The sequence below is a fragment of the Halalkalibaculum sp. DA3122 genome, from assembly GCF_043951865.1.
Lineage (GTDB): Bacteria > Bacteroidota > Rhodothermia > Balneolales > Balneolaceae > JAMQKA01.
Window position 1 is genome coordinate 1 of the sequence record NZ_JBINJF010000003.1, and the last position, 57,671, is coordinate 57,671.

48 protein-coding genes are annotated in these 57,671 nt (G+C 51.4%); 20 read left to right on the top strand and 28 right to left on the bottom strand.

From position 1 onward, the window contains the following. Both ACG2F4_RS02870 and ACG2F4_RS02875 read left to right on the top strand, forming a co-directional pair. On the top strand, positions 1-416 hold a 416-nt coding region (locus ACG2F4_RS02870), incomplete at its 5' end, for a hypothetical protein (RefSeq protein ID WP_395258178.1). A gap of 321 nt (positions 417-737) precedes the next feature. Beyond that, complete coding sequence (locus ACG2F4_RS02875) at positions 738-2,243, top strand: hypothetical protein (RefSeq protein ID WP_395258181.1); 1,506 nt, start codon at positions 738-740, stop codon at positions 2,241-2,243. A gap of 53 nt (positions 2,244-2,296) precedes the next feature. Here the strand turns inward: ACG2F4_RS02875 and ACG2F4_RS02880 are convergent, their stop codons facing one another. From ACG2F4_RS02880 to ACG2F4_RS02905, 6 genes are all read right to left on the bottom strand, one after another. Continuing rightward, a complete protein-coding gene (locus ACG2F4_RS02880) occupies positions 2,297-4,792 on the bottom strand; it encodes a TonB-dependent receptor domain-containing protein (RefSeq protein WP_395258184.1) in 2,496 nt (831 codons plus the stop codon). After that, positions 4,789-6,204, bottom strand: a complete 1,416-nt coding sequence (locus tag ACG2F4_RS02885; protein WP_395258186.1) for an HTTM domain-containing protein — start codon at positions 6,202-6,204, stop codon at positions 4,789-4,791. Before ACG2F4_RS02885 ends, ACG2F4_RS02880 begins: the two co-directional genes overlap by 4 nt. 12 nt (positions 6,205-6,216) lie before the next feature. Next, positions 6,217-7,326, bottom strand: coding sequence for an imelysin family protein (locus ACG2F4_RS02890; protein WP_395258188.1), 1,110 nt, complete (start codon positions 7,324-7,326; stop codon positions 6,217-6,219). Between the two features lie 86 nt (positions 7,327-7,412). After that, complete coding sequence (locus tag ACG2F4_RS02895) at positions 7,413-8,597, bottom strand: DUF4856 domain-containing protein (protein WP_395258191.1); 1,185 nt, start codon at positions 8,595-8,597, stop codon at positions 7,413-7,415. 442 nt (positions 8,598-9,039) lie between these two features. After that, positions 9,040-9,987 (bottom strand): extracellular solute-binding protein, encoded by a 948-nt coding sequence (locus tag ACG2F4_RS02900; protein ID WP_395258193.1) that lies wholly within the window; start codon positions 9,985-9,987, stop codon positions 9,040-9,042. Between the two features lie 172 nt (positions 9,988-10,159). Continuing rightward, complete coding sequence (locus ACG2F4_RS02905) at positions 10,160-11,224, bottom strand: extracellular solute-binding protein (RefSeq protein ID WP_395258195.1); 1,065 nt, start codon at positions 11,222-11,224, stop codon at positions 10,160-10,162. A 116-nt stretch (positions 11,225-11,340) separates the two neighbouring features. Here ACG2F4_RS02905 and hemG point away from each other — a divergent pair, with 116 nt between their 5' ends. Both hemG and pruA read left to right on the top strand, forming a co-directional pair. Further along, positions 11,341-12,720, top strand: a complete 1,380-nt coding sequence (gene hemG / locus ACG2F4_RS02910) for a protoporphyrinogen oxidase (RefSeq protein ID WP_395258198.1) — start codon at positions 11,341-11,343, stop codon at positions 12,718-12,720. 76 nt (positions 12,721-12,796) lie between these two features. Then, a complete protein-coding gene (gene pruA / locus ACG2F4_RS02915) occupies positions 12,797-14,428 on the top strand; it encodes an L-glutamate gamma-semialdehyde dehydrogenase (RefSeq protein WP_395258201.1) in 1,632 nt (543 codons plus the stop codon). Between the two features lie 101 nt (positions 14,429-14,529). Here the strand turns inward: pruA and ACG2F4_RS02920 are convergent, their stop codons facing one another. Continuing rightward, positions 14,530-14,952, bottom strand: a complete 423-nt coding sequence (locus ACG2F4_RS02920; protein WP_395258203.1) for a hypothetical protein — start codon at positions 14,950-14,952, stop codon at positions 14,530-14,532. A 148-nt stretch (positions 14,953-15,100) separates the two neighbouring features. Between ACG2F4_RS02920 and ACG2F4_RS02925 the strand changes: the two genes are divergently transcribed. From ACG2F4_RS02925 to ACG2F4_RS02945, 5 genes are all read left to right on the top strand, one after another. Beyond that, complete coding sequence (locus ACG2F4_RS02925; protein WP_395258205.1) at positions 15,101-15,940, top strand: SDR family oxidoreductase; 840 nt, start codon at positions 15,101-15,103, stop codon at positions 15,938-15,940. Between the two features lie 332 nt (positions 15,941-16,272). Next, a complete protein-coding gene (locus tag ACG2F4_RS02930) occupies positions 16,273-16,941 on the top strand; it encodes a CDGSH iron-sulfur domain-containing protein (protein WP_395258207.1) in 669 nt (222 codons plus the stop codon). 120 nt (positions 16,942-17,061) lie between these two features. Beyond that, on the top strand, positions 17,062-17,436 hold the full coding sequence (locus ACG2F4_RS02935; RefSeq protein ID WP_395258210.1) for a DUF423 domain-containing protein: 375 nt from the start codon (positions 17,062-17,064) through the stop codon (positions 17,434-17,436). A 184-nt stretch (positions 17,437-17,620) separates the two neighbouring features. Then, complete coding sequence (locus ACG2F4_RS02940) at positions 17,621-18,142, top strand: hypothetical protein (RefSeq protein WP_395258213.1); 522 nt, start codon at positions 17,621-17,623, stop codon at positions 18,140-18,142. A 132-nt stretch (positions 18,143-18,274) separates the two neighbouring features. After that, positions 18,275-18,643 (top strand): MmcQ/YjbR family DNA-binding protein, encoded by a 369-nt coding sequence (locus tag ACG2F4_RS02945; RefSeq protein WP_395258216.1) that lies wholly within the window; start codon positions 18,275-18,277, stop codon positions 18,641-18,643. 257 nt (positions 18,644-18,900) lie between these two features. Here ACG2F4_RS02945 and ACG2F4_RS02950 read toward each other — a convergent pair whose 3' ends face one another. The 11 genes from ACG2F4_RS02950 to ACG2F4_RS03000 form a co-directional block, all read right to left on the bottom strand. Continuing rightward, complete coding sequence (locus ACG2F4_RS02950; RefSeq protein ID WP_395258219.1) at positions 18,901-19,227, bottom strand: DUF6787 family protein; 327 nt, start codon at positions 19,225-19,227, stop codon at positions 18,901-18,903. After that, positions 19,224-20,570 (bottom strand): glutamate-1-semialdehyde 2,1-aminomutase, encoded by a 1,347-nt coding sequence (gene hemL, locus ACG2F4_RS02955; RefSeq protein WP_395258221.1) that lies wholly within the window; start codon positions 20,568-20,570, stop codon positions 19,224-19,226. The genes ACG2F4_RS02950 and hemL overlap by 4 nt, the downstream gene beginning before the upstream one ends. An 18-nt stretch (positions 20,571-20,588) precedes the next feature. Continuing rightward, positions 20,589-21,581, bottom strand: coding sequence for a porphobilinogen synthase (gene hemB / locus ACG2F4_RS02960; protein WP_395258224.1), 993 nt, complete (start codon positions 21,579-21,581; stop codon positions 20,589-20,591). Positions 21,582-21,686: 105 nt separating this feature from the next. Beyond that, positions 21,687-22,613, bottom strand: a complete 927-nt coding sequence (hemF, locus tag ACG2F4_RS02965) for an oxygen-dependent coproporphyrinogen oxidase (RefSeq protein WP_395258598.1) — start codon at positions 22,611-22,613, stop codon at positions 21,687-21,689. A gap of 276 nt (positions 22,614-22,889) precedes the next feature. After that, positions 22,890-23,939: a uroporphyrinogen decarboxylase gene (gene hemE / locus ACG2F4_RS02970; RefSeq protein ID WP_395258227.1), complete on the bottom strand. Its 1,050-nt coding sequence runs from the start codon at positions 23,937-23,939 to the stop codon at positions 22,890-22,892. Between the two features lie 137 nt (positions 23,940-24,076). Further along, positions 24,077-24,811, bottom strand: a complete 735-nt coding sequence (locus ACG2F4_RS02975; RefSeq protein ID WP_395258230.1) for a uroporphyrinogen-III synthase — start codon at positions 24,809-24,811, stop codon at positions 24,077-24,079. Positions 24,812-25,019: 208 nt separating this feature from the next. Continuing rightward, on the bottom strand, positions 25,020-25,955 hold the full coding sequence (gene hemC / locus ACG2F4_RS02980; RefSeq protein WP_395258233.1) for a hydroxymethylbilane synthase: 936 nt from the start codon (positions 25,953-25,955) through the stop codon (positions 25,020-25,022). Further along, positions 25,948-27,216 (bottom strand): glutamyl-tRNA reductase, encoded by a 1,269-nt coding sequence (gene hemA / locus ACG2F4_RS02985; protein WP_395258235.1) that lies wholly within the window; start codon positions 27,214-27,216, stop codon positions 25,948-25,950. Before hemA ends, hemC begins: the two co-directional genes overlap by 8 nt. A 1-nt stretch (position 27,217) precedes the next feature. Then, entirely contained in the window at positions 27,218-28,342 is a 1,125-nt protein-coding gene (gene hemH / locus ACG2F4_RS02990; protein ID WP_395258238.1) for a ferrochelatase, read from the bottom strand. 339 nt (positions 28,343-28,681) lie between these two features. Further along, positions 28,682-30,082, bottom strand: coding sequence for a sensor histidine kinase (locus ACG2F4_RS02995; RefSeq protein WP_395258241.1), 1,401 nt, complete (start codon positions 30,080-30,082; stop codon positions 28,682-28,684). Positions 30,083-30,182: 100 nt separating this feature from the next. Further along, positions 30,183-30,884 (bottom strand): response regulator transcription factor, encoded by a 702-nt coding sequence (locus ACG2F4_RS03000; RefSeq protein ID WP_395258243.1) that lies wholly within the window; start codon positions 30,882-30,884, stop codon positions 30,183-30,185. Between the two features lie 162 nt (positions 30,885-31,046). Between ACG2F4_RS03000 and ACG2F4_RS03005 the strand changes: the two genes are divergently transcribed. Next, positions 31,047-31,838, top strand: a complete 792-nt coding sequence (locus ACG2F4_RS03005) for an SDR family oxidoreductase (RefSeq protein ID WP_395258246.1) — start codon at positions 31,047-31,049, stop codon at positions 31,836-31,838. Between the two features lie 409 nt (positions 31,839-32,247). Here the strand turns inward: ACG2F4_RS03005 and ACG2F4_RS03010 are convergent, their stop codons facing one another. Together ACG2F4_RS03010 and ACG2F4_RS03015 are read right to left on the bottom strand one after the other, a co-directional pair. Beyond that, positions 32,248-33,402 carry a serine hydrolase domain-containing protein gene (locus ACG2F4_RS03010; RefSeq protein WP_395258248.1) on the bottom strand — a complete coding sequence of 385 codons (1,155 nt, stop codon included), beginning with the start codon at positions 33,400-33,402 and terminating at the stop codon, positions 32,248-32,250. 59 nt (positions 33,403-33,461) lie between these two features. Next, positions 33,462-34,382, bottom strand: coding sequence for a DUF58 domain-containing protein (locus ACG2F4_RS03015; protein WP_395258250.1), 921 nt, complete (start codon positions 34,380-34,382; stop codon positions 33,462-33,464). Positions 34,383-34,579: 197 nt separating this feature from the next. Here ACG2F4_RS03015 and ACG2F4_RS03020 point away from each other — a divergent pair, with 197 nt between their 5' ends. Further along, positions 34,580-35,476, top strand: coding sequence for a dimethylarginine dimethylaminohydrolase family protein (locus tag ACG2F4_RS03020; protein ID WP_395258251.1), 897 nt, complete (start codon positions 34,580-34,582; stop codon positions 35,474-35,476). Positions 35,477-35,685: 209 nt separating this feature from the next. Here ACG2F4_RS03020 and ACG2F4_RS03025 read toward each other — a convergent pair whose 3' ends face one another. Then, positions 35,686-35,904 (bottom strand): cold-shock protein, encoded by a 219-nt coding sequence (locus ACG2F4_RS03025; protein ID WP_395258253.1) that lies wholly within the window; start codon positions 35,902-35,904, stop codon positions 35,686-35,688. Between the two features lie 699 nt (positions 35,905-36,603). Between ACG2F4_RS03025 and ACG2F4_RS03030 the strand changes: the two genes are divergently transcribed. From ACG2F4_RS03030 to ACG2F4_RS03055, 6 genes are all read left to right on the top strand, one after another. Then, entirely contained in the window at positions 36,604-37,194 is a 591-nt protein-coding gene (locus tag ACG2F4_RS03030; RefSeq protein WP_395258255.1) for a TetR/AcrR family transcriptional regulator, read from the top strand. Continuing rightward, entirely contained in the window at positions 37,163-37,924 is a 762-nt protein-coding gene (locus tag ACG2F4_RS03035; protein WP_395258257.1) for an outer membrane lipoprotein-sorting protein, read from the top strand. Before ACG2F4_RS03030 ends, ACG2F4_RS03035 begins: the two co-directional genes overlap by 32 nt. 74 nt (positions 37,925-37,998) lie before the next feature. Continuing rightward, on the top strand, positions 37,999-39,222 hold the full coding sequence (locus ACG2F4_RS03040) for an ABC transporter permease (RefSeq protein WP_395258259.1): 1,224 nt from the start codon (positions 37,999-38,001) through the stop codon (positions 39,220-39,222). Positions 39,223-39,224: 2 nt separating this feature from the next. Beyond that, complete coding sequence (locus tag ACG2F4_RS03045; RefSeq protein ID WP_395258261.1) at positions 39,225-40,445, top strand: ABC transporter permease; 1,221 nt, start codon at positions 39,225-39,227, stop codon at positions 40,443-40,445. Positions 40,446-40,567: 122 nt separating this feature from the next. Continuing rightward, positions 40,568-41,251: an ABC transporter ATP-binding protein gene (locus ACG2F4_RS03050; RefSeq protein ID WP_395258263.1), complete on the top strand. Its 684-nt coding sequence runs from the start codon at positions 40,568-40,570 to the stop codon at positions 41,249-41,251. 78 nt (positions 41,252-41,329) lie between these two features. After that, complete coding sequence (locus ACG2F4_RS03055) at positions 41,330-42,556, top strand: hypothetical protein (protein ID WP_395258265.1); 1,227 nt, start codon at positions 41,330-41,332, stop codon at positions 42,554-42,556. A 260-nt stretch (positions 42,557-42,816) separates the two neighbouring features. Here ACG2F4_RS03055 and ACG2F4_RS03060 read toward each other — a convergent pair whose 3' ends face one another. Further along, positions 42,817-43,641 (bottom strand): class I SAM-dependent methyltransferase, encoded by an 825-nt coding sequence (locus ACG2F4_RS03060; protein ID WP_395258266.1) that lies wholly within the window; start codon positions 43,639-43,641, stop codon positions 42,817-42,819. A 20-nt stretch (positions 43,642-43,661) separates the two neighbouring features. Further along, positions 43,662-44,615 carry a glycosyltransferase family 2 protein gene (locus ACG2F4_RS03065; protein ID WP_395258268.1) on the bottom strand — a complete coding sequence of 318 codons (954 nt, stop codon included), beginning with the start codon at positions 44,613-44,615 and terminating at the stop codon, positions 43,662-43,664. 82 nt (positions 44,616-44,697) lie between these two features. Between ACG2F4_RS03065 and ACG2F4_RS03070 the strand changes: the two genes are divergently transcribed. From ACG2F4_RS03070 to ACG2F4_RS03080, 3 genes are all read left to right on the top strand, one after another. Then, positions 44,698-45,024, top strand: coding sequence for a MerR family transcriptional regulator (locus ACG2F4_RS03070; protein WP_395258270.1), 327 nt, complete (start codon positions 44,698-44,700; stop codon positions 45,022-45,024). A gap of 105 nt (positions 45,025-45,129) precedes the next feature. Next, complete coding sequence (locus tag ACG2F4_RS03075; protein WP_395258272.1) at positions 45,130-46,017, top strand: MBL fold metallo-hydrolase; 888 nt, start codon at positions 45,130-45,132, stop codon at positions 46,015-46,017. Between the two features lie 595 nt (positions 46,018-46,612). Next, a complete protein-coding gene (locus ACG2F4_RS03080) occupies positions 46,613-49,996 on the top strand; it encodes a DUF4175 family protein (protein WP_395258273.1) in 3,384 nt (1,127 codons plus the stop codon). Positions 49,997-50,298: 302 nt separating this feature from the next. On the opposite strand, the gene ACG2F4_RS03085 is transcribed toward ACG2F4_RS03080, so the two are convergent. The 5 genes from ACG2F4_RS03085 to wecB all read right to left on the bottom strand — a co-directional run bounded on the left by ACG2F4_RS03085 (position 50,299) and on the right by wecB (position 57,605). Then, positions 50,299-51,609 (bottom strand): glycerate kinase, encoded by a 1,311-nt coding sequence (locus ACG2F4_RS03085; protein WP_395258275.1) that lies wholly within the window; start codon positions 51,607-51,609, stop codon positions 50,299-50,301. A 143-nt stretch (positions 51,610-51,752) separates the two neighbouring features. Beyond that, positions 51,753-52,577 carry a glycosyltransferase family 2 protein gene (locus ACG2F4_RS03090; protein ID WP_395258600.1) on the bottom strand — a complete coding sequence of 275 codons (825 nt, stop codon included), beginning with the start codon at positions 52,575-52,577 and terminating at the stop codon, positions 51,753-51,755. Between the two features lie 256 nt (positions 52,578-52,833). Next, positions 52,834-54,099 (bottom strand): glycosyltransferase family 4 protein, encoded by a 1,266-nt coding sequence (locus ACG2F4_RS03095; RefSeq protein WP_395258277.1) that lies wholly within the window; start codon positions 54,097-54,099, stop codon positions 52,834-52,836. A gap of 694 nt (positions 54,100-54,793) precedes the next feature. Next, positions 54,794-56,119 carry a nucleotide sugar dehydrogenase gene (locus ACG2F4_RS03100; RefSeq protein WP_395258279.1) on the bottom strand — a complete coding sequence of 442 codons (1,326 nt, stop codon included), beginning with the start codon at positions 56,117-56,119 and terminating at the stop codon, positions 54,794-54,796. 382 nt (positions 56,120-56,501) lie between these two features. Then, positions 56,502-57,605, bottom strand: a complete 1,104-nt coding sequence (gene wecB / locus ACG2F4_RS03105) for a non-hydrolyzing UDP-N-acetylglucosamine 2-epimerase (RefSeq protein ID WP_395258281.1) — start codon at positions 57,603-57,605, stop codon at positions 56,502-56,504. Positions 57,606-57,671: the final 66 nt, after the last annotated feature.

Genomic DNA, 57,671 nt, shown 5'->3' on the forward strand with positions numbered 1-57,671 from the left:
GATGCCCTGCCGGTGAGGACTTTGATAGCGGGCAACTTGCGTTACGGACCATCAACATCCACGCCTGCACAGGTTGCAGCGGGTGCCCCATTCACTGCCTTTTTTTCGTCCCTTTTGTATCAAGACGAGGGACACCTCGGTTGGAGAAAATCGTCTCCTGTTTCACATTAAGGCCTCCTTATCCTCCTTCCCTGTTCATTTTTTTAGTGATTAAAAAACGAGCCAGCAAAAGTTTCAACGGCTGGAAGGGGTACAGCAACAAACTGATTTTGGGGGGCTTTGCAGAACCTGCCATTTTGTTGGGAGGTAGTTGTACTACCGACCCTGGTGACCTTTTAACGGGAGTACAACTCCCCCAGAACGAAGAATTGAGGGTTTTGCAAAGCCCTCTTTGGATCATTCCTGTCCCAAGTTGACGTCAGATTAAGAATATGACATTTTTTTCCCGATATTCCTGACCTGTTCGATCGGTCACAAGATCGCCTGAGGCATGGACAACGCAATGATGTGGTTGACATACTTTCTGGTATTATCCGTTTGTGATACTGTTTAAAGAAGCTTTGCAGAACCTGCTATTTTGTTGGGAGGTGGTTGTGCCACCGGGCTTGGTGACCTTGTTTAGCGGGGGGTACAACTCCCTCAGAACGAGGAACCGGTGGTTTTGCAAAGTTCTGTTTAACTGTTTCTTCTGAGCCTCAGCGTAATTCAACTGGAGATAGAAACTGATTTACTGACCCTTGTTTTCAAGAAAAAAACCTGAACATAAACTCGTCGTTATCGGAGATAGCATCAGCCAGGGATTTAACAACGGTGGAATCTACCGGACAGACCTGAACTTTCCCTCTTTCCTGGCTCAATGCTTTAAACCGCAGCCAACCTTTGACCAGCCCAATTTTACCGCGCAGGCCGGTATTCCGCTCAACCTGGAGGTGCTGGTTCGGGGACTGGAGGATGAATACGGGGACTCCATTGAGTGGAATGAATACCTGCCGGCAGCCGGGCACCTCTACTCTACCCTGCGCAGGATCAAACGCTACTGGGAGGGCCATTTCAAGCCGCTGGCCAACGAGCGATCCATGCCCTATCACAACCAGTCGATATGGGGTTTTGCAATGAATGACGCCTGGATGGTCAACGAAAAAATGAGCCGAGAATATATCAAGGTCCACCGGGAAACCTACTCCGTATTCAACGTGCTGCCCGATCACGCCATGTATATCACCGCCTGCATGGTATTAAATCCCTCGTTCAGTGAAAAATTCTCGGATTTTACGCAGATCGACAATGCCCGCTATCTTCAGGAGCACGGGGGTATCGAAAACCTGATCGTTACGATGGGGCACAACAACATCATCGGGGCGATTACCGATCTGCGATTTGAATATTCCGAGCCCGAAGACCTTGAACAACCACCCTCTGAACGAAATTACACGGTGTATCGGCCCGAGCATTTTGAAACCGAGTACCGTAAGCTGGCCGAACGAATCAGCTCCATCGGGGCCAAACGGGTCATTACGCCAACCATTCCCTACGTGACGATTCCACCGGCGGTGCGCGGCATCAATGAAGATCTCTCGCGGGAACGCGGCGGTTATTTTGACTACTACACCCGGTTCTGGATCTGGGACACCGATTTCAATCCCGATGTTCATCCCCATTTTACCAAAGACGAGGCGATTAAACTGGATATGATCGTGGATGAATACAATCAAATTATCCGGACGATTGCCGAAGAATACGGCTGGATCGTGGTGCCGCTTAATCGGTATGTCAGTGCCATCGCCAACCGCCGGTTGCGGGGTCAGATCAAGGTTCCGTTTCCCAAAGACTTTTGCCAGGCCATGAAACGAAATCCCGCGACGGCGCATTTAGTGGAGGATCCCAAAAACCTGAAGATAAGTACGGACTACCTGCGGCTTGACCGGGAAACCGGCAAGGTGTACAAAGGCGGTATTTTCAGCCTGGACGGCATTCACCCCACCACCATCGGGTACGGGCTGATGGCCCACCTCTACTATGAAACCATGAAGGATAACGGCGTTAAATTTGACCGTGCGCTGGACTGGGATTTTATCATCCGAAACGATACGCTGGTGACCGATCCGCCCCACCTGCTGGTCGAACTGCGCAACCTGCTGCGTTTCCTTTCGCTGGGCCGGCAGGAAAAGATCACCAAAATCGGGAAAAGCGTACTGGGTCAGCTAATGCAGGCCTTTTCCCCGAGACGGCGCACCGGCCTGTAAATCAGGATTAGACAAGCGTAAAGCTCTATATTGACCTGGATTGTACGCGGATTCTACAGGCTGATGCCGGCGGTTACATAAAAACTCCGGCTGGGGGATGGAATAATACCCGGTCCGGGATACCCGGTGGCCCTTCTCGTAAAATAGATATTATTGGTCACATTATTGATCCCGGCTTCCAGGCGGAACCAGTTATGATTGTATTTGGCTGAGAGATCCATTACATGGTAGGCCGGGATAATGCCCTCGATCGCCGTGGGAGTTCGGCGGGCGTTGGTGGCGTCAGAAAACTGCTCGCTTACGTAAGAAAACTGCCAGGAGGCTTCGAAGTTTTTCCTGCTGAAGGTCAACCCCGTTTTGAAGTTAACATTCGGCACCAGCTCTACATCATTTCCTTCAATTCCGCTGATGTCGGAATCGGAATATTCGGATGTAATCAGCGCCAGGTTGGTAAACAGGGAGAGCCGCGACGAACGGGTTTCTCCCATGAACAAGCGGTACAGGTTGACCTCTGCAAACGTTTCGAGACCGTAAATTTTGGCGTCGGCCACATTTGTCCGATACCGAAACGTCCGATCTACCAGGCCGTTAAATTTGGGATTCGGCTCCGTTTTCAGGACCGTGCCGATGCGATCTTCGTAGGAAAGATGAAACAGGCTGACATCGTAGTTAAAAAAGGTATCCCGGCTCCCGCGCAGTCCCAGGTCCACGTTAAATCCGCGCTCATCCTGCATATTCGGATCCACCTCCAGGCTTCCGACATCCACCCGAATATCGTTAAAGTTGATAGCCCGGTAATTTTGGGAGTAATTGGCATAAACCTCCAGGTTCCTGCTCCCCTTGTAGCTGGCCCCGATTCCAAAAAAGACGAAAGAGCGCTTTCGGTCCCGCTGCTCCTCGATCCGCTCATCCACCAGTATATTTCCGGCCAGGTCTTCCACGATATTGCGATAATACCCGTCCGCTTCGGTCCGGATATATTCAAACCGAACGCCCGGAGTAATGCTTAATTCAGGAGTGATGTTGAATATATTCTCGACAAAAAGCGATCGATTTCGACTCGGCAGATCGAAATCGGATCCCCGAAGGTTATCCGGACTCAGGTAGCTGAAATCGGGATCGCTCCCATCGGTGCCCCGCCCCTGCCGGCGATGGGTAAACCCGTTGTAAAATCGGGTTCCCACCAGGAAAACCGAGAGCTGCTCTCCCAGCGGGTAGCGGTGAATCAGCCGCGTTTCGTTGCCCCAGTTGGTAAAATCGTCTTTCAGCAGGTTGCGGGGTCCTCCAAAATCCAGGCGGTCGATCCGTTCCAGGTTTCCCACCGCGTCGCGCCCCGCCTTCAGCCCGAAAAAGCGCGTGTTCAGCCTGGTTTTTGAACTGAACTCATAATTAGCTTTCAGGGCCAGCAGGTTCCAGTTTACCCGGAACCAGTTCCGCTCGCGGTTCGACTGGCCCGGATCCTCCTCAAACTGGGCGTCCGTCAGTCCCCCGGGCTGATGGGCCAGGTAATGCATGTAGGTGTACTCCGGGTTGATCGTCAGTTTCGGCGTAATGTTGTACTGTACCGAACCGTAAGCCGTGTGCTGGTCAAGCTCAGAATTGGGCCTCCAGCCGTCGCTCTTCTTGTACTGGTAAAACCCGTAATAGTTCATATTTTCCGTTGAGCCACCAACGCTGTTGAACGAGCTCCACATGCCGTAGGAGCCGACCGACTGGTTTGAATTGAGCTGCAGCCGTTCATCTTCGGGACCGTCCTTGAATACAAAATTCAGCAATCCCCCAAACTGGGTACCGTACTGGAGAGAGGCTGCCCCGCGTACAATCTCAATCCGCTTCAGTGCCCGCACGGGCGGGGTATAATAGCTTTCGGGGTAACCCAGCGCATCCGCCGCGATATCATAGCCATTCTGGCGCGTATTAAAATTGGAGCTCCTGTTGGGACTCAGTCCCCGCCCGCCGATGCCCAGCTGCACCCCGGCCTCGTCGCTCTGCCAAATATTGAGGCCCGGGACTTTGGCAAAGACCTGCCGGCTGTTGTTGGTGGCCAGGTTGGCGGCGATCTCTTCTACGACCACCACCTCGTTTTTCTTTGACTCGTTGATGGTCACCCCTTCCACTGAGCGCATCCGCGTGATGCCGAACGAGGCTGACTCAGTATCCTCAACGGTCAGTTCACCCAGCGCCCCTTCCAAGACCACAAGCTCAAAGTTGAGGTGGATATCACTTTCCTGAATGGTGATCTCCTTTGTTGTCACTTTTTTGCCGGGATGATACGCCGTAACGGCGTAGGTTCCGGGCTCAAGTCCCGTTATCCTGTACCGCCCTTTTTTGCCGGTTCGATCCTGAAAAGGGGTCGTCGTCGAAAACATGTTTCCGGTCTCCGAAGAGTCCTGTTCGGCGGCCGACGAGACAAACACATACGCCGCAGGCAGGGAATTCCCGGTTTCACTGCTTACTTTTCCGGATATGGTATAGGTTTGCGCAGATGCATAAAAGGGTATCCAGAAGAAAGTTGACAGAAAAAATGCAATTGTAAAACCGTACTTCATTTTCTGTGGCTTCCAAACCAGCTTTGTTGATTCTCGGGAAATGGCAAAATCCAGTCTTTATGATGAAAACCCTGTTCCACTTCGGTCAGATCCACTTCCGGGTCGATCATCAGGGTACTCCGCCGCCCATTGAGCGTCACGTAGGATTCAGCCGTAATCTGCAGATCGTCCATCCCCTCCTTTTGATACTGTTCCTCCAGGTAATGGGCAAACTGCAGAATCATGTCGGGCTGGGTGGACATCATTTTTTCCTGGTTGGGCGTCAGATATTGGTAGTTGGAGACCTGCCACCGATCCCCGGTTTCGGGATTGCGGACATTGAAGGTGGTATTGCCGGCCTTTTCCATCAGCATCACCCGCCAGGAAAAGCGGTATCCCTGCTCCGTCCAGAACAGGTTGCCCGGATACAACGCAAAACGCAGCGGAAGCAAAAGCTGAAGGACAAAGTGGATTACCAAAACTGCCGTCAACACAGAAGCAACCGTAGGACGATAATTAAACGTTTTTGTGCCGGCTGGGCTTTCTCCTGCAACTATTTTACCTCGTTTCACAAAAGATATTCTGCGCCACAGGTCTCCGGTTTTTTCGATGATTTGCTCGTGAAATTCTGCGGAAAAATAGATCAGCGTGCACAATATCATGATGTAGGGAAACATGCCGATCTGGAAAAGGGCAGCGGTCATCAGGTGGAAAACCACAACCGCGGCATAGGCATACCTGCGTGTCGGTTTGTAGAGCAGGAAAAAGACGAGGGACAGGTCATAAAAGGCTCCCGCCCAGCTAAAGAGGTAGGCGGTCGCGGGATATTCGAGCAGCGGACCGATCAGCGCCAGGTCGGCATTGGCCGGCAGCCAGATCCGCAGCGGCATGGCGTTGAGCAGCCAGTCGGCATTCAGCTTGGCGGTCCCGGCAAAAAAGTAGACGAGTCCCAACTGAAGTTTAAAAATATTGATCGTCCAGGCCGGTACATATTCGGCACGCAGGCCGGGCTTGCGCAGGAGGTCCAGTGAAAAATAGCGGTTGGCGGGAACCAGTATCAGCAGGAAACTGATGATACTGACAAAATAGTAGTGGTTCAGGTAGTTCGTTTTGTCGATGAGCTCGACATAGGTAAAGGTGAGAAAAAAAAGGACGGAGGCGACCCGGTAATGCCAGCCCAGCATTATAAACAGGGCAGAAAGACCCATCACCAGGAATAGCAGGTACATGCCCGGCTCCCCCAGCGGCTGTACCCATTCAAAGCCGTAAAAGGAGAAAAAATAGTCGGGTTGCACGTAGAGCTCGTAGATCCAGCCGTTCAGGGCAAACCGGACGATGCTGACCAGCATGATACCCCCGAAGATCACCCTGAAAACAGCCAGCGGCGCAATAGGAATATGTCTGCGGAAATACCGCTCTACAATGCCTTCCATTTCTGTTGCTCGTTAGTCTCCATCATTATCCTGGTACGTTATTGTCACCCCAAGTACCGAAGTCATATCGGCCTTCAACAGCGTCACTATTTTTTGCAGCTCCTCGAACGAGGTAAGTACCGGTTCATTGTCCTGTTCTATCTGCTGAGACAAGGGATCACTGAGACTGCCGAGCGCCGTTTGCGCATCCGTCAGCTCGGTTTTGATCTCTTCGGAAAGATCCCCGGCTCCCAGGGCTTCGAGATTGTCATCCAGTCCCTCGCCGCCGCCTCCTGTAAAGATCTGTTCCACCTGCCCGAGGTTGGCTTTTGCCAGCTCCAGGGAGTATCCGCCGTAGTAGGCTTCCGTAGCGGTGGGACGCTCCACGCCACTTCGCACGCCCGCCGGGATACCGATTTTACCATCCCGCAGAAAGCGCTCGTAATGCAGCACCAGGCTGTTGATGAGCATGCCGAGCGAGCTTCCCACATCGGTGCCCCCATTATTTTCGCTAAGAAACGTACCGATATAATTTCCTCCCGCTTCCCGCCACTCGTCGGCCGTGGTGTCCACCAGATCCTTGACAAAAGCGACGTTATCCAGCAGGTAGGTCATACGGCTCTCGGCATCGGTATCGGCGCTGTACATCGCCAGGATCTCCTCCTCGCTCTCTCCCACCCCGTGCAGCAGGTAACCGAGGGTCGGGAGCCCGGAGGCATCACGACTCTCAATCGTGCCCAGCGTATATTCACCGGTGGAGATATTTTCATTTACCTGTTCCGTGTCGGTGGGATAGGTATTGAGCGAAGCGCGCATCAGCACCGACTCGGCCGGGCCAAATTGAAACGGGCTCACATCCTGCCAGGCCAGGCGCATCTCTTTTAACGCCGATTGCAGTGCCTGCAAATGCTCCGGCGTCCGCTCGGCATTAAAATCCGAAGCCGCTGCGTCCAGATCACCGGCGGTGGACTGCAGGTTTTCAAAAGCCGGCAGAATGATGTTGTTGCCATAGTTCTGCAGCATGGCGGATCGGTCAAAATCGATCTCCTCGTCATCTGAGGATGTACTGCTGCTGCACGAAGCGACAATGAATACAAGCGTTATTGTGAAAAGTGATAAGAGTAAAGTCGAATAAATCCGCATAACATGAGTGTTTAACAAAAACCCAAACCCCGCGGGTTAATGGGGAAACGGGGTTCGGGATGACGGGTTATATGTGAGCTAAATCGTTATAGCTGATCCTGTACCGGTTCCAGGTCAGGATACAGGTCTACAAGTGTTGCCTTTGCATTGTTCAGTCCGCTGGATTTTACATTCCAGAAATTGCCGTTTTCCCCGAAATCACTGTTTAGAATCTGATCAATCTGGTCGGTGCTTATCACCCGCTGGGGACTATATTTCAAGGCATTTACAAAAGCCCAGGCTTCGGAAAGTGCATGAAAAGCCTCTCCCTGGTTACTATTGTTCAGGTGCTGCAGCGTGCTGTTGATGTAGTGTACGGCTGTTGCAGCAGACAACAGCTCCAGGTTTTCGTAAAGTACCTGTACCTGTTCGTCCAGTTCCGTTTGGTTGTCGTTAACGATAGCCGTGCGTCCCCGGATGAAGGCGTCCATAATCGTATCGTTGAAGCCGAGCAGCGGATCAGAGCCGTTGGAATACTTGCTCCAGAAACGGAGCTCGTCGGTGCGGGCGTCCGGCCAGTCGGAGTAAAAATCGACCGGGGCATCGAAATAGCCGTAGGCTTCATCGAAATGGTGCTCCTTGTCGGTGTAATTGGTTCCCTCGCGGAGCTCCTCGTTTTCGACGTTCGGACCGATGCGTTCATCTGTCAGGTACACGTTAAAAATCTGGTTGTAAAAAACAGCCCCCATCAATCCTTTTTCAACGAGCTGGGTAAACTCACGACCCTTTTCATCAACCAGTATGTCGCTGCCGCTGTCTTCCCGTTCCAACAGTCCGGCTACGCCGTTTTGAGCGCGAATTCCGGCACTGCCGTTTTCACTGGCGGCTTCGGCATCCGCAAAAAATCCCTCAAAAAGATTGTTGTCGAGATCGGGGGCAAACGTCTTGCTTTTGAGATCGCGGTCGGAAGTAAATGAAAAATGTCCGCCGCCGTTGCCATCCTTGTTTTCGAACATATCCAGCAGTGCCTGCTCAGAGATCACCTCTCCCTGGTGTGCAGTAGAAATGTAGGCTTTCATCTCTTCGACCATGTCGAGCCGGTCGGTCTGCCCTGGATAGGCGACCGTCGATTCCCCATTGCGCGTAAACTCGTAGGTGTCTGGGACTTCAATCTGCTCATTTTCATTATCCTCGCCATCAGAACTGGTGGTATCACAACCGGCGGCTGCGACCAGCAGGACCACCAGCAACGTTCCAAGACTCTTTAACTTGTATCCTTCTAAAAAATTCATAACACATTTTTTTCTTGCAGTTTCGATTCGACAGCAAGTATAAAACTATTTAGACTAATTATAAATAAGAAAGACAACTTTTCCTGCCTTCCATTATCCGGTTTTGCCTACACTTCTGTGAAGTGCCGCTGATTCTGCAATAGCGCCATATTTTTATGCAGCAATATGGCATCGCTATTTCTTCAAGACCGGCAAACATGACTAGTACTTAGTTTCAAAAGTTAGCGTAATTACCAAATCCGGCTGTCAAGCTGACTTTGTAAGGTCGCCCCCTGCGTCCCCTTCAAAAGGTGACGCAGGAGACTTTTTTACGCATGTAACTCGACAATGGCAACTACGCTTTTTCTGATTCCAGGTACCAGTACCTGATTGCAAAGGGAAGGTTTAAACCTGCTGATATCTCTACTCTACTAATCCTCTGCTTTTCGCTCCCTGTCGTACCCTAGTTCAGGCCCGCTTTCCTGAGCAAATCCAGTGTCCCCTCCAGGTTTTGAAGCTGCTCGTAATCGTATTCAGGGCTCAGCTCAAACGCCTGGTCGGCATCCAGCATAAAGTCCTGCACCTCTACGCCGTCTATCACCGGGTATTCATTAACCGACTGCACGGCAAACGACTGGGCTTCTTCAGAAACCAAAAACTTCAGGAATCGCAGTGCCTGTTCATTTTGATCTGACGTATTAAGCAGCGCGGCCCCCGTAACGAGCGCCAGGTTCCCCAGGTCGCCACTCTCAAAATGGTGCGTTTCGATCGGGGCATCGGGCTGGGGTGTCTGGTCCCCGCTCTTGGCGTCGCCGTATTTCATGCGCAGAACGTAATAGTGATTGGTCAGGCCCATATCAATCTCTCCGCCGACCAGCGCCTGTACCATCGGTGTGTTCGAGCTGTAGGCAACCGGGTTCAGTGCCTTCATACCCTCAATCCAGTCGAGTGTGAATTCCTCTCCTTCGATAATCCGCATGGCGGTAATGAAATCGTAAAAACTGCTGTAGGTCGGCGTCCATCCCACGCGACCTTCAAACTCCGTCATCTCCGTCAGCTCCGATATTGAGGAGGGCAGCTCCTCTTCACTCACATTCTGGGGATTGTAGGCAAGCACCCGGAAGCGTACCGTCACCGGAATCCACTGGCCGGATGAGGCCGTGTAGGAACTGGGAAGGGCAAGGATGGAATCGGGAAGAGCCTGCAGCCGGTTTTCGCTCGAGGCGTTTGCCAGCGCGCCGGTGGTGTTCGCCCAAAAAATATCGGCCGGGCTCTGTTCCCCCTCTTCCGCCAGCAGGGCCAGCAGTTCCGCATCATTTCCGTACCTGACCTCAACCTGCTCGCCGGTCTTTTCATTATACATATCCACCAGGTCGTCCACCAACGCCTGGCTGCGGCCAGAGTAGATCACGAGTTCCTCTGATTCCGGTTCTGAGCAGGCGGTCACAATTATCAAAAGGGAAACAAGCAGTATTGGAAATTTACTTTTAAATGAATTCATGATTGTCAAAATATTGCGGTTATTGGATTGTTTTGATCTGAACAGTGTTCGTACTTAAAGGAAAAATCCTTTGGGATATTTTCTAGATCAGCCCTGCCTCGCGCAGCAGGTTGAGGGTTCCGCCCAGGTTTTGCAGGTTTTCATAGTCATATTCCGGGCTGATGTTAATTGCTTTTTCGCTTTCCAGCATGTATTCGGGAAGAGTCACCGTATTGATGACCGGGTACTCGTGCACCACATCCGCGGCATAACGCTGGGCTTCCTCAGAGACGAGAAACCGCAGGAATTCCAGCGCCACCTGATCCTGGTCGGATGTTTGCAGCAGGCTGGCCCCCGTTACCAGTGCCAGATTCCCGATATCGCCCGTTGCAAAATGGTAGGTTTCGACCGGTGCATTTTCATCCACCACCGGTTCGTCAAAATAGACCTCTTCTTCATATTCGCCTTCGGCCCCGCCGTATTTATACTGCAGAATATAGTAGTGATTGGTCAGGGCGATATCGATCTCTCCGGCAATAAGCGCCTGGAGCATCGGGGGATTTGAACTGTAGGAAGACGGATTCAGCTGCTGCATGCCGTCCAGCCACGCCCGCGTCGTTTCCTCCCCTTCCAGGTCGCGCATGGTGGTGATAAAATCGTAAAAACTGGAGTAGGTGGGCGTCCATCCCACGCGGCCCTCAAACCGGGTGGCGCCGGGCAGATCTAAAACCGATCGGGGCAGCTCATCCGGATCCACGCGATCGGGATTGTAGGCCAGCACGCGGAAACGCACCGTTACCGGCAACCACACCCCGGAGGAAGATCTGTAGGAATCGGGTACCTGCAACAGCGTGTCGGGTAGCGTCTTCAGCATCTCAGACTTGTTGGCATTGGCCAGGGCCCCCGTGGTATTGGCCCAGAACAGGTCGGCGGGACTTTGATCTCCCTCCTCCTTCATAACCGCCAGCAGTTCGGCGTCGTTACCGTACCGGACGTCGACGGTGTAACCTGTTTTGGCTTCAAATTTTTTGACCAGGTCGTCAACCAGTGCCCTGCTGCGGCCGGAATACACGACAATACTGTCAGAACCAGATGGAGAGCAGGAGACAAACAGCATTAAAACGGATGCGAAAACGAATAGCCGGGTGATCCTCTGTTTAAACTTCATCTTAATTCCTTTGCTTCATCTTCTATTAATATTTTCATGGTACTGTATATGTGGTTTTGTCAGCCCCAAATTTATAAATTTATTTAGATCAAGTCTAAGTTAATTGTCTTTTATTTATGACAACCGACACTCAACAACCGGCTGTTGCTGTTATCGGCGGAGGGATATCCGGCCTGACTACCGCTTTTTTGCTCAGGAAAAAGGGATTGGAAGTAACGGTATTTGAAAAAAAAGGGTATCCGGGCGGAGTCATAAAAAGTATCCGCAATCAGGGCTGGCTGGTAGAATGGGGTCCCAACACCATCATGGCAAAATCGGAACAGCTTTGGGAGTTGATCAAAGAACTCGACTTGACGGAGCACGTCGTTGAAACGGGAAAAGAGGCCGCAAAGCGATATATCGTCAAGAATGGGCGGCCTGAACCACTGCCGACCTCTGTGGGGGGATTTCTGCGTACGCCCCTACTTTCGCTGAAAGGAAAATTGCGGATATTCAGGGAACCGTTTATTCCCAAATCGCGGCAGCCCGAAAGTATTGCCGATTTTTTTGAACGGCGCCTCGGCAGGGAGGTACGGGATTACGCGGTAAATCCCTTTGTGGCCGGCATCTATGCCGGGGATCCCCGGCAGCTGTCCATCCGGCATACCCTGTCACGCGTGTATGAGCTGGAACAACAGTTTGGATCCATTTTTAAAGGAGCGGTAAAATCATCCCGCAGGTCGAAGTCGAACTCGTCGGTCCGGCGCCCGGGACTGATCTCGTTCAAGCGCGGACTGCAAGAGCTTCCCAACCAGCTTGTAAAACAACTGGATTCCTCTATCCGGTTCGGCAGTGCCGCTACCGCCGTCACGCGAAAAGATCGCACATGGGCGGTTACCGTCAACGATGAAGAAACCCACGCATTTGATTCCATTATTTTTACCGCCCCTCTCCACCAGCTCGACGCCCTCACTTTTAACGTCGAAAAACCGGGATTGATTGACCATCTTGAATCACTCCGGTACGCTCCCATCGCCACGGTAAGCCTGGGATTCAAACGCGAACAGGTTTCCCACCCGCTCGACGGCTTCGGCATGCTGGTTCCCGATGCGGAACCCTTCAACATACTCGGGTGCCTGTTTTCCTCCTCCCTTTTCAGGAACCGTGCCCCCGAAGAACATGTGCTGCTCACCTGCTTTATAGGAGGAGAGCGCCACCCCGGGCATGTTGCCTTGCCGAATCCCAAAATAAAAGAGATGGTGACAGACGATCTCGGGCAACTGCTCGGCTGTACCGGGCAGCCACAATTTGAATCTCTGCACCGGTGGAACAGAGCGATCCCTCAATATGGACTCGATCATCAATCTTACCTGGATGCGATGGATGAACTGGAGGAATGCAACCGCGGACTCTATCTGACGGGCAATTTCAGGTATGAAGTCTCTGTTCCCGGATGTATAAGCGGCGCATATGAAACGGCTGACCGCGCAGCTTCGTTTTTGCAATCCAACACGTAACAAGATTTGTTATTTTAAGGAATTGACAGCTCAACATTTGAATACCATTTTCAAGTAAACCAAACAGACACTATTTATGGCGAATGCATATTTCGAAATACGGGAACCCAGCAACGAACCGGTCAACTCGTACGCGCCGGGCACACCCGAACGGTCCGCTTTGAAGGAAGAAATCAACCGGCTAAAAAACCAGGAAATTGAGATTCCCGCCATTATTGGCGGCGAAGCGGTCAAAACCGGACATACCGCTGATGTAGTGATGCCGCACAATCACAGCCACAAGCTGGCCTCCGTGCATCTTTGCGGAGAAAAAGAGGTGAAAATGGCTGAGGATGCGGCCCTTGAAGCCCGCAAAACATGGGCGGAGATGCCCTGGGAGCAGCGGGTCTCGGTATTCAAAAAGGCCGCCGACCTGCTCTCCGGTCCCTGGCGCTACACGCTCAATGCCGCCACCATGCTCGGGCAGTCAAAAACCCCGCACCAGTCCGAAATAGATGCCGTCGCCGAGCTGGTCGACTTTTTCCGCTACAACTCCTACTACCTGACCCAGATTTACCAGGATCAGCCCTATTCTCCCGATGGCATGTGGAACCGTACCGAATACCGCCCGCTTGAAGGTTTTGTATTTGCCGTTACGCCGTTCAACTTCACCTCTATTGCGGGCAACCTGCCAACCGCCCCGGCCATTTGCGGAAACGTCTCGCTCTGGAAACCGGCCACTTCGTCCATCTATTCCAGTTACTTTGTGATGAAACTGCTGGAGGAAGCCGGTCTCCCCGCGGGTGTTATTAACTTCCTGCCCGGCTCCGGTGCCGATGTGGGAGATCCGGCCACCGACAGCAAACATCTCTCCGGGCTCCATTTTACCGGTTCCACCGCTACATTTCAGCTGCTCTGGAAACGAATTGCCGACAATATCAAAAAATATAAGACCTATCCCCGTATTGTGGGCGAAACCGGCGGCAAGGATTTCATCTTTGCTCACCAAACCGCCGATGTGGATGCACTGGTGGTTGCGGCCCTTCGCGCAGCTTATGAGTACCAGGGCCAAAAATGTTCGGCCGCTTCCCGCATGTATATTCCCGAGTCACTCTGGAGTGAATTCAGCGAACAATTCCTCGAAGAGGCCAAAAAAATCAACGTCGGCGATGTCGAAGATTTCAGCACGTTTATGGGGGCCGTTATTGACCAGGGAGCGTTCAACAGCATCACCTCTTATATCGACTACGTCAAGGAATCGGATGATGCGGAAATCCTGTTTGGGGGCGACTATGACGACTCTGAGGGCTTTTTCATACAACCGACACTGGTACAGGCACACGATCCGAAGTTCAAAACCATGCAAGAGGAGATCTTTGGTCCTGTGCTGACGGTGTATGTATATGAGGATGACCAGTTTGAGGAAACCCTTGAGCTGTGCGATACCACTTCGCCCTATGCGCTGACCGGCGCCATTTTTGCCCGGGATCGCGACGTGCTCCAGCAGATGTCGGATTCCCTGAGGCAGGCGGCGGGCAACTTCTATATCAACGACAAGCCTACGGCCGCGGTCGTCAACCAGCAGCCGTTTGGCGGAGCGCGAAAATCCGGAACCAACGACAAGGCCGGGAGTGCCGCCAACCTGATGCGCTGGCTTTCCCCGCGCTCCCTCAAGGAGAGTACGGTTCCTCCCAAAGACTGGACGTACCCATACATGGAGGAAGAATAGGATAGACCTGAAAAAAAAAAAAGAAAAGAAATGCGACGCACTGTTAAGGTGCGTCGCATTTGGGTTAGGCGACCAGTGCAAATGGGGCTGTCAGCCGCCTATTAAAATTCTTGTTTCAGGCTGTCAACGGTCTCTCTCATGCCGTCGAGCCGACGGTCTATATCCTGTTTGAGCTCCTTCCAGTTTTCTGCAGAGCGTGCCTGCAGCTCCTCGAGATCGTCCTGCAGCTGCTCCCGCTTCTGCTGAAGGCTGTCCAACTGCTTTTGCAGCTCACTCTCCGTTTCACCGGAGGCCTCGCTGATCCTGTTCTTTAGCTGTTCCACCTGCTTGTCAACAGCGTTCAACTGCTCTTTTACACTGTGGACAAATTCGGTTTTGGTCACTTCAATATCTTGCCGAACCGACTCCATGGCCTGCCGACCCTCCTCTTTCATCTCGTTTATTTCATCCTTGGACTGCTGGCTACAGGCAGACAGCATCAGTGCCAAAGTCAATAAAACCAGGGAATAGACAGAATTTCTCATAATAAATTTTGTATTGTAGTGTTCATGTAATGCAGCTGTTGTATGCTGTTACCATGCAGAGCCTTTTTTGTTCCGATTCAAGATATTTCTGAATTCCGCAACATTTTTTAGATATTTAAACCGATTTTTTAACCATACTATTTAAAACATGAACATCAGTATATTGGGTTGTGGCTGGCTGGGGTTCCCCCTGGCTTCCAGCCTTGTGAATGAAGGACATACCGTAAAAGGATCTACTACAACAGAGGAAAAACTTGAGAAGCTCAGCGACGAGGGAATTACTCCCTATCTGCTCAGCCTTGATCCTCAGCTTGAAGGGAATCCATCAGCATCCCGGGATTTTTTTGACGCGGACCTGCTGGTTCTCAATATCCCCCCCGGTCGTCGGCGCCCCAACGTTATTGACTTTCACACCTCCCAGATCGCATCTGTGATTGAACATCTGCAGGACGCTCCCGTCCAATCGGTTATTTTTGCCAGTTCCACATCCGTGTACCCCAAAAAGGGAGGCGTCATGGAGGAGGGCGATGCAACGCCCGGCCACGCTACGCGAGATTCCGGGGAAGCGCTGATACAGGCAGAACAGATGCTGATGGACCAAGACCATTTTGATACGACCGTCGTACGGTTTGGAGGACTCTACGGGTACGACCGCCATCCGGCCAATTATCTTGCAGGCAAAAAAGATATCCCCGGTGGAAACGCGCCGGTCAACCTGATTCACCGGGATGACTGCATCAATATCCTGACTGCTATCATTGAAAATGACATCCGGGGAGAGATATTTAATGCGGTCTCGGACGGCCATCCGCCCAAGAACCAGTTTTATAAAATTATTGCTGAACAAGCCGGCCTGGAGCCTCCTTCTTTTCTGCCGGATTCGGACAAAGATTACAAAGTAGTGTCCAACCGAAAGCTTAAAAAAATGCTTGATTATCAATTTGCGTATCCAAATCCGCTGGATGTAGCCCCGGCCTTTTCAGGGTAACTGCATATCGGCATTCTGGCATTTAGCCACCTGCGGGGTACTACGGTTATATAGAACTTTTCAGGCTTCGCGGCTGTTCTTCAGATAAAAATTTTAACCGAAAAGAAACGTGGGCCTCTGCCATGTACTGCGGTTGTAAGGCCGGTTTTAACCACTCGAATTCCTGTAATTCCCCATGAGAGGACTTTGCGAAACATTCGAATCACCGTTCGGAGGGAGTTGTACTCCCACAGTATGTGTTATATATGATGGTCGGTGGTCCCCCCCCCAACCAAGCATCAGGTTCTGAAAAGGCCTCGACAATTTGATCCTTAAACAAAACTCTGTGTACAATGGAAGAAAAAGTTTATACCTACGACACGGGTGAAGTCACGGTAACGTACGATTCCAGGCGATGTATTCACGCTGAGGAGTGCGTAAAAGGCCTTCAGTCGGTTTTCAACCCAAACAAGCGTCCCTGGATTCAGCCCGAATATGCCACTCCCGAAGAGATTAAGGATGTGGTGCATCGTTGTCCCACCGGAGCACTGCACGTTAAACGGGCTAACACGGGAGAAGAGGATCAGGCAATCCCGGCCCGCAACACGATCAGCGTAAACCCGGATGGGCCGATCTACTTTCGGGGAAACATCGTAGTACAGTCGCAGGAGGGCGATCCTGTGTTACAGGATTCGCGATTCGCTCTTTGCAGATGTGGTGCCTCCGGGAACAAGCCGGCTTGCGACAACTCTCACAAGAAGATCGATTTCAGCGCTTCTTCCCATATTCCCCGCGCCCCTTTCAGCAGTGATCGGCAACAGGAAAAAACAGGAGAGGGAGAAACGCTTATCCTGAAGGTCATGAAAAACGGTCCGCTGCTCGTGGAGGGAAGCTACCAGATCTACTCGACCACTTCACAGCCTGTCAACAGCTCAAAAACCATTGCACTGTGCCGGTGTGGTGGTTCTTCCGATAAACCCTTTTGCGATGGAACGCACAAGGAGATCGGGTTTAACGGTTGACTGGCTGCAACAATGGTCTTTAATTCAGTTGGTTGAAGGGATTTGCAAAACATTTATCCCGCTGGTTTCGCGTTATCATAAACCTGTTGATATAAATAGTAACATCACATACCCTATTCCATGAGTAAACTTTTTCTCTCCATTGGAGCAATCAACGCAGCGCTGGCCGTAATGCTGGGAGCTTTTGGAGCTCACGGTCTCAAAGAGAGACTGACGGTCGATATGCTTGACATATTTGAAACGGCGGTACAGTACCATTTTTACCACGCACTCGGGCTGCTCGCCGTCGGACTGCTGGCCATCCATTATCCAGAGTCCGGCTCTCTAAAATGGGCTGGCTGGCTGATGCTGGCAGGAATTGTGATCTTCTCCGGCAGTCTCTATATACTCAGTGTTAGCGGAATCCGGTGGCTCGGGGCAATCACGCCTCTTGGGGGCATCAGCTTTATTGCCGCCTGGGTTCTATTGCTGATCGCCGTGGCAAAAACGAGCTGACGCGATGTATAACTGAATCACCATGCGTGTGCCAGTTGCAGTATATCCAGCAAAGAGAAAGTCCGGATGGCCGGTAACCACGGCACCTCAGCGAGAGATTTAGCGTGATATCACCGGGTGTGAGCCTGGACAGAATCCCTGGTTTTTCGGAGCCATTACACAACTCAATCAAATTTTTAACATAATGAATACTCTCGACGCTTACCGACGACTGATCGCACTCCTGCCCATAATCATCCTGATCGGCGCGCCCGCACTGGCCCAAAATGAAATTGAACGCGAGCGAAACTCGTTGAGAGGAATCGCCGAGATGGGATTTACCGTCAACATCGAGACTAATGTATCGCTCAACGAAAAGGGGGAGCTTGAAATAAGCTCTATTAAACAGCAGGCCGTCGACAAGCTCAGGGAGGCCGGGCTGACCATTGTTCCGGATCGCGAAATCCGTTCTTCAGCGGATCTTCCCTTTCTCTATATGCACATAAACACGATGGACGCCGGCCGCGGACTGGTGCCATTTTCGATTTCCCTGGATCTCTATCAGCCTGCGCGCCTAACGCTGAACCGTGACCTGCAGACCTCGGTAAGCACCTGGCAAACCGGCCTTGTAGGCATCGTATCGTACGACAGGATGAATGTTATAGGGGAATCCGCTGTTGGTATCCTGGACGATTTTATCAAGGATTATAACAAGGTAAACCTGTAAAATGGTTATTTGTAAATAAAACTAGAAAGAGGGCGAAGAATTTTTTTTATTTAGCCAACCTTTAGTTTTATAAAAATTGTATATCATTAGCAACCCCAAAGTGTTTAAACTTTTATCAAAAGTAACTAGCAGATGAACATCGAAGATTTTCGTGAGTACTGCCTTTCTTTTACCGGAGTCACCGAAGGGTACCCCTTCGACGAGGATACACTTGTATTCAAGGTTATGGACAAGATGTTTGCCATGGCCGATGTAGAAAGTTTTGACCATATCAACCTGAAGTGCGATCCAGTCAAAGCCGCCATGCTTCGCGATCTTTACCCGGAAGTGAAGCCGGGCTATCATATGAACAAACGGCACTGGAACTCCATTGATCCCAAGGGAGAACTCGATGACGTGCTAATCAAAGAATGGATTGAAGACTCATACAACCTGGTTGTGGAGAACCTCCCCAGAAAAAAACAGAAGAAACTGGAAGCGATGGAAGAAGAGGACGACTAGCCTGCTTTTCTCACGACAATAAAGTCTGAATTCGTGTAATGCCTTGACAGGAAGCAAGTTACCTTAATTTTAAGGCTGGGATAAATCTCACAGTGTGTAGCGGGCTACGAAATAGTCCCGCCTGCTGCGTTGAAGTTGGAAATCGCCTTGCACACGAACCAATTTCATGGTGAGAAAAGCAGGCTAACACGTACCTTTCACCAGGTACTGGAGTAAAATGCTGCAAAATATTCTGCTCAGCGGTATTGTTCGGATTCTCAACGGTTGGAACCCGAACTCTTTTTCCACAAGCCTGAAAGGCGCTGCAGGCTTTTTTTCTCAAATCTCCATACAAATTCAAACTGTCCAAGGATAAAACCGTAGAACAAAAACAGGATTTGGTAAGCCGGAAAGACGGTGAGAACCCATGCCAGCATCTCCAGCAGGAACGGCGTTTGGTCATTGATACCGAGCCATCCAAACGCAAATTTTCGCACATAGAGGGCGGTAAATCCGGTAATTGAGAAGATAAACAGAATCAGGAGAAGCTCTCCGACCGTCTTTATCTGCCAGCGTTTTTTTAATTTTTCAATCAGCTGATTCATCCGTTGGCACGCTTGTCGAGTGCAGCTTCAATAGACTGGTCGGCTGCTTTTATCGTTTTGTCCAGAAGCTCTTTGGTATGGGTGGTGGCCAGGAACCAGCTTTCAAACGGTGAAGGCGGTAGGTAGACTCCCCGTTTCAGCATTTCATGGAAAAATGCCTTAAACAGCTCTTTGTCAGTCGTGTCTGCAGAGTTGAAATCGGTAACCTTCTGTTCGGTGAAGAATATGCTGCTCATGGAGCCTACGCGATTTACATGGTGGGCGACCTGGTGTCTATTGAGCAGTTCAAGCAGCTCTGCCTGCAGGTAGGCCGCCTTTTTTTCCAGGTCATCATAATGGTGGGGATTCTCATGGAGTTCTGTAAGGAGTGCATACCCTGCGGCCATCGCCAACGGATTGCCCGAAAGCGTGCCCGCTTGATAGACCGGTCCATCCGGCGAAACCACTGACATGACCTCCCGCTTGCCACCAAAGGCACCAACCGGCATCCCGGCTCCTATGATCTTGCCATAGGTCACCAAATCTGCTGTTACGCCGTACCGCTCCTGAGCCCCCCCTTCGGCTACTCGAAAGCCGGTCATCACTTCATCAAAGATGAGAACTATCTCGCGGGCGTCACAAAGTTCACGGAGTCCCTGCAAAAATCCTTTCTTTGGCGGAATGCATCCCATGTTTCCCGCGACCGGTTCCAGGATGATGGCTGCCACTTCATCATCGTGCTTATCCAGCAGCTGCTTGACACTGTTGAGATCGTTGAAATCAGCGATCAGGGTGTCCCGGGCCGTCCCCCTGGTTACTCCCGGACTACTGGGTGATCCGAGCGTCAGGGCACCACTGCCGGCTTTAATCAGGAAAGAATCTCCATGACCGTGATAATTCCCCTCAAACTTGATAATCTTGTCCTTCCCGGTATAACCGCGAGCCACCCGAATGGCGCTCATCGTGGCCTCGGTACCGGAATTCACCATGCGAATTTTATCCACACCGGGTACCATATCCCTGACAAGCTCCGCCATTTTCACCTCAATCTCCGTCGGGGCCCCGAACGAGGTAGACTTCGCTGCCGTTTCCTGCACAGCCTTTACCACCGGTTCCCAGGCGTGCCCCATAATCATTGGTCCCCACGACCCCACAAAGTCGACATATTCCCTGCCGTCGACATCGGTAAGGATGGAGCCCTTGGCTTTCTCCACGAATACGGGCGTTCCACCTACCGAATTAAACGCGCGGGCCGGGGAATTGACTCCGCCCGGAATAAATTTTTGCGCTCGTTTAAATAATTTTTCGCTCTTCTCTAACATAACATTGGTAAAACTTTTCTGTTTGCCAGGAACGCGGTTCATCGTGTTTCCTGGTTCAGATTATTTCCTGTTCAACAATTTCGAAGCCGCCTTGGCGAAATAGGTGGCGATCAGATCGGCGCCAGCTCGTTTAAAACCGATCAGCGCCTCCATCATCGCCTCCTCTTCATCCAGCCAGCCGTTGGCGGCAGCGGCCTTTAACATAGCGTATTCCCCGGAAACATTGTATACTGAAACCGGCAGCTGCACCGACTCCTTCACCGCCCTGATCACATCCAGGTACGGGAGGCCGGGTTTGACCATCACAATATCGGCGCCCTCCTGTTCGTCCATCCGGGCCTCTTTAACTGCTTCGCGCACATTCGAGGGATCCATCTGGTAGGTCTTCTTGTCGCCGAATCCGGGAGCGGAATCCAGCGCGTCGCGAAACGGCCCGTAATAGCTGGAGGCGTACTTGGCGCTGTAGGCCATAATGCCGGTGTGCTTGAAGCCGTCGTCATCCAGGGCGTCGCGCATGGCACCGATGCGGCCGTCCATCATGTCGGAAGGGGCCACATAATCTGCACCCGCTCTTGCATGACTTACGGCTATTTCAGCCAGCACTTCGACCGACTCGTCATTCAAAATTTCACCCTCTTCAACTATCCCGTCGTGGCCATAGCTGCTGTACGGGTCCAGCGCGATATCGGTCATCACCAGCATATCGGGAAATTCTTTCTTGATCGTTCTCACCGACCTCTGCATCAGTCCTTGCTCATTCAGCGCTTCAGTCCCTTTATTATCCTTTTTGTCGTCCGGTACCTTCACAAAAACCAGCACGGTTCGAATCCCAACCTCTTTCAGCTCCCGAATTTCATCCATCAGCAGATCCAGCGTGTAGCGGAAGTAGTCGGGCATGGAGGGGATCTCTTCTTTCCTGTTTTCCCCCTCCATCACAAATACCGGGGCGATAAAATCGGCCGGCTTCAGGTGGTTTTCGGCCACCATATCGCGGATGGCGCTGCTGATTCGTAATCTTCGCGGCCGTTGGTAAGGAAATTGTCCGTATGGCATAATCTAAAATTAGTTATTTAACGGAACGCGGATAACGCTGATTAGGCGGATATTCCCTGATTATATCTATCTGCGATGATCCGTCCATTCGGTGTCATCCGCGTTCTATTTCTGATTTTCGAATTCAATCCAGTCAATGGGATTTTTCAGGCGCTTCAATAGATACGCTTCTCGGCTGTTTTCTTCAACCTGGAAATCGTAATCCCACCGTACGCGCGGGGGCAGACTCATCAGGATTGATTCGGTACGCCCGTCCGTTTTGAGTCCGAACAGCGTGCCCCGGTCGTGAATCAGGTTAAACTCCACATAGCGACCGCGCCGTATCTCCTGGAAATAGCGCTGTTTATCATTATATGGCTCATCCCTGCGGCGCTTCACAATGGGAACGTAAGAATCCAGGAAAACCTTGCCCGCATCGGTGGTAAAGGCGTACCAGTCTTCGGCTGAATAATTTTCGGAGGGACGCAGGTAGTCAAAAAACAAGCCCCCTATACCGCGGGCTTCTCCACGGTGAGTATTATAGAAGTACTCGTCGCACTCTTTCTTGAACCTTGGATAGAGCTCATCTCCGTGTCGATCGCACACCTCTTTGAACACGCGGTGAAAATGGACGGCGTCTTCATCCCACAAATAGTAGGGGGTCAGATCCGCCCCTCCGCCGAACCACTGGTCGCGAATTTCGCTCATATTTTGGTCATCGTAGAGCTCAAAATAACGGAAATTGGCGTGCACCGTAGGCACCATCGGACTTTGGGGATGTATGACGAGAGAAATACCGCCGGCCCAAAACCAGCCCTGTTCCACGTCGAATCGCTGGCGAATCAGCTCCGGGAGTTCTCCATACACCGTTGAAACATTCACTCCCCCTTTCTCAAAAAGATCTCCTTTTTCAATGACACGGGTGTGGCCTCCACCTCCGCCTTCGCGCTCCCAATCATCATGGCGGAACTGGGCTTTCCCGTCCAGCCCCTCCAGCGTAGTACAAATTTCGTCCTGAAGATCGTAGATAAATTGAATAAATCGTTCTTTGATCGGGCGCTCGGGGTCCCCCTTCGAAGGGGGTGCAGGGGGATGGCGATCCGGTGAATTCTGTTGGTTATTTCGGATTATACTGTTTCCTGTCATTATTTTTCCAACTATCTGATTTGCTTAGCTTAATGCGTTTAGAGGACAGGAGGATTAACCCTGGTTCTAGCGAATTAGATGACTAAAACAAGCTGATAACCGGTAAACGCACTATCGTAATAACTAATTTATCTGGTCATCCCCCTCAATCCCCTTCGAAGGGGACTCTCAAATGCGTCTGTGCTAATCTGTGGTACCGTATTCCTTGACAGTATCGATGAAGGCGCGGGCGTGATCTACGGGCACATTCGGTAAAATACCGTGGCCGAGATTGGCGATGTATTTATCTTTGCCGAACCGTTCGATCATTCGCCTGGTTTGGCGCTTAATATCATCGATGGGCCCCAGCAGTTTTGTGGGGTCTAGGTTGCCCTGCAACGTCAGCCGGTTGCGCGTGGCTTCACGGGCGTATTCCGGGGTGATGGTCCAGTCTATACCCAGGGCCGCGGCGTTGCTTCTGAAACTAAGGCGCTCCAGGGCGTACCAGCTGCCCTTGGCAAAAAGGATCACCGGCACTTCGTCGATCTCCTCCGCGATCTCCATAAGCGACGGCATCGCCCATTCGTTGAAATCTTCTGGACCAAGCAATCCGGCCCAGGAATCAAACACCTGTACCGCCTGGGCGCCGGCCTCGACCTGTGCTCTCAGGTAGTCGATAGTAGCACGGGTCAGCTCCTTGAGGACATGCCGGGCCGCGTTGGGGTGTTGATACAGAAACGCCTTGGCCTTGTCGAAATTCTTGGATCCCTCTCCCTGTACCATATAGCAGAACAGCGTCCATGGTGCCCCTGCAAAGCCGATCAGCGGGACACGTCCGTTCAGCTCATTCCGGGTCAGGGTGATCGCCTCCATCACGTGATGCAGCTTCTCCGGCACATCCTGCGATAGTATGGCAAACGCATCATCCGTCGACTCAATCGGGTTGTGCAGCACCGGACCCTTGCCTGATACCAGCTCCACATCGATTCCCAATGCCTGGGGAACGGTCAGAATATCTGAAAAAATAATGGCCGCATCGGGCTCCAGCTCATCGATCGGCTGGAGGGTGATTTCACACGCCAGCTCGGGGGTCTCCACCCTTTCAAAGAAGCTGTATTTTTCGCGGATTTTCATGTATTGCGGCAGGTAACGGCCCGCTTGCCGCATCATCCAGACAGGTGGTCGTTCTACTTCTTCTCCCCGCAAGGCGCGCAAAAAGAGATCGTTTTTAAGAGCTGGAAAGGTTTCTTTCATACAATGCTTTTTAAGTGGTCATGCAATTTTGTTAACAGTTACTGCTGATTCTTTGAACCTGAGCCGAGTGCCAATTTACATAATTCGTGATACGCAATATTAGAGATGATTCAACCCGGCACAGTATCCATCGCGGGCTACTTCACTTTTTCTTTGCTGAACAGGTAATTTGAAACGTTCCTCAACAGTGTTTCGGTTGAGGGTTCATCCGCAATTTTCACCAATTGTCCCGAGGCTTTCTCCAATGCTTCCCCGGTTGTAGAACCAATGGCGAACAACGCGGGAAGATTTCCTGCATCCTCAAATCCCTGCCCTTTGGCAAACCCTTCCACGGCACTGGGACTGTAAAACAATATGGCCGAAATTGGTTCTTCCGGCAGGTATACTTCGTTGATAATGGTCTTGTATACCTCGAGCTCAGTCACTTCAATTCCCGCTTTCCCAAGCCCGTTGACGAGCTCCGGGCGACTCAAATTCCCGTGAAAGTAGAGCACTGCATCTGTTTTTCCTTCATCCGCGATCAGACGAGCCAGGTGCTCAGCGTCTTGTGTTATCGGAATTTTTGCATCAAGTCCGAGTTCCCGGAGGGCCCCCTGCGTCTTGCTGCCGACGGCAAAAAGCTGCGTCTCGGGCCGCACTTGCAATCCGGCGTTTATCAACTGCTCCAACGCTTTAACGCCGTTACTGCTGGTAAAAACCCACTCCGCCCTGGGGTTCTCGTTGATCACGCGCAGTACATCATTCCAATATTCGGGAAATTCAAATTCCAGTGCCGGCTTAATTATGGGATTCAGTCCGAGTACCCGCGCGTACTCAATCTCCTGGCCCGAAAGCGGTCGCGTGACGAGTATGTTCTGCTTGTCGTGTCGCATGGTGATCAGTGGCAGTAGTCAGTGTGTCAGTGAACAATCCAGCTCGAAACGCTGCTTCGTTTGTATCAAGTTCTCGAAGCAGCGCTTCGAGCTACAAACATCATACCTGTGTGTCTGTCGCGAGTGTCTCGCTCGTGCCACAACACAAGTCTTCAATAGCACGAGCGGGACGTTCGCGCTATTTCGGTAGTATCTTTTTGTGGATTTCTTATTCTTCCTGTTCCGTTTCCTTCATCTGGTCGATCACTTTGGAGGCGCCCTGCTCCAGCAGCTCCTCCGCCGCGCGGTGTCCTAATTCTGCTGACCGGTCTACCGGCTCGGTGATCTCAAAATCAAACCGCTCGCTGCCATCCAGCATCAGGGCTACGGCTTTGAAGTGCAGCATGTCACCCTCGATTGAGGCATATCCGCCGACGGGCGCACTGCATCCGGCTTCCATGTCGTGCAGGAAATCGCGCTCAACGCGGGTGCATAGTTCCGTCTCACGGTGGTTCAGGTCGTTCAGCTGCCGTTGCAGCACCAGGTCCTCCTCCCGGATCATCACGGCCATGGCTCCCTGGGCGGCCGCGGGCACCATCCAGTCGAGGTAGGCGCTAATATGCTCGCCCAGCCCGATACGCGTGAGTCCCGCCGCAGCGAAAATAGCCGCGTCCCATGCGTTCTCCTCCACCTTTCGGAGACGCGTGTTCACGTTGCCACGGATGTTGGTGATGGTGTGGTTGGGATAGCGATTGAGCCACTGCGCGCGCCTGCGGTTACTGCTGGTGGCGATGGTTGCTTCACAGTCTGTATCTTCCAAAAAATCGGTGCCACCAGGCGCAACCAGTGTGTCCCGCGCATCGGCCCGTTCGAGTACAGCGGCCACTTTCAGGGGCAGCGGGTTTTCTGTGGGAAGATCTTTGTAGGAGTGGACCGCCAGGTCGATCTCGTCGTTCAAAAGGGCATCGTCCAGCGCCTTGGTGAACACGCCCTTGCCCCCCATTTCGGTGAGCGGCGTGGTGAGATCGATATCCCCCTCCGACTTAACGAAAACAAGCTCGGTTTCATGGCCGAGCCTGGAGAGCTGTCGGGCAACCGTTTTCGCTTGCCAGGTTGCCAGTTCGCTTTCGCGCGTGCCGATACGAAGCCTCTTTCGTTTAATCATGATTCCGGTCGGTTTCCAGCTTGAACATATCGTTAACGACCCTGGTCACCTGTTCCGATTCATGGTGATCGCGCAGGTGTTCAATTGAATAGGCGGCAATTTTGTTGACGATACGACGGGTCAGGTTTTCGACTTTGTCACGATCGCTGTCCTTGATCTTGTTCTTGAAAAAGTCGAACTCATCCTCCCGGATCGACTCAAACTTGCTCGTCAGCGCCTTGATTGTTGGCACCACTTTCTGGACGCTCAGCCAGTTCTGGTAGTCGGTAACTTCGTCTTCAATAATTTTTTTTACCAGTGGGATGTTTTCTTCCCGCTTTTGGTAGGCATCATCGGTTACATCCGCCAGGAAATCCATATTTGCGAGATCGACAAAATCGAGCGAACCGACCTGAGGATCGATGTTGCGGGGTACCGAAAGATCGAGCATCACCTTGAACCGGCCCCGGGCTTTCGAGTGTTCCATATCCTCCAGCGTGATAACCGGCTCCGAAGCACCTGTAGCGACAATGACCAGGTCCGACTCATCAATCTGCCGGGGCAGGTTGTCATAATCGGCCACTTCCAGGTCATATTTGTCGGCCACAAATTCAGCGCGATCGCGCGTGCGGTTCACCAGCGTCACTTTCCGGGCTCCCAAACTCACCAGGTTCTTGCAGGTCACCTTACCGATTTTCCCGGTGCCGATCAGCAGGATATTTTTATCGGTGAGGCTCTCAAACGTTTTCATTGCAAACTGCACGGCGGCGTAGGCCGTCGTGGCAGCCCCTTCGCCCAGGGAGGTTTCATTACGCGATCGCTTGTGGGCACGGAACACATGCTGCATCAGCCGGTGCAGCTCGCCGGAGACCGCATCTTTTTCAGAGGCAAATTCGTAGCCCTCTTTGACCTGGTTGACAATTTGCAGGTCGCCTAAAATCTGGGAATCGAGTCCCACGGTAACCTGGAACAGGTGATCGACCGCCGGGCGGCCCACTTTTTCAAACCCGTAGCTGTGAAACTGGTCCAGCGAGGCATCGGAATAGGTGATCAGCAGGCGTATGAGCTCTTCGGGGGACGTATCCTTCGCAAATATCTCCGTGCGGTTGCAGGTGGAAACCACGAACAGGCTGTTAACACCTTCACGCAGCGCTCCTTCTATCAGCTCCTGTTTTTGCTGGTCGCTGAGGCTGAATTTTTCACGTACTTCAATAGCAGCCTCCCAGTGGTTGACACCGACCACACAAAAATCACCAAGTTCCTGATCAACCTGTTGCATCATGCTATGCTGTTACCTTCTCTTCACTGTCTGTTTCAGTTTGCTGTTGCGGAAGCAGATGACCCACTTTTTTGATCACTTCATCTGAAAGCGCCTGGATGTAAGAGGGATGATCGTTAATTCCTTTCATTACGGCCAGGTTTTCAAATTCATATCCTTCCTCTTCCAGGTCCTCCACCAGCTCCACGCCGAGCTCGTAGAGTGTTTCAATATGATCGGTTACAAAAGCGATCGGCACCATGAGGAAGTTTTTTATTCCATATTCCAGGTGGCGCTCCACCAGTTCGGCCGTGTTGGGCTGGGTCCATTTCTGCGGCCCCACTTTCGACTGGTACCCCAGCCAGTACGGCTCCTCATAATCTCGAAGCTCCATGATCGCTTCCATCGTCTCCTTGATTTCGGCGGTGTAGGGATCGCCGCTTTTGACCTCCAGCAGCGGGGTACCGTGTGCGCTGAAAATCAGGTGCGTTTTATTGCGCGTCTCCTCGTCCATCGCATCCAGCGCCTCGTCGATGCGGCTGTTCATCGCCTCCAGGTAATGGGGATTCAGGTAATAGTTCTTCACGTGAAACTCTTTCCAGGGCGTGCTGCTGCCAAACTTCTGATCCCGCTTGGTCTCCCAGTCCCTGAAGCTGCTGCCAGTGGTGGTCCACGAAAACTGCGGGTAGAGCGGAACCATCACCGCGTGCGTGATGCCGTCGTCCACCATATCCTGCATCGTCGTTTCGGCAAACGGCACAAAGTACCGCATGCAGGTGTAGACTTTTGCATCTACATCGGCCGGCAACGTGTTCTTCAGATGCTTTTCCAGGCCGCGCCGCTGTTTTTCCGTCAAACTGTTGATGGGAGAACAACATGTTGAAACGACACTGTTTTTTCGGTTTGGGCAGTGTTTGTTTCCGGTGCATCCTTTGGGACAGCCGTTAATCTCTTCATAATCCTCGGCCACATTGGGAGCGCGGAACTTTGATATGATCTTTGCAAAAAAGTCCTGCACCCTGCCGCCGCCCATTTTTATGATATCTTCATCGCGGAACAGGTTGTACAGGAACGGGCGTACATACTCTTCACCGGTGGGACCACCGAGATTCATCAGGACCACACCCAGTTTTATGTTCTGATCTGCCATAAACAAATAATTCTTCTACGTATCCGGTTAACTGATAGAGGCCTTTGCAGGTCCTCTGATAGGAATAAACCCAAACGACGTAACATGCCTTTTTCAAGCTCCTAAATAAATAAATCTTTTGTGAAGGGAATTTGAAGAGCAGGGGACCACCTTTATTTAGAATCGATCTATACAGATCATGTGAGTAGCCAACCTCCAATACCGGCCTCGCAGAACATTCCAGAAGTCTGCGGGACTATTGGCTGGCAGAGAAGCCTTCGCGGATAGCCATTTCCCGTCGCCGGCAGATGTAATTTGGGCAGTGTTCCCGTATCTCTGTACAGTGCATTGAACATGGTATCATTCCCGGAAGTGCGGCAGCGTAAACCAGAAGGTAGAGCCCCGTTCCAGCTGGCTGTCCACATGAATATCCCGGCCGTGGGCGCTGAGGATACTTTTGACGACCGCCAGCCCCAGCCCCGTACCTCCCTTGTCGCGCGATCGCGCCTTGTCGGTCCGGTAGAACCGGTCGAACAGCCGGTCCAGGTGCTCCTGTGAAATTCCGATTCCGGTATCCTTTACCTGCACCCTCACCTCTCCGTCGCTCTGCTGGTAAGTCAAGGCTATCGACCCTTCATTGGTATATTTAATAGCATTGGATACAAGGTTATCGACCACCTGCTCAATTTTCCCGGGATCGCCAATCACCTTGCAGGAGTGGGTATCCACCTTCAGTTCGACCGATTTTTCCCGGGCCTTGTCGTCATACAGCTCCCGGACATGATGAGCGATCTCGGAAAGGTCGAACACCTGCTCTTCAATAAAATACTCATCTGAATCGTAGCGCTGCAGGGTCATCAAATCCTTGAAGAGGCGGCCAATCCGGTCTGTTTGTGTTTGCGCATTCTTGAGATATTTTTTTCGCTGCTCCCCGGGGAGATTTTCCATCTCCAACAGCTCGAGAGCTCCGGAGATGGTGTGCAGGGGATTGCGGATTTCATGGGTGATGTCGGCAAAAAACTGCTGCTGCTTGAGGGCCGACTTCTTAATTTTTTCAGTATCCTTCCGCAGCTTCGAGGCCATCTGGTTGAGCGACTCCGCCAGCGTGCCAAATTCATCCTTGCGGTTCAGGTCGATCTGCTTGTCCACATCACCCGCTGCTATCTGCCGGGCCACATTCTTGATCTCGGTGATCGGTTTCGTGAGGTAGCGCGCAATCCATATACTCACGATGATGACAAGACCTATGGAGATAAACATCCCGTAATAGATAATCCAGCGGATCGTCTTAATCGGGGCGTAAATCTGGTCTTTAAACTGGCTAACCCGGATATATCGCGCGGCATTGCCGCTGTTGGGCAGGTATGCGTAGCTGATCAGCTTGGTATTTTCGGGCTCGTTTTGTACCAGCGGAACCTTGTTGCGGGCCTCCAGCGTTATCTGCAGATCGTGCTTCAGGTATCTCGCAAGGTCAGTGAGCCCGGTATCGGGATAGGTGGAAAACAGCACCCCGTCATTGTCGTACAGTGCCAGCTGATAGCCCGATGTCTCAGCCGCCTCGCGAAACGAAGATTCAAAATCATCCCCGGCCGCCAAGTTTTCTATCGTCACCGCCAGCCACTGCGTATCCTTCTGGATCTGTTCCACCCCCTCCTCCAGCATGTAATTCCTGATAAAAAGGATGGAGTAGCTGCTGATGGCCGTAATGCCGAATATCAACAGTATAATGAAAGTCCATGCCAGCTTGGAGCGTATACTCATATTTTAACTCTATTGTAACAATTTCCAACACAGATTGTGCCGGCTGAATCCTGCTTGTTCAACTCGAAACCCTGGACCATATCATCGGCACAAACGGGGATCAAACGCCTACCAGGTCGCGATTCAACCCGTACCCGATGCCGCGGTATGTTTTGATGATCTTTCCCGCATCGCCCATTTTTAGTCGCAGGTTTTTTACATGCACATCCACGGTGCGGTCAAAGACGAAGTGATCATCCTCGGTGATATGCTCCAGTATCTCCTGCCGGCTGTACACCCGTTTGGGATTCTGGTAAAAAAGCTCGATAAGGGTATATTCCGTCGAGGTAAGTTCTACTTTTTCGTCATCTACATACAGCTCCTTGGCATCCACATCCAGGTAGGTATTGCCATACTGCAGCCAGTTTGCCTTTTGGGGATTTTGACGCCTCAGCAGGGTTTCGACATGCGCTTTTACCAGGTTCAGGCTGGCGGGCTTTGATATATAGTCATCGGCTCCCAGCTCGAGGCCTTCTATCTCATCCTTCTCTTTGTCCTTTGCCGTAAGGAAAATCACCGGAATATCATTCAACACCGGGTGACTCCGGATTCTACGGCAGATCTCCTTTCCATCCACATTGGGAACCATAATATCGAGAACCGCAATATGGATATCACTGGCCCTCCGGTCGATCAGGTCGAGAGCGTCATTGCCCTCGTGGGCTACCAGGACTTCATAATCATTCATTTCCAAAAAATTGGCCAGCATTTCCGCCGGCTCTTTTTCATCTTCTACTAACAATATGGTGTGCTTGTGTGCCAAAACTGCTCATTTTGTTAACATTACGCCTGAAAATACAAAAACTCAGATAGAAAGCAGGGACCGAACAACGAAAATAAATTCCGGTTGTGCGATTAACCGCTTGATACCTTATCATCCAGAGAATCAGATATTTACCGAAACTGCTTAAAACGCGCAAGAATTATGTCTTTTGAGGATAAAACAGTCTGGATCACCGGTGCCTCCTCCGGTATTGGAGAAGCCTTGACCTATGCCCTGAGCAAAAGGGGGAGCAAGCTGATCATCTCCTCGCGCCGGGAACAAGCCCTGGAACGCGTTCGGCGGCAGTGCGCCATCCCTTCCGAGGTAGAGATTATTCCGCTGGATCTGACCGAAACCGGCACCCTGCCCCAAAAGGCGGAACAGGCCCGTTCCGCTTTTGGCCATATCGACTACCTCTTTAACAACGGGGGGATTAGCCAGCGCTCCCTGGCTGTTGACACCGATATGGAGGTCGTTCGGAAAGTAATGGAGGTCAATTTTTTTGGTACGGTGGCCTTAACAAAAGCAGTGCTTCCCGCAATGAAGCAGCGACAGTCGGGACATATTGTGGTAACCAGCAGCGTGATGGGCAAATTCGGCACCCGGCTTCGTTCAGCGTATGCGGCCTCCAAGCACGCCCTGCACGGCTGGTTCGACTGCCTGCGCCAGGAGATCCACGACGACAATATCAAGGTCTCCCTGGTGTGCCCGGGTTTCATCAAAACCGACGTCACGCTCAACGCCCTTGAAGGCGACGGATCCAAACACAACAAAATGGGCGAAGGACAGAAAAAAGGGATGGAACCGTCCACTTTTGCGCAGAAACTGCTCCCCAAGATACTCCGGGAAAAGGAAGAAATTTACATCGGGGGCATGGAACTGATGGGGGTTTACCTGAAGCGGATCTCGCCGAGGCTGCTGAATGCGATCCTGAGAAATTCGGACGTGACGTGATCCTGGTGTAGGTTGTTGGCTAACCCGAAGTTCTCAAAAGTATTTTGTATAAGTTTCTGTCACTTTATGGATGACAATACCTTATGTCATTTTTTTACTGCCAACTCATCATTACAGTCTGTAAAAGGCTGCGAAATTTGCCCTTCGCCTTGCTGAAAAACAAATTTCTTGGTGAGATCCGGGCTAATTTTGATTTCCTTGCTCAAGGAGTCTTACGCATTTTCCCGTTGTATCGTGTTTCTTGTGTCTGAGCAAAAGCGAACCCGACAATTATCTGGCGGTATTTTTTTGCTGGGGGCTCAACAATCCACAGGCCGGTTGGGATAGATCCCAATTTCTTGGATAAAAGCGGGTCAGACAGGCCTCCAGTCCACAAGGAAGAAAAGGGGAACAGCACGGCATTATTCGCTTACGGCTGGCGACGGCCATCCAGTATTGAAAAAATCTCACCGGCGATATCATAAATTTTTGTGCCAACAGGATCACCGTTCAGCTGCTGGTTTTCAAGGATAATAATCGTCCATCGCGGGTCGGGGACCCGTACCAGCAGGGAGTTGAAACCGGGATGCGATCCCCGGTGCCAAACCAGGCGGTAGGGCTCTGGTTCAGGCCGTGAATTTGTGGAGAAATCGAACGGTGACTTTAGAAAACGGGCTACCTCATCGGCGTAAGCCTCCCCCGCGATCCACCCGTAGCCGTAATTTCCCTCCCGGGGTGTCATCATCTGCTGGCGGGTTTCCTCCATCAGCAGGCGATCGCTGTACAGCAGCTGCTCCCACTGATAGAGGTCATGAACAGCCGAATAGATGCCGCCCGCGGCATAGGCGGTCGAGGGGCTTTGATAGGGGGCTTTCTCGTAGTAGTCGCTGGAGATCCGTTCATAACCTTCCGCCATCCGTTCAATTATCATGCCGTTGAACTGGTAGCCGGTATCACCAAGGCGACCCGGATCCAGAATCTGCTCCTGGAGCACCCGGCTGTAGGACATACCGGTCACTTTTTCAATAATCACTCCCAGCAGGTAGTAATTTGAGTTACTGTACCTGAACCCGGTACCTGGCTCAAATGCCAGCTCTTTTGAGGCGATAAGCTCTGTAAAACTGGCCGGTTGTACATTTACCCGGCTCGTGGTATCCACCCAGTTGGTGAAATTGGTGTAACTGGGAATACCGGAAGTGTGGCTCAGCAAGTGGCGTATAGTCACGTCAGCACCATATTCAGCAGGGAAATCGGGCAGGTACTGAACAATCAGATCATCCAGCGACAAGCTGCCCTGCTCCACCAGCTGCAAAACGAGCATGGCGGTAAACGGTTTCGTCAGCGAGGCGATCCGAAACCGCGTTTCCGGGCTGTTGGGGATATCCCAGGAACGATTGGCCATCCCGTACCCGGCACTGAACACCTCTCCCGAGCGGGCTACCAGTATCGACCCGCTGAAGAGATCCTTTTCTTCATAAGATGCCACCAGGCTGTCGATGCTCTGGGACAGCGCCGGCTGAGCGTACAGGGGCCCTGAAACCGAAAGCAGAAACACCATATTGAGCAGAACGATCTTTATATTCATTTCACTCCTGAGATCTATCCACCTATGCAAATCGAATATATTCACTTAGTTCCGATTATTTAACCAAGCTTTTTGCGCTTGTTCAGGTATGCCAAGAGGGCCAGGTCAAATGAACTTTGCGTGTCTACCTCTTCAAAATCGATTTGGAACTCGCTGCACGCCATTTTAAACTGATGGGTATATTCGGCAACTTTCTTTTTGTAGTCCTCTTTTACCTGCGCCGGCAAAACCTCCATTTCCGTGCCTGTCTCCATATCCTGCATGCGGAACCGGTGATCGGGAAAATCCAGCTCTCGCTCGCTTTTTTTCTCCATTACGTTAAACACCAATACCTCGTGCTTGCGGTGCCGCAGGTGCTTCAGTGCCGATATGAGCTGTTCATGCTTATCAACATTCTCGAACAGGTCGGTCACAATAACCACCAGGCTGCGATGCTTTAACCGTTCAGCCACTTCGTGGATAACGCGGGCCGAAGCCGTTTTACGGCGGTCCTGCGGTCCCTTTTCCTCCTGTTCCAGCCGCTTTTCCAGCTCACCAAATATAAGCCGAAGATGCGAATACGAAGATTTGGCGGGAATAAAATGCTCAATTTTATCATTAAAAGGTATCAGCCCCGTGGCATCGCGCTGCCGGTGCATCAGGTAAAGCAGGGCTGCACCGAAATTGATGCCATACCGCAATTTGGTCCACTCGGCAAAATGCTTGAAATACATCGAACTGCTGGTATCGAGCAGCAGGTAGGCCCTGAGGTTGGTCTCCTCCTCATACCGCTTTACGTAAAACCGTTCGGTTTTCGCATACACTTTCCAGTCCACATGTTTCAGGTCATCCCCGAAATTATATGGACGATGCTCGGCAAACTCCACACTAAACCCGTAGTACGGGCTTTTGTGCAGACCTGATATGAAGCCCTCCACAATTTTTCGGGCCCTGAGCTCCAGGGGTGCCAATTGTGAAAGCAGTTCCGGGTTAAGCAGCATATAAATTAACTCGTTCGTGGATGCCCGAACAGTACAGGCTTTGTTACCAGCAGATAAAAGTATGCCTATTTCAATGGCAAATAAAAATATTTTTTGTAAAAGAATCTTTTGCAACGATGGGAGTTGCCTGCTTTTCTGCGGGCCCGAAATGTAATATCTTTGAACGATACACATGAATACCAGGTACCTTAATTCTTATGGCACAGGTTATCACCTCGGTCGACCACCTTACCTTTTCTGCTCACAACCTTCCCGCCCTGCCGGCCCCCAAACAGGTGTTGATGGTGGAACCGACCTTTTTTTCAGTGGATTACGCGATCAACCCACATATGGCTGACAACATCGGCAATGTAGATAAAACGGCTGCACGGAACCAGTGGCAGCAGGTACTCGGGGTGTTCAGGCAACTGGGATTTTCGGTTCACCGGCTGGAGGGACAAAAAGGGCTGCCCGACATGGTATTCTGTGCGAATCAGAGCCTGCCTTATATCAACCCTGCAGGAAGAAAACAGGTGGTCATGAGTATCATGCATTCGGATATGCGCAAAGAAGAGGTTCCCTACATTGAGCAGTGGTACCGGCAGCAGGGCTATGAAGTACGGTACCTGGACCGTGAAAAAGTCCGGGCTTTCGAGGGGTGCGGAGATGCGATCTGGCATTCCGGCCAGCGCCTGCTTTGGGGCGGCTACGGGTACCGGACCTCCAGGGAGGCCTACAAAGCCGTTTCCGGGATGCTGGATGTACCGGTCATGGCCCTCCGGCTTGCGGACGAGCACTTTTACCACCTGGATACCTGCTTCTGCGTATTAAATGAGACCACTGTCCTTATCTACCCGCAAGCGTTTACTGAATCGGGACTTAAACTCATCCACGCCGTTTTCGATCACGTTATTGAAGCCAGCGAAGATGAAGCCAAAGAGCGTTTTGCCTGCAACGCCTCCTGCCCGGACGGCCAAAACGTGATCATCCAACAGGGCTGCAGAGAGGTCAACAGCAAGCTAAGGGAGGCCGGCTTTACCATTCACGAAGTGGAGACCTCGGAATACCTGAAAAGCGGCGGAAGCGTATTCTGCATGAAGCAACTCCTCTGGTGAGGTGCTGTCGTTTAAAAGGCGGGGTTACAACTCTGTACCGAGATTGATTTTAGATGATCAACAGTTATCCGGGAATGAAATTGGCAGCAAGACCGGCTTCCTCTCCTCCCTCACCCGACTCTTCGATTCCCCGCTTTTCCTCCATGAAACAAAGAAGGCCTGCTCCGCAATGGAACAGGCCTTCTGCTCAAAGTCTGAATATCTTCAAACTATTTGTAATCCAAGCTTACAACGTTCGTTGCGCTTAAACCTTTTGGTGTTTCCTCGACGTCAAATTCGACGGCTTCATCATCCTCTAAGCCCTGGTTCGGTCCAAGAGCGTCTACGTTATTTCTATGAACGAAGACATCTTTGCCTCCATCATCAGGTTTGATAAATCCAAATCCTTTTTGAGTGTCAAAAAACTTTACTTTTCCTTGTTGTGCCATTGGTACTGTGTGTTTTTTATGCACCTATAGGTTCATCTTATGAAAGGAGTTGGGTTAACGCGTCTTTCCAAAAAAATACTTATACAGGTGAGTAATTAAATATAACGCCCTAACATACGCCTAATTATCGGGAATACCTATTTTTTTGACAGAAAAAATCGCTTCCTGAAAATATCTCCTCTTCGGGCACACTGTTTCTGGCGTAGTCATTGGTTGATTGGTGACGGTGACCAGCGTTCTTCCTGGGATCCGGGTAATTCTATGGACCTTTGCAGAACCTGTTATGTGGTTGGGAGGGGGTTGTACCACCGACCCTGTTTACTTTTTTAAACGGGAATACAAATCCCTCAGAACGGGGAATAGAGGATTTTACAAAGCCATCTAAGAGAAAACTATCGGATTGTCTATAATTCATATGACAAGGATCTCGTCCATATTTTGAAGGTATCCCATTCAACAACAAGTTGATGATGCACAGTTGCCAGATAATTTAATTTGACTGTAATTTCTTCTTTAGCTACATTTTTGACTGAACGATTAGTCAACAGAAGAAGGCGCTGGAAACCAAGGTTTGTTAGTACACCCATGCCCCGGCGGATTCGAAACCGCAGGTTGCTGCTCATACCTGGGGAGGTTGAATTTTCGGGCAAAAAAGTGCTCAGTAAACCGGTTTTTTAAGACTCTGTAAATGTGATGACCATGTCACCCAGAACACCCGAACAAAATGAAGAGATCCGGGAACAAACCCGCAACCAGATCAAGGAGGCCGCCTTTCAGTTGTTTGCAAAAGAGGGCTTTTCCAACACCTCGGTACGCAGGGTTGCCGAAAAAGCTGCAGTTTCAAAGGGACTGATCTACCATTATTTCTCCAGCAAGGAGGAGATATTGGTATCTATTTTTGAAGATCTGCAGGAGATGGGGAAAGAGGCCACAACTTTCCCCGACGGGTGTTCCCCTGCCGAATGCCTGGAACTGATGCTGGAAAAAGTATTCGGTTATATTGAAGAATCATCGGAGATCATGCGACTGATGATCTCTTTAGCCCTGCAGCCGGATGCGGTGGCCAAACTCCAGCCCCATATTCAGAAGGAAAACGAACGGCAGGTCAGGCTGCTGTCGGAATTGCTGGAAAAGCTGGGGTATGACGATCCCGAGGATGAAGCCTACTACCTGGCGGCCAAGCTGGATGGCGTGGCGCTGGGCTGCATCACCATGGGCAAGGAGTATCCCTACACAACAATCAAACAAAAAATCCTGGATGAATATGTGCACCCCAAAGAAGATCGCTAGTTCTCTTTTGCTGTCTCTTACACTCGCGCTGCCGGCACTGGCGCAGGATGCCACCGAGATTGTACGGCAGGCCGACCTTAAGATGCGGGGTGAGAGCTCGCGGGCGGAAATCACGATGAAGATCATACGCCCCAACTGGGAGCGTTCGCTCACTATTAAATCCTGGAACAAGGGCGATGAGTACAGCCTGATGCTGGTGACGGCCCCGGCCCGCGACGAAGGTACGGCCTACCTGAAGCGGGGCAACGAAATCTGGAACTGGCTGCCGAATATCAACCGGACAATCAAGCTGCCGCCCTCCATGATGAGTCAGTCGTGGATGGGTTCCGACTTTTCGAACAACGATCTCGTGCGCGAATCCTCCATCGTTACCGACTATTCGCATGAAATTGTGGGTGACACCACTATTAGCGGCTACGACTGCTACAATATCGAAATGATACCCAAGCCCGAGGCCCCGGTCGTCTGGGGCAAGGTGAATGTATTTATATCCAAAGAGGAGTACCTGCAGCTGCGCACCGAGTTTTACGATGAGGATAACACGCTCATGCGAACCATGACGGGCTCGAAGGTGGAAGAGCTGGATGGACGGTTTATCCCGACGTACATGGAGATGGAACCGACGGACGAGCCCGGGAATAAAACGGTGCTCATGTACAACGAAATTGAATTTGATATCGACATTTCGGAGAGCTTCTTCAGCATACAGAATATGAAACGCGTTGAATGACAGTTGATGCCTGTTGCAAAATGCGTAATGCGAAGAAGAAACAATCTCTGATAATTGATAACTGAACACTAAACATGCTCGCATTTAAACTGGCCTGGCGAAATATCTGGAGGAACAGGCGGCGTACCATCATTACACTGGCTTCCATCGTGGTGGCCGTGGCGCTTTCTGCCATCACACGCTCCAGCCAGGAGGGACAGTATGACAACATGATAGAGAGCACGGTGGGTACTTTCACCGGGTATATCCAGGTTCACGCCAACGGGTACTGGGATGAACAGACGTTAAATAACAGCTTCGTTTTGTCCGACTCGCTACAGCAACAGGTACGCCAGGTGGAATCAGTGACGACAATTGCCCCGCGTATCGAGTCATACGCCCTGGCGGCCACCAGCGATCAGAGCCGTCCGGCCATGGTGATGGGTATCGACGTAGAAGCCGAACGAGCCCTCAGCGCCCCGCAAAACCGGCTTCGGGAGGGCCGCTATTTTGAATCGAACAGCGAGCAGGCGGCCCTTGTGGGCCATGAACTGATGGAACGACTCGACGCGCAGATCGGGGACAGCCTGGTACTCATCGGCCAGGGATACCGCGGGATGAACGCCACCGGGCTCTACCCCATCAGGGGAACGGTTTCCTATCCGAACCCGCAGCTAAACAGCAGCCTGGTCTACCTGCCGCTGGAGGCTGCACAGAACTTTTTTGTTGCCCCCGACCGAATCACCACCGCGGCCCTCATTCTTGATGATGCCCGGGAGGTTCAACCGTCTGTTCAGCAGCTCCGAAATCGTCTTTCGCCGGACCGGTACGAGGTGATGTCCTGGGAAGAACTCATGCCCGAGCTGCAGCAGGCGATTCAGGCCGACCGCGGCAGCGGCATCATCATACTGATGGTGCTCTATATGGTTGTCGGATTCGGCATCCTGGGCACCGTACTCATGATGGTCTCGGAACGCACCTACGAATTTGGGGTGATGCTGTCGGTGGGCACCCCGCGTTCCATGATCCTGAAGATCCTTTCCTGCGAAGTGATCCTCATCTCAATGCTGGGCTCGGGGCTCGGTATCCTGGTGAGCCTGCCGATCTCGTGGTATTTCAATGTCAACCCGATCCAGCTCACCGGCGATATGGAGTCGGCCCTGCAGCAGTACGCGATGGAGCCCGTACTCCAATTCTCTGTCGCGCCGGATATCTTCCTCAACCAGGCGGTCATCGTATTTTTCATTACCCTGCTGTTCAGCCTGGTACCGATTATCCGGGCCATCCGTCTTAATCCTGTAGAAGCGATGAGGGGGTAATCATGTTTTTAAAAATCATCAGTCTCGGCTGGAAAAATGTGTGGCGTAATCCCACGCGGAGTGGCGTCGTGGTAGTTGCAGTACTGCTGGGGGTCTGGGCCGGTGTTTTCCTCTCGGCATTTATGAACGGCATGGCGCAGGGCTACCTGCAAAATCAGCTTAATCTTTCCGTGGGACATATCCAGATCATGCATCCCCGGTTTGAGGACCAATTTAATCCCACCTGCGAAATTCCCGATGCCGATAAAGTCATTGACAGGCTGGAAGCGGAATCCCACGTCACGGAGATTCGCCCGCAAAGCCTGAGCACCGGCCTGGCCCAGAGCGCCTCCAACAGTTACGGCGTATCCATTCACGGGATAAATTCGAAAACAGACAGCACAAACCCTGTTCAGCAATACCTGGTGGAGGGAGATATGCTGCAGGGCGTAAGCCGAAACCCGGTGGTCATCGGGCGCGAACTGGCCGAACGGCTCGATCTTGATTTAAAATCAAGAATGGTGCTCAGCTTCCAGGATGTCAACGGAAACATTACCGCCGGAGCCTTCCGCGTGGCCGGGATTTTTGATTCCCCCAACAACAACTACGACAACAGCAACGTGTTTGTAGAAGCAACCGACCTCAACAGCCTGCTGGAAAAGGAGGACCTCACGCACAAAATAACGCTCAAAGTGGATGATTTCGGGCAGGCTGAACGCTATGCACAGCAGCTTGCCAGCCAGTTCCCGAACCTGAATGTCACATCCTGGGGAGATATCGCCCCGGAATTACGGTATGTGTACAGCGTGATGGACGTGACTCTTTACATTTTCATGGTCATCATTGTCATTGCGCTGGTCTTCAGCATCATCAATACCATGCTGATGGCGATCCTGGAGCGCACCCGCGAACTCGGTATGCTGATGGCGGTGGGCATGAACAAAGTGCGGCTGTTTATGATGATTCTCTCGGAGACGGTTTTCCTTACCATGACCGGTGCTCCACTGGGACTGCTGTGCAGCTGGATCTCCATCGACCTGCTTAAAGAGACTGGAATCAACCTGAGCGCTTTTGCGGAGGGATTGAATGCCTACGGGATGAGTACCGTCATCTATCCCGAAATCGAGGCAATCTACTATCTCAATATCGCACTGATGATTGCGGTGGCTGCCCTGCTATCTTCACTGTACCCGGCCTGGAAAACCCTGAAACTAAAACCGGTGGAAGCGATTCGGAAGATTTGATGGCAGGGGTAGCGGGTTCAATAAGTTTTTAACCAGGGAATAAGAATTTGAACAAAGTTACCTTCATAAAACGATACAAAAACACCCGGCAACCCGTAATACGAAATCCATAACGCCATACCATGCCAGTAATAACTACTCACGGAGTCACCAAAGTGTACAACAAAGAACAGGTGCCGGTGCATGCCCTGCGCGGGGTGGATCTTGCCATTGACAAGGGGGAGTTTACCGCCATCGTGGGACCCTCGGGCTCCGGTAAAACGACGCTGCTCAATATCATCGGCGGACTCGATTCGCCCACGGAGGGATCGGTCACCGTACAGGGGACAGACCTGGGTACGCTTTCCGACAGCGAGCTGATCAATTTCCGGCTGCACCATATCGGGTTTGTATTCCAGGCCTACAACCTGATTCCGGTACTCACCTCCATAGAAAATGTCTCTTTTGTCATGCAGATGCAGGGTCGCCCGGCCAAAGAGTGCCGGGAGAAAAGCATTCACCTGTTGGAGGAGGTTGGCCTGGCAGACAAGATCGACAAGCGTCCCTCCGAGCTTTCCGGCGGCCAGCAGCAGCGGGTGGCCGTGGCACGGGCCCTGGCTTCGAAACCGGATTTTGTGCTGGCCGACGAGCCAACCGCCAATCTCGATTCGGTATCCTCCGGCGAGCTGCTGGATATGATGGCCGAACTCAATGACAAGGAACAGATGACCTTTGTCTTTTCCACGCATGATCAGCGGGTCATCGACCGGGCCCGCCGCGTGGTTACACTCGTAGATGGTCAAATTGACCGGGATGAGATCCGATAAAGTTACGTGACATCAGCTTGGAGACCCGTATATCGATTTCCGTATTGATACCCGCTTAGATAAATTGAAGAATTTATTATGAGATTTTTTACCCGCATGGACATTCGCTTTCGTTCCCCTTTGGGAGGAGGCTCTTTGACTATGAACCTTCTGCGGGGTGTGCTCCTGCTAGCAGCCACCATACTCTATTTACCGATAAATTCAAATGCCCAGGACGATGCATTCGATATTGATTTCAGTGGTTACGTGAAAGAACTGGGGCAACTTTCCATCAGCAACGACTTTTCCATGCTCCGTTACGATAACATTCTGCACCACCGGCTGGAAAGTGACTGGACGCTGCACGATCAACTGGAATTTCGTGCCGACCTGCGCACCCGGCTGCTGCACGGATATTCCATCGAACATACGCCCGGCCTGAAACAATTTTATGAGCAGGATCCCAATTATTTTGATCTCTCCCGGGTTTGGCACTCTGGTGATCACTCGCTTCTGCACTCCCAGATCGACCGGCTGCATGCGAGCTACATCAACGGCCCGTTTGAGCTGCACGTGGGGCGCCAGCGACTGAACTGGGGACGCACCTACGTGTGGAATCCCAACGACCTGTTCAACGCCTATTCCTATCTCAATTTTGATTACGAGGAACGGCCGGGCGTGGATGCCATAAGTGCGCAGTACAGCTGGAGCTACGCCTCAGGTGTGGAGGCCGGCTACCGAATCGGCGACACATTTGACGAATCCGTGATCGGGGGCATGGTGCGCACCAGCCTGGCCAGCTATGATGTACAGTTTGTGGCCGGCCACTACCTGGAGTACGCGGTACTGGGAGCCGGATGGGCTGGCTACCTGCGGGATTCGGGCTTCAAGGGGGAACTCACCTATTTCCACCCGGAGGATCGTTTTTTTGGGGATACGGGCCATTTTACCGCTACCGCCGGCATCGATTACATGCTGGACAACGGCGTCTATCTGCAGGGAGAGCTCCTGTACAACGGCGGGTACCGGCGTCAAGGGGCAGCCCTGCAGGAACTCACGCGTCCCCCCAGCGCAGACAACCTGTTCATTGCCCGCAGCGCTTTCTTCCTGAACGGCTCCTACCAGCTTCATCCCCTGGTGAGTGGCAACCTCGGATTTATGGGCAGCTTCGACCGATCGATATTTATCCTCATTCCCCAGATCTCCGTATCTCTCGCTGAAAACTTCGACTTCCTGGTCTTGTCGCAACTTCTCAAGGGATCGGTGCTTGACGGGTTAACCGAAACTCCAAATCTGCTCTTTTTTCGCCTCAAATGGTCGTACTGAAAGATGTGAGATGTGAGACGAGAGGGGTTGTTCGGAAAAACAACTAATAACTAATTCCTAACAGCAAATAACTAGAACCCTTACGGGGTTTGTTCACACAAAAAGGTACAATTCTATCATCGGCAAGGAGCAATTGTGACCTTTTGAGGAGGGAAACCCTATGTAGATTCTACATTCATAATTCCCAACCCGGTGATTTTTCAATGCTCTTTCATATGGTTATCCTGACCTCACATTACATTAGAACCGGAATCGAGATGTCAGGGTTTGCGTGCCAGCGCATAGATACCGGTGCCCCACTCGTTTTCCCGAGCCAGATCCAGCCGCATAAGGATGAGCGCGATCGGCAGAACCGGCAGGTAATAGAGCGCAAGCAGCGGCAAGGCCAGCAGGCTTATCTTGTTAAGCAGAATCATCGGATATTTGATAATCAGCATCCATGCGAAGTGGCCGGGAGGCCCATAGGTGTAGCTGACATCCACCGGCTCCAGTCCTGCTCGTTTAATTTTGGCGACGATATCCTCTTTTGAATAGCCTGCACGGGCGTGTTCTCCCACAAAGGTATCTTCTTCACCGGCGTCACTCTCCGAGTAGTGGGAAGGAGAATGCATCAGAAAATAGCCGCCGGACTGTAGGGCTTTTGCCAGGTTTCGAATTGCTTTTTCATCCTCCTCGATATGCTCGAGTACATCAATACAGATCGTAAAATCAAATTCATCCCGGTAGCTGATCTCCAGCAGATCCTGCTTTTTAAATTGAATTTTTTGCCGGGCGATATCCTCCCCGAAGTAGTTGCGGCAATCCGCCAGGTAGTCTTCCTTAACATCAATGCCCTCTACCCGGATATTACTGAACTCCTTTAACAGGAACCGATCGTACTGGCCAAACCCGGTGCCGGCATCCAGCATGCGCCATTCCGACTGCTCGTCCAGCGGCCGGGCACGCCTTCTGATGACACGACGAATATACCAGCTTCGCAGAAAGAAAAGGTCCAGCAACTTGTAGAAAAGGGTACGAAGAATCGGGAAACGGCGGATAACAGCCGCAAAGCGATCTTTAACCGGGTCATAGGCGATCTTGCTCATAGATATAAAATGAGGTGCTGTTAAATCTTGTCTTTGATATTGGGTTTTTTGGGCTCACCCTTGTTTCGGTTTATCAGTTCGCCCAGGAAGCCAATGGAAAAGAACTGCGCTCCCAACACCATCAGCATCACTCCCAAAAGCAACATCGGTCGACCCGACAGGTGCGTCCCGAAGAACAGCTTCATCACTGCCAGGTACGCATTGATAAGCCCGCCTACCACCAGGAAGAAAAAGCCGAGCGTACCAAAAAAATGCATCGGACGCTGCAGGTAGCTGTTGATGAACACCAGCGTCAACAGGTCCAGGAACCCGTGCATGAAGCGGGAGATCCCGAATTTGGTCTCGCCGTACTTGCGCGGATGATGCTGCACGACCTTCTCCCCAATGCGGTTATACCCTTCCCACCTGGCAAGAAGCGGGATGTACCGGTGTAGTTCGCCATAGAGGTAGATATTTTCGATCACTTCGCGCTTGTAGGCTTTCAGTCCACAGTTAAAATCGTGCAGATCGATGCCCGTTACCCACGAGGTGACTTTATTAAAAAATTTGGACGGGATGGTCTTGGAAAGGGGATCGTGGCGCTCCTTCTTCCATCCACTGACCAGGTCATACCCCCCGGCAAGCATCTCGATCATGGCGGAGATCTCTGCGGGATCGTCCTGCAGGTCGGCGTCCATCGTTACGATATAGCGCCCCTCCGCACGCTCAAATCCACTTTGCAGGGCTGAACTTTTGCCGTAGTTCCGCTGAAACCGGATGCCGTGGGTTTGTTCGTGTTGAGCACTCAACCGTTGAATCTCCTGCCAGGAACCGTCGGAGGAGCCATCATCCACAAAAATAATTTCGTGTCGGTAGGTACCGCTAAGTTCTGTTGTAATCCGCTCGTGCAGCTCGGCCAGCGATTCGTCCTCGTTGTAGACCGGAACAACTACGCTAATTTCGAGCTTTGTGTTGTTGGAATCTTGTTCAGCCAAAATGCTTGAATATTAGCCTGTAAAAAGTTAGATATAACCTAGTTATTAATTTACAAGCGGTAAAGATACATTTTTGGGTCCTATGAAAAAACTATATTACTCCATCGGGGAAGTCAGTGAAATAACATCGGTGGATCAGCATGTGCTGCGCTATTGGGAGACGGTATTCAACGACCTGAGTCCCCAGAAGAACAAAGCGGGCAACAGGATCTACAAAGAGGATGATATCGACCTGGTAATCAAGATCAAAGAGCTGGTCCAGGAAAAAAAATACAGCACGGAAGGGGCGCAGCAGGTGCTGGAGCAGGAGAAAAACGGGAACCAGGAGGAGGTGGAACTGCCCGTTGAAGTGAAGCGGGACCTCAAGGAGATACGCCTGTTTCTGAAGAAAATTCTCAAGGACCTGTAGCGGGCGATTGATGAAATGCTGTTTTTCGATCGTTAGCACACGCCTGTTTCGTGCGAGCTCTCACCCGTTCACCAATTCCTAATTCCAAATTCTTACGCCACTATCATGGAGATCGATTTATCACAGGTTACGACAGGACCGTTCACCCTGTACACCATAGAAACCGGCCGCTTTCGGCTTGACGGGGGGGCCATGTTCGGCGTGGTTCCCAAAACTCTTTGGGCCCGACAGGTCGAGGCAGATGACAAAAACCGCATCCCCATGGCGATGCGAAGTCTCCTGGTTCACTCCGAACAGACCGGAAAGCTCTATTTGATCGACAACGGCATCGGCACCAAGTTTGATGAAAAATATGAGGCGATCTACCAGGTAGACCACCAGCACAGCAATCTGTTGGGCTCCCTCTCCCACCACGGGTTTGCCCCCCGTGACATTACCGATATTATCTTCACGCACCTCCACTTCGACCATTGCGGGGGAACAACCTTCTATGATGAGCAGGGAGTCCTGCAGCACACCTTCCCCCGTGCGCGGTATTACGTTACAACGTCACACTGGGAGACCGCCAGGCATCCCAATGCCCGGGAAAAGGCCTCTTTTTTTGACGACAATATCAAGCCGATTCAGGAGTCGGGGCGCCTGACACTGGTTGAGGACGGGCACATCTACGAGGAAGGACTTTCCTCGCTGGTCGTCAACGGCCACACGCTGGGCCAACAGCTGCCGGTCATTAAGGCGAACCAGCAGACCGTTGTCTTTGCAGCGGACCTCCTGCCGACGGCCTCGCACGTTCCGCTCCCGTGGATTATGGGATACGACATGCGCCCGCTTCGCACCCTCGAAGAGAAGGAGGATATCCTTAACAGGGCCGCAACAGAAGGGTGGTTCTTCTTTATGGAGCATGACAGCCGCAATGAAGTGATTCAGGTTGATAAAAAGAATGAAAAGTTTACTGCCCGCACCGGGCTCACTCTGGATGACCTGGCAGACTGAATAACGTTGTGGCTTTGAAGTGCTCAACAGTATGAAAAAGACCAGAGTCATGTCAACCATAACCATTCGGGGTTACGGGATACTGTATCACAGATGACACTGATACTGCAGATTAACCACAGAATAGTTGATTCAACAGTACCATAAAATGATCTAACCTGCTCGGTGGTATCCGCGTTCTGCCGGTAGCGGCCGAACTCCAGGGCATGACACTACACCAGAGCCACGTGCACCAAACAAAATATCGGTACCAGAAGATGCCCCAATTTCCAGAAGTTGTCCATCCCCAGACTTTTCCTTTTTTCCAATGCCGTCGCAAATAGAAAGAAATGAATAGCAGGGATCTCTCGTTGTTACATTAATGGAGGAGTTTTGCCGGACGATTGTTTGCCCGATACGGGGTATGTACGTTTGTTCAACATCCCAGCTACGGGGTGTCGGTCGGCGACTTCAACCAAAAACGGGCACTGAGCATCTTCAAAATCGTGGTTTTGCAAAGCTCTCTCCCTATACGCAGATAAATAGTTGTTTTTTATGCAAACAGATGATAACCTTTTGGACTGTGACAAAATGAAGGGGCATAATACAGGCTGATATGAAGGAACCAATTGACCAGAAAGCAGACCGGCTTGTTCGGCGCATTGAGCGACGATATCACCGCTTGCGCCGGCAGGGAATCGCAGGACGGCTTCTGCTGCCGTTGTCCATCTTTTTCGCGGGCATCGCACTCTTTACCTGGGTGGAGCAGCAGCTCTATTTTTCGTCCACCATCAAGATGGCCGTCGGCGGTGGATTGCTTGCAACCGGCGGCGCGATCCTCTGGTGGCAACTAAAAAAAGCCTCATCCCCTTCCCTATATGAGTTTTATGCCAGGTTGTCCGACGACATTGATACCCCTGCGCTCAAACATGCGCTCGACCTTTCACTGAAGAGCCGCGACCGCCACCTGAAGCTGTACCGTTCCGCTCTCAAAAAGAACCTGGAATCGATCTCCTGGAATGAAATTCACGACAGGGTTGACCGGAAGTTAAAACAGCTGCCCACAACCCGCTTTTTTCACCGGGCGGCCGGGGCAGTGACATTTTCGCTGCTGCTGCTGATTCTTTCTGCATTTGTCAATACCGAGGCCTTTCTCCGCACGGCACGGTTCTGGAATGATTTTCAGAAACCCAATCCCTATACTTTTACCGTAACGCCCGGAGATACAACCATAGAGCAGGGAGGCACCTTTCAGCCCGCCGTCACCTTTGAGGGCCCCGTCCCCGAGGAGCTACTGCTCGGTATCAAAACCGATGTCGAGAACAAGTTTCGGTACCGTCCCCTGCAGGAAACAGCGGAAGGCACTTACACCGCTGAATCGATCCGGCTGAATGCCGACGCCTCCTATTTTGTAAAAATGGCCGAGTTCAGCAGCGGCCAGTATGAGGTGGATGTACAGCTCCGCCCCCGATTTGAGTCGCTCTCCGTCGAAATTTTTCCACCCAGTTATACGAAACTGGATTCAACGACCTATACCTATCCCTTCTCGCAGGTTAAAGCCTACCAGGGTTCCGAAATTAGGATACGGGGCATAGCCAACAAGCCGCTCCGGAAGCTCCAAATGATCGCCTCGGTTAGTGAGGATACGCTGCAGCCCGACCAGTCCGTTGCTGAATCATACCTGTTCCGGCGGTCGGTCAGCTCCACTGATACGCTTCAGTTTACCATGAGCGACTCTTCCGGGCTGAGCAACAACAACGACTTTGCTTTTGCTGTTGAGGCGGTCCGGGATGAGCCTCCATTCGTAGAGCTGGCTGAACCGGCTGAAAATGTGCAGATGAGTGCTCCCGCCCCGCTGGATATCATATACCGCATCAGCGATGATTTCGGGATATCTTCCACCACCCTGCACTACGAGATTCAGCGTGCATTTACCCAGCAGCCGGAAACCGGTTCCATGGGGCTGGATACCGCACCTATGAACAGCGATCTTGCCTATGAGTGGGATGTCCCGGAGCTGAACCCCAAACCGCGCGATGTCATTACGTTCTGGATAGAGGTGACCGACAACGACAACTATAACGGGTCTAAAAGCTCGCGATCCCGCAAGCTTACCATCACTCTTCCCTCCCTCGTTGAAAATATCGAGGATATCGACCGGCAGGAGTCCGATGTACAGCAGAACCTGGAGGATGTATCCCGGTCGTTCGAGGAAATGCAGGAAGAATACCAGCGCTTCAAACAGAACCTGAAACAAAATCCCGAAACCAACTATGAGCAAAAACAGATGCTCCAGGAGGTTCAGGACAAGCAGGAAGAGATCGACAAAAAGGTTGAAGAGCTGAACAGGAAGTTCGAGGAGATTCGCAACGAGATCAACAAAAATGATCTTGTATCTGAGGAGACCCGCCGGGCATACCAGGAGCTGCAGAACCTGATGGAGGAGATTGACGATCCCGAACTCCGGAAGGCGCTGGAGGAGCTGCAGCAGTCGCTGGGCCAGATGGACCAGCAGGAGTTGCGGAAGGCGCTGGAAAATTACGAATTCAACGAGGAGGTATACAAGGAGCGTATCAACCGGACGATTGAGCTTTTCAAGACCCTGAAGATGAACAGCGACCTTGAAAAGATGGCAAAAGCACTCGAAAACCTGGCACAAAAGGAGGAGGAAGTTGCCAACAGCGAATCCTCCCCTTCCGAAAAAGCGGACCAGCAGGAAGCGATTCAGGATGACACGGAGAACATTTCGGAACAGATAGAGAATCTGGATCAAAATGCGCCCGAAAAATCGCAACAACGGATCAACGAGTTGCAGCAGCAGAGCCGGCAGGAGCTTGACGACCTTAAAAAGCAGCTGCAGGAAAATATTGACCAGCTCAGGGAGCAAAGCCGGCAAAATGACCAGCAAAATCAACAAAAACAGCAGCAGGAACAGCGCCGGCAACAGCAGCAGATCCAACAGCAGTTTCAGCAGCTCTCTCAAAAAATGAGAGAGGCCAAGCAGCAACTCAACCAGCAGCGGATGCAGGTCAATATGGAAGCGCTCCAAAATATATTGTACAACCTCGTGAACCTTTCCGAGGAACAGGAAACCCTTACCCAGAACACCGAACGCCTTGCCAACCGCAGCCAGGCGTTTGTCGAAAAGGCCCGCACCCAGCAGAATATAAGCCAGCAATTTACTCAAGTATCTGATTCATTGTTTGCCGTTTCTGCACAGATTCCGGGATTCTCGAACCAGATCATCACCAAAAAGAAAGAGGTGCAACAGAGCTTGCAGCGATCGGTGGAACAGCTTTCGGAACGAAACAAGTCGCAGTCTACCTACGCCGAGCGACAGGCATTTGGCGGTATTAATGAGCTCTCCTCAATGGTCGCCTCCCTGATGGACCAGCTGCAAAACCAGCAGCAGAACGGTATGGGCGGGGGAATGAGTATGCAACAGTTCATGCAGCAGCTGCAGAATATGTCCGGCAGCCAGCAACAGCTGAACCAGCAGATCCAGAACCTGATTAACGACATCCAGGGCGACCGCCTCACGCGCGACCAGATCGACCGGCTTAACCAGCTTGCGAAGCAGCAGAATCGCATCCGCAAGCAACTGCAGGAACTGCAGCAAAGTGGGGAACTGGAGGCCGGTGACAAAATGCTCAGCGAACTGCAGCGGATGGCCGATGAAATGGAAAACACGATCAATGACCTCCGCGGTGGACAGGCAGACAGTGAACTGGTCAAACGGCAGGAGAATATCCTGTCCCGCATGCTCAACGCCGAAAAGGCGATGCAGGAGCGAGGCAAAAAGGATGAACGCGAAGGGACAGAGGCTGAAGACCCGCCGCGATCGGTGCCACCGGACATGACCCTGGAGGAGCTTCAAAAGAAAATGCGCAACCTGCTGAACGATCCCAGCCAGACCCGATTTTCAGAAGATTACCAACGTCTGATAGAGCAGTATTTCGAGCTCCTGAAACAGCTCGAGGATGAGGGTGTTTCGAGTTGATATTATCTCCCGCTGTTCTTCCTTTTCCGGATATCCCTCAGCCCAGGTTTCTCACGAGCATTCTGGGGATCCTTTAATAATGGCATGATTGCTCTTTTTCCCGGAAAAGCGATGTTCTTTTTTACATAAACAAAAACGAACCCAAAGATTACCGGTCATTGCATTGGTTAAAGGTTGCAGGTTAAAAGTTGAAGGTTGTAGGTTTTAGGTCTGTCAGCCTGTAACCTGCAACTTTTAACCTGCAACCTTTCAACCTGTAACTTTTAACTAACCCCGCCTCTGCTTCGCTTTACAACACATGCTTAATCCACCAGCACAATCTGTATATCCATCAGGTTGTTGCCGGTGGGACCAGTTTTGAGGAGTGTTCCCATCGCTTCATGAAAATGGTAGGCGTCATTATTTTTCAGGTGCTCATATGGGTCTATCCCTTTCTCCTGAGCCTCTGCAACCGTTGATCCCGTCACGACAGCACCAGCCGCATCCGTGGGACCGTCAATACCGTCGGTTCCGGCACTCAGCCATGTAATATTTTCATAACCCGCAATCTCCAGGGCGCCTCTCAGGGCCAGTTCCTGGTTGCGTCCTCCTTTCCCATCACCTGTTACCTCGACGGTGCTCTCCCCATAAAAGATAAAGGCGACCGGCAGCGGGGCTGGCACCTGCTGCTCCTTTACCGAAATAACCTTGTCAGCGATATCGCGGGCCACTTTAGCCACATCTTTGTTATAGGCCTGTGGTGCCACCCAGCAGTCATATCCCGCCTCCTCCATCAGTTCACACGCCTTTTGTGCCAGTTTCTGTGCCGAACCCACGATAATGGAGATATGGTTGTCCACCGGATCTTCTCCCGGCTTTACTGTTTCAGGAACAATGCCCTCTATCCCCTCCTCAATATGTTTTCGGGCCGCCCCGGGCAGCTTCTCCCAGAGCTTGTACTCCAGCAGAATATGGTACGCATCCTGGAAAGTAGAGGTATCCGGTGTTGTAGGGCCGCTCCCGATCACCTGCATATCATCATTGGGGACATCAGAAATTACGAGATCCAGCAGTGTAACAGCGGGATCTACATGGCGCAGAAGTTGTCCCCCTTTTACCCGGGAGATATGCTTTCGGACCGTATTTATTTCGTGGATGTTGGCTCCACAGTTGTTCAGCTGTTCATATATCTGGTTCAGTTCGTCGACCGTAATATCGCCCGCGGGCTGACAAACCAGCGACGAGGTTCCCCCGGAAATAGCGTACAGCAACAAGCTGTTTTCCGGTACACGCTCCATGAATGAAGTAATCTTCTCTGCGGCACTGATACTGGTGGAGTCCGGCACCGGGTGAGCAGCCTGGTGAAATTGAATGCTCTCCTTTTCTTCAGCCGGATCGTAGGGGCTTACGGCCAGCGCCCCGGCCACCCGGTCGCCAATTTCCTCGCAGAGGGTGCGAACCATCTCCCATGCCGCCTTTCCGCTGCCCACCACGTAAATTCCGTCGAATCCGTCCAGCTCTATTTCAACTTCTCCGGATCGGATCTTGTTTTCCCCGACAATCTGTCTCAAAACAGTTGATGGTTTTTGCGCGTCAAGCGATCGGCGAAAAATTTGTTCGGCCAGTGTATTCATTTCCTGTCATTCCAGTTTTACAGTTCAGTTAAGAGAATAATTATAGCTGTTCTGGGAATTGATTTCTAACCTGAATTACTGTCAATAGCGCTTTGCAAAACCGTTGTTCACCCAACTTCTTCATCTTCGCGCATTCGAAATTCTTAATTCTTGTAGATGGAGAAAAACTCGTATCCCATTTTCCCGACCTCCACCAAACTCCCCCATGCCAGCCCCATAATCCTCCTACATCCACTCGTGTGCTTATCGATCACTTTCCATTTATAGTAGATAGTTCGCAGCCGATTTCTCAACCTGTTTGTGTATCCCCGCTCGTACCGGCGGTACAAATAAACCGGCTTGTCAATAATTTCAACCGTATTCGCCTCCCGCAGCAGACGGATGGCGTAGTCTTTATCCTGCGCGCGTAAAAGATTTTCATCATAGAATCCCACCCTCTCCATCAATGCCTTTGACACCAGCATGCTGTTTTGATGAAACGGCGATTTGATGTTAAAAAGCAGTTCCTTAATCAGCCTTTCCCTGTTCTTATTGGGTGTAAGAGATCGATAACCGAGTATCCTGTGGCCGTCAAAGGTTGAGAAACCTCCAAGAACCAGTTCGGCCCCGGTTTCTGTGGCCCGCTCGTAACGCGTCCGCAAGCTGTGAACCGGCAGCTTGTCGTCGGCGTCCAGTATGGTGATAAAATCTCCGCGCGCCCTGGAAAGGACCCGGTTAATTGCCACACTTTTGCCCTGGTGCCTGATTTTGAGATAGTGAAACTTTGACCTGCGGTCATTGTCCAGGCGCGCCCTGATCTGTCTAATCGTGGAAAAGGTGTTATCGGTAGAGCCGTCATCTGCGATCATCAGCTCAACGTCGCTGAAACTGTTGGCAAGGACACTTTCTACCGCTTCAGCCAGCAGCGCGGCCATATTGTAGGTGGGAATAATGACAGTTATCCGTGCGATATCGGGCCGTTTTCTTATGCATGGTTACCTATCAGATAAGAAACGACCGGGTTTATTGCAAGAGGGCTTTGGAAACCTGTTATCCTCGTTCTGTGGGAGTTGTAAGCCTATTTAAAGGTCAACAAAGTCGGTGGTACAACCACCTCCAACAAAATAGCAGGTTCTGGAAAGGTCTCTTTAAATGAGTCCCAAGTCATTCGCCGGGCGACAACACCATTCATTTGACGAGTAATTCAAAGATATCTGCCAGAATATTGTGACAGAGGGCCGGTACTTACGCATTTGCAACCTTGTCGTAATCGTATTCCCGCTCCTGCTTCCTGCGATTCTTGTCGCGGCCGATATCAATTTCTTTGGGATCCACCTCAAAGAGTTCATCACCCTGCACATTGACTTTTTTCCCTATCGTCTTCTCCGTAATACCGTATTTCCGCTCAATGACATTGATATACCGGGCCGACGGCATCTGGATACCGACAAGCTTGAGCAGCTTTCGCTTGAATCCCTTGGTTGGGAACAGCGTGACAGCCATCAGCAGTATACCCGCAAAAATTATATTCACATCGTTACCCGCCATGAACATCGCCGCCCCGATAATCGCAATATTCAGTCCATAGATAATAAGCGAAGAGGTCATGTGAGAAAATCCCGCGTCGATCAGCTGGTGATGCACGTGCAACCGGTCGGCGGAAAAGGGAGAACGACCTTTGATGAGACGAATCATGAATACACGGAGCGTATCATAGAGCGGAACGATCAATACCGCCAGTATTAGTACGGGAACTTCATTTTTAAACGGTACTGCAACCTCCGCCGTAATGCCGAAATCGACAAAACGCACCGCCAGGAATGCCAGCAGGTAACCTACGATCTGGGATCCTGTATCGCCCATAAAAATTGATGCCGGCTCCATATTGTACCACAAAAACCCGAGTAGTGAACCCATCAGCGTAAATGCCAGAACAGCTTCCGGATAGAGACCGACCGACCAAAACCAGGCCCCGAAAAACAGCGACACAATCGCCCCCACGCCGCCCGCCAGTCCATCAATACCATCGATGAGATTATAAGCATTGACCACCACCACCATTGTAAAAAATGTCAGCAGCACACCGGCCCATAACGGGATCACCTCCTGACCGAATACCCCACCCAAATTGGTGATCGCGAGACCTCCTCCCAGGATTGGGGCAGTAATAGCCAGAACCTGGAGCCCCAATTTCTTTAAAGGTGCAATGACCATGATGTCATCCTTTATCCCGGAAAAAAACAGGAGAATAAGACCGGCCAGGACAAAAGGAACCCATTGAGCCGTTGCGTATCCACTTAGCAGAAAGGCAACAGACACCCCGCTGAAAATGGCAATTCCGCCAAGATTGGGAGTTTTGTCGGTATGGAGTTTACGTGCTTCTTCGGGATCGTCAAAAAGATGCTTGGTATGCGATACATCAATAATAACCGGAATGACCAGGTAAGTTATGACAAACGCACCTATACACGTCCCCAGCGGTAATGCACTCTGAATTAATATTTCAAACATAACTGTATTTATTTACGCCTGTATAGCCAACTAGTGCACTCCTGCACGCTCAATTTCTGTGTCGAAGAATACAATTTTACCCCCAGAAGGTAAATCATATAAATAAATATTAAAATTTTTTAATTGCTAATATATGTACTCTTGTTATTGCCACTTGTTCCGGAAAAACTGGCGATGGGTCATTTTTTTTATCTGCAAGTGGCCTTTGCAGATCCTGATGCTTATTTGGAGAGTGATTGTACCACCGACCTTATATAGCATATAAAGCGAGAATATAGCTCCTCCAAGCGGGGATTCAAATATTTTGCAGAGGGCTTTGAAAACCAGGAGTGTTGGTCAAGATCAATCCCTGGGCGGATTCGAAACCGCAGTTTATATCTCATAAATGAATATTTCGAATCCGCGAAAATGACGATATTGGCCAAAACAACGGTTTTGCAAAGACCTCTTGCAGATATTTTTAACACTAATCAGAAAGGCTTTTGAAGAGACGTAAAACCCCCGCCGTTTTGACCATTTTTGGTGTTTTTGCGCAGCTAAAATCCTTGTTTACGAGGTATAAAACCGGGGGTTTACATGCGCTCGGGAGTTGGGCCAGGACCAGTCTACCTGTTTTCAAGCTTCCTCTAAACTGAATATCCCTGCACCGGAAATGCAGGGTTTTAAACCCCGTTCCGGGACCAATAAAATCCCGTTACGCCTGCCAGACATGAATATCTGACTTGGCCAATCCACTCATCGCATTCCTGGAATCTACGATGCAGTCATTCCAGTCGCTTAGTTCCTTGTAGTCTATTGAAGAGTGATTTGTGGAGATTACAACGGCATCAAATGAGCCGACGGTTTCCCTGTTCCAGTTGATACTTTGCGTTCCGGTCCATTCCTCATGTTCACGGGTGGGTTTGATCTCCGGGATGTGAGGATCGTAGTAGGATACATCGGCCCCGTACCCGGCCAGCAGATCCATGATTTTAAAGGTGGGCGACTCCCGCATGTCATCCACATCCGGTTTGTACGCGAGTCCCACGACCAGCACCCGACTGCCGTTCAGGGCTTTTTTATGGGCATTCAGCGCCTTTAGTGTTTGGTCCACCACGTAGCGCGGCATCGAGGTATTGATCTCTCCGGCCAGCTCAATAAACCGCGTATTCTGTTCCTGCTCCCGTGCTTTCCAGGTCAGGTAAAACGGGTCTATAGGGATACAGTGGCCGCCGAGCCCCGGACCCGGCACAAACTTCATAAAACCGAACGGCTTGGTTGCCGCGGCATCCAGCACTTCATGCACATCAATGCCCATCTTGTGGTACACAACCTTCAATTCATTAACCAGGGCAATATTGACCGCCCGAAACACATTTTCCGTGATTTTGACAGCTTCAGCGGTTTTGGTGTCGGAAACAGGAACGGTCTCTACAATAGCCGTATCGTACAGGGCCATGGCCAGCTTCAGGGCCTCCTCTCCATGTCCGCCCACCACCTTGGGTATTTTGGAAGTATTAAAGTCGGGATTGCCGGGATCCTCCCGCTCGGGACTGTAAGCCACGTAGAAATCTTCTCCGGCGGTCAATCCTGATTTCGACTCCAGCAGCGGAATAATCAGGTCCTCGGTAGTTCCCGGATAGGTCGTAGATTCAAGGACTACCAGCTGTCCCTCCCGCAGGTGTTCCCCCACGGTCATGCACGTCCGCTCCACATATTCCATATCGGGCTCACGGTGTTCATCCAGCGGGGTGGGAACGCAAAGAAGAACCGCATCAGCTTCTGTGAGCCGCTCAAAATCAGCCGTGGCATCGCAACGCTCACTCTCGGCCAGTACCTGCATCATCTCCTGCCCCAGGTGCTTGATATAGGGGGTGCCCTCTTTTATGCAATCGATTTTCTCCTGGTCGATGTCAAAACCGAGTACCGGCATCTCATTTTTGTGGAATGTCCACATCAGGGGCAGCCCTACATAACCGAGTCCCACGATTCCGACCGTATAATTCCGTTGGCTAATTTTGTTAAGCAGCTCTTGAAGCATCTGATCTGTTATTAAGTTATCAATAATTATCGATGGCGAATATAGGGATTAAGAATCACATTTTGCACTCCTGTATCTTTTGCGACATTTTGCAAAAAAGCTTTGAACATCTGCACCTCATTATTATCCGGAATTTTGAGATGTCGTGTTATTAGTGACGTACCGAGTATTTTTGACAATTCATTCCCTGTGAGCCTACTTTGGCCATAGAGTAAGATGTGCTTTCCCCTTTGCAAATTAACTGGTACCGACTTTTGCAGAACCTGCGATTTTGTCGGGAGGTGGTTGTACCACCGACCTTATATTACACATAAATCGGGAGTACGACTTCTACCGAATGAGGAAGTGAGGATTTTCTGGCATCGACACTGCACCGACGGTCTCAGACTTCGTACTCCTGAATCGCCTTCACAATTCGTCCTGCGGTTTTTCCATCCCAGTAGAGCGGTTTGGGACGTTCCCGGCTCCCTGAGGTTCCGTTTTGCAGGTGTTGCCGTATATGTTTGAGAATCTCATCCTTCTCGGTACCCACAAGCGTATTGGTGCCTTCAGTGATCGTAATAGGGCGCTCGGTGTTCGGGCGGGCCGTAAGACAGGGAACACCCAGTGCCGTAGTCTCCTCCTGTATGCCCCCGGAGTCGGTCAACACCAGCCGGGCGTTGTTCATCAGCGCTACATTGTCGAGGTACCCTACCGGCTCCAGCAGGTGCAGCTGACCGATATCGTTCAGGCGCTCCCACAGGTCAAATTCTTCCGCCCGGTTTTTCGAACGGGGATGCACCGGCCACACCATCGGGATGTCGGCGGCAGTCTGTTCCAGGATCTCCACGAAGTTGGACAGCGTCTCCTGCTGGTCCACATTTGAGGGGCGATGAAGCGTCACCAGTACATATTCCCCTGCTTCGATCCCCAGGTCTCCCAGAATAGTGGATCGCCCCGACTGCTCCCGCATGTTATACAGGGTGTCGATCATAATATTACCGACAAAGCGGATCTTTTCTTCGGGAATTCCCTCCTTGACCAGGTGCATGTTGCCGTCGATGGAGGGAGTGAGCAACAGATCAGCTATGCTGTCGGTAAGTACGCGGTTGATCTCTTCCGGCATCGAACGGTCGTAGCTGCGCAACCCCGCCTCCACATGGGCCACCCTGATCCCCATCTTGTTGGCCACAATCGTGCAGGCCATCGTCGGGTTTACATCACCGACCACCACGACCCAGTCGGGCTGCTCCTTCTCGAGCACCTTTTCGAACGCCGTCATCACCCGGGCGGTCTGCTCGGCGTGCGTGCCGCTGCCCACCCCCAGGTGATGGTCCGGGGCCGGTATTCCCAATTCGTCAAAAAATATTTTGGACATCTCGTAGTCGTAATGCTGGCCGGTGTGCAGCAGCTGGGCGTCAATCTCTTCATGCTTTTTGAACTCTTCAAGCAAGGGTGCCACTTTCATAAAATTGGGCCGGGCACTGGCCACATTAATAATTCTCATGGGGTAAACTATTGATTTATTTAAACTTGTTAGTGCAGGTTCTTGCAAAACCCTCGCCTCGTCGTT

Bases quoted from the DNA above. Each gene is read 5' to 3' on its own strand.
- ACG2F4_RS03010 (WP_395258248.1), bottom strand. From the start codon at position 33,402: ATGAATATAAAGATCGTTCTGCTCAATATGGTGTTTCTGCTTTCGGTT.
- wecB (WP_395258281.1), bottom strand. From the start codon at position 57,605: ATGAGAATTATTAATGTGGCCAGTGCCCGGCCCAATTTTATGAAAGTG.
- ACG2F4_RS02890 (WP_395258188.1), bottom strand. From the start codon at position 7,326: ATGCGGATTTATTCGACTTTACTCTTATCACTTTTCACAATAACGCTT.
- hemA (WP_395258235.1), bottom strand. From the start codon at position 27,216: ATGATGCAACAGGTTGATCAGGAACTTGGTGATTTTTGTGTGGTCGGT.
- ACG2F4_RS03075 (WP_395258272.1), top strand. From the start codon at position 45,130: ATGGAGATCGATTTATCACAGGTTACGACAGGACCGTTCACCCTGTAC.
- ACG2F4_RS02940 (WP_395258213.1), top strand. From the start codon at position 17,621: ATGAATACTCTCGACGCTTACCGACGACTGATCGCACTCCTGCCCATA.
- ACG2F4_RS03040 (WP_395258259.1), top strand. From the start codon at position 37,999: ATGCTCGCATTTAAACTGGCCTGGCGAAATATCTGGAGGAACAGGCGG.
- ACG2F4_RS03070 (WP_395258270.1), top strand. From the start codon at position 44,698: ATGAAAAAACTATATTACTCCATCGGGGAAGTCAGTGAAATAACATCG.
- ACG2F4_RS03080 (WP_395258273.1), top strand. From the start codon at position 46,613: ATGAAGGAACCAATTGACCAGAAAGCAGACCGGCTTGTTCGGCGCATT.
- ACG2F4_RS03005 (WP_395258246.1), top strand. From the start codon at position 31,047: ATGTCTTTTGAGGATAAAACAGTCTGGATCACCGGTGCCTCCTCCGGT.
- ACG2F4_RS02935 (WP_395258210.1), top strand. From the start codon at position 17,062: ATGAGTAAACTTTTTCTCTCCATTGGAGCAATCAACGCAGCGCTGGCC.
- pruA (WP_395258201.1), top strand. From the start codon at position 12,797: ATGGCGAATGCATATTTCGAAATACGGGAACCCAGCAACGAACCGGTC.
- ACG2F4_RS02925 (WP_395258205.1), top strand. From the start codon at position 15,101: ATGAACATCAGTATATTGGGTTGTGGCTGGCTGGGGTTCCCCCTGGCT.
- hemC (WP_395258233.1), bottom strand. From the start codon at position 25,955: ATGATTAAACGAAAGAGGCTTCGTATCGGCACGCGCGAAAGCGAACTG.
- ACG2F4_RS03050 (WP_395258263.1), top strand. From the start codon at position 40,568: ATGCCAGTAATAACTACTCACGGAGTCACCAAAGTGTACAACAAAGAA.
- hemG (WP_395258198.1), top strand. From the start codon at position 11,341: ATGACAACCGACACTCAACAACCGGCTGTTGCTGTTATCGGCGGAGGG.
- ACG2F4_RS03025 (WP_395258253.1), bottom strand. From the start codon at position 35,904: ATGGCACAACAAGGAAAAGTAAAGTTTTTTGACACTCAAAAAGGATTT.
- ACG2F4_RS02995 (WP_395258241.1), bottom strand. From the start codon at position 30,082: ATGAGTATACGCTCCAAGCTGGCATGGACTTTCATTATACTGTTGATA.
- ACG2F4_RS02885 (WP_395258186.1), bottom strand. From the start codon at position 6,204: ATGGAAGGCATTGTAGAGCGGTATTTCCGCAGACATATTCCTATTGCG.
- ACG2F4_RS02920 (WP_395258203.1), bottom strand. From the start codon at position 14,952: ATGAGAAATTCTGTCTATTCCCTGGTTTTATTGACTTTGGCACTGATG.
- ACG2F4_RS02880 (WP_395258184.1), bottom strand. From the start codon at position 4,792: ATGAAGTACGGTTTTACAATTGCATTTTTTCTGTCAACTTTCTTCTGG.
- ACG2F4_RS02945 (WP_395258216.1), top strand. From the start codon at position 18,275: ATGAACATCGAAGATTTTCGTGAGTACTGCCTTTCTTTTACCGGAGTC.
- hemB (WP_395258224.1), bottom strand. From the start codon at position 21,581: ATGCCATACGGACAATTTCCTTACCAACGGCCGCGAAGATTACGAATC.
- ACG2F4_RS03020 (WP_395258251.1), top strand. From the start codon at position 34,580: ATGGCACAGGTTATCACCTCGGTCGACCACCTTACCTTTTCTGCTCAC.
- ACG2F4_RS03085 (WP_395258275.1), bottom strand. From the start codon at position 51,609: ATGAATACACTGGCCGAACAAATTTTTCGCCGATCGCTTGACGCGCAA.
- ACG2F4_RS02905 (WP_395258195.1), bottom strand. From the start codon at position 11,224: ATGAAGTTTAAACAGAGGATCACCCGGCTATTCGTTTTCGCATCCGTT.
- ACG2F4_RS03030 (WP_395258255.1), top strand. From the start codon at position 36,604: ATGTCACCCAGAACACCCGAACAAAATGAAGAGATCCGGGAACAAACC.
- ACG2F4_RS02950 (WP_395258219.1), bottom strand. From the start codon at position 19,227: ATGAATCAGCTGATTGAAAAATTAAAAAAACGCTGGCAGATAAAGACG.
- hemL (WP_395258221.1), bottom strand. From the start codon at position 20,570: ATGAACCGCGTTCCTGGCAAACAGAAAAGTTTTACCAATGTTATGTTA.
- ACG2F4_RS03045 (WP_395258261.1), top strand. From the start codon at position 39,225: ATGTTTTTAAAAATCATCAGTCTCGGCTGGAAAAATGTGTGGCGTAAT.
- ACG2F4_RS02895 (WP_395258191.1), bottom strand. From the start codon at position 8,597: ATGAATTTTTTAGAAGGATACAAGTTAAAGAGTCTTGGAACGTTGCTG.
- ACG2F4_RS03055 (WP_395258265.1), top strand. From the start codon at position 41,330: ATGAGATTTTTTACCCGCATGGACATTCGCTTTCGTTCCCCTTTGGGA.
- hemE (WP_395258227.1), bottom strand. From the start codon at position 23,939: ATGAAAGAAACCTTTCCAGCTCTTAAAAACGATCTCTTTTTGCGCGCC.
- ACG2F4_RS02975 (WP_395258230.1), bottom strand. From the start codon at position 24,811: ATGCGACACGACAAGCAGAACATACTCGTCACGCGACCGCTTTCGGGC.
- ACG2F4_RS03035 (WP_395258257.1), top strand. From the start codon at position 37,163: ATGAATATGTGCACCCCAAAGAAGATCGCTAGTTCTCTTTTGCTGTCT.
- hemH (WP_395258238.1), bottom strand. From the start codon at position 28,342: ATGGCAGATCAGAACATAAAACTGGGTGTGGTCCTGATGAATCTCGGT.
- ACG2F4_RS03100 (WP_395258279.1), bottom strand. From the start codon at position 56,119: ATGCTTCAAGAGCTGCTTAACAAAATTAGCCAACGGAATTATACGGTC.
- ACG2F4_RS02930 (WP_395258207.1), top strand. From the start codon at position 16,273: ATGGAAGAAAAAGTTTATACCTACGACACGGGTGAAGTCACGGTAACG.
- ACG2F4_RS03060 (WP_395258266.1), bottom strand. From the start codon at position 43,641: ATGAGCAAGATCGCCTATGACCCGGTTAAAGATCGCTTTGCGGCTGTT.
- ACG2F4_RS03095 (WP_395258277.1), bottom strand. From the start codon at position 54,099: ATGTTTGAAATATTAATTCAGAGTGCATTACCGCTGGGGACGTGTATA.
- ACG2F4_RS03015 (WP_395258250.1), bottom strand. From the start codon at position 34,382: ATGCTGCTTAACCCGGAACTGCTTTCACAATTGGCACCCCTGGAGCTC.